We start from the raw sequence: 57,010 nt of genomic DNA on the forward strand, positions 1-57,010 counted from the left end.
CGCATCGCGCCCGAAATCATAGCGACTTTTCTGCGCGTGGACGATCAGGGGCGGCTCTTCACATTGGCCGCGCCGCGCTTGCCCGCTGCGGCAATCCGCGCGATAGACGGCGAGCCGATCGGCCCCTGCGCCGGCTCGTGCGGCACCGCCGCCTGGCGAGGCACGCCGGTCGTGGTGACGGATATCGCCAGCGATCCGTTGTGGACCGGTTATCGTCATCTGGTGCAGCCGCTAGGACTCGCGGCGTGCTGGTCGTATCCGGTCAAGGGCGCCGACGGTTCGGTGCTCGGCACATTCGCGTTCTACTACCGCGACAATCACGGCCCGGTGGCATTCCATCAGAGCCTCGTGGACATGGGGCTGAGTCTTTGCGCACTTCTGCTCGAGCGCGAAAAAGCACGCATGCGCATCCATCAGCTGGCGTTTCACGACACGCTGACCGGCTTGCCGAATCGCAATATGTTCGAGGCTCAGGCAAAACAACTCGTCAACGATGCACGCCGCGCCGGGAGCGATCTGGCCTTGTTGTTCATCGACCTCGACCGGTTCAAACGGGTGAATGACACCCGCGGCCATGCAACGGGTGACCAGGTGCTCTGCGAGACCGGCCGCCGCTTCAAAGCCGTGCTGCGGGACGGCGATCTGCTTGGTCGTCTCGCTGGCGATGAATTCGTCGCGGTACTGCCGCATTGTGGCGCGCAACAGGCGACGAGCATCGTCAAGCGCCTGCTCGCCGCGGCTGCGCCGCCGATTATCGTCGCCGGCGCGTCGATCCATACGAGCGCCACCATCGGTATCGCGATGTATCCCGCAGACGGCCGGGACGTGCTGACGCTGCTGCGTCAGGCAGACATCGCGATGTACCAGGCCAAGGCGCAAGGCCGCGGCGGCTTCAGTTTTTTCCGCGAAGAGATGAGCCGCAACATTCAGGAGCAGGCCATGCTGGAGGCGGACCTGCGCATTGCGCTGAAGCACGATCTGCTCGACCTGTGGTATCAGCCGCAATTCGATGCCGCGAACGGACACACGCTCAGCGGCGTAGAGGCGCTGCTGCGCTGGAATCACGCGACACTGGGCACTGTGCCGCCGGTGCGCTTCGTCGTGCTGGCGGAGGAGTGCGGATTGATCGGCGAGCTGGGCAAATGGGTGATGGAGCGGGCGTGCCGCCAACTGGCTGCCTGGCGTGCACAAGGCGTGAGTATCCCGCGTGTGTCGATCAATCTGTCAGCCAGCGACTTCCGCGATTGCACGCTCGCCGACCGCGTTGCACAGACCTTGCTCGCGCACGGATTGCAGCCGCGCGATCTGACGCTCGAGATGACCGAAAGCGTGATGCTGAGCGACGAGCCCGGTGTGTTGTTGATGATCGACGAGCTTCACCGGCTGGGCGTGCAACTGTCACTGGATGATTTCGGCACCGGTTATTCGAGCCTCGGCTATCTTCACCGCTTGCCGCTCGATGAACTGAAACTCGACAGAAGCTTCGTGCGCGATCTCGATCACAGCGACTCGGCGCGAGCGTTGACATCGACTGTATTGCGCATCGGCGAGAGCCTGAATATCAAGGTCGTCGCCGAAGGTGTGGAGACCGAAACGCAGCGGCAGTTCCTGATCGACCACGGGTGTCCGGTGCTGCAAGGCTATCTGCTGGGACGGCCGATGGCACCGCCTCTGCTCGAAGAGTGGTTGCGCGGCACGCATGCGAGAGTGCCTGTTTGACGGCGGTGCGGGACGAAAACGTCTTCCACTTTTTGTGCTGGGTTCTCTCGCAGAGCGCCAAAGCGTGCATCTGTTCACCATATTGGCGCCGGCGTGCACACGCCGAGGGAGATATTGTTCGGAATCGCACCGCATTCCTTATTAGAAAGACGATCTTCTTCGTTTTCATCGGCAATGGCTGAATTCGACTATTCCATTACGTGCGTCAACTACAGATGACATCTCACGCTGTTCAAGGAGTTTGATTCTTTACTTTTCGATTTTTGTGGACTTTAATAAAGACGCTTTACTTCCGCCATCGATTAGACGAACAATATTTTATGAGGACTTCATGAAATCAAAGATCGCCGCATTAGCGATGATGTCCGCCTCGTTGGGCATGATCTCTTCGTATTCGTACGCGCAAGTTGCGGGCACGCAGCCTCTCGGTGTCAGCGTCACGGAGTCGACGGATCTTATCCTTGGGTGGAGCGTCAAGAAGTCGGTGCTCAACAAGGCGGTGTACAACGAGAATGGCGAAAAAGTCGGCGTTATCCACGACATTATCGTCGCACCCGACCGCTCCGTTTCGTTTGCTATCGTCGCGGCGAATCAGTTCCTCGGCGTATCGCATCATGACGTCGCCATTCCGGTCGAACAGCTGGACTATACGGATGGCAAGCTAGTGCTGGCCGGCGCCACGAAGGCGGCGATCAAGGCGCTGCCCGTGTTCCAATACACGAAGGTGAAGGCGACGCCGACACCGCGTTCGGAGTTTCCGCATCATTAGGCTTTAGGTGGATGAGTGCCGGGTTGTTTGAAGAAGCATGATCCCGGAGATGATTGTGCCGCCGCGCCAAGTGTGGAGTTACGTGCGGCGGTGCAACTCGCGATTGTTTCTGCATAACGGCCTCGATGCAGGCCATCTCTCGCTCCATCATGCCGTGTGCGGGGTATGTACGCGTCCATACCAATTCACCGCACCACCCGTACCATCCGCAGTCACATCCCTTGACGCCGTCGAGGCCACGCGAGCATCTCGCGGACCAGCCAGGAGAGTGGGCGCTCCTCAGATAGACACTGTGTAGTCAGACAAGGCCTTCAGAGATTGACGCTGTTCCCTTTCCCATCGGTGATCTGAAGCGAGACGCGAACCTCTGGATACTGCGTTGCAAACCACGGCAGCGCGGGGCCCCCAAACGCCGTGCGAACTCGTCGTCTATCGGGGTACTTTCTCCGGCTTCGTGTTCGGCCGCCAGATTCATCCTCACGCCTTTGAAAGTACGGGCGTCGACAAATCCGGTCTTGACGGTTTTGGTTTCAGGGTCGCAGTAAGACACAAAATACTCGGTCATCGGTAGCCTCTTCATGCCCCCCGCGCTGCAATGTCCATTTTCTGGCTCGAACGGCTGCGCATCCGCTAGTGGCGTCGAAAGGCTGGCGAGAGGTCGTTGGTCGTCATTGCGTTGCCGGGCGCAATGCGCTGATTCGTTGTGATTCGACCCCCGACTTAAGGTTGTCTTAAGGAAGCGGCTCACATAGTTTGGCAACTTGCAGATCGCCCTGCCACGCGGGACGACAGCCTTACCAACCACTTCCTCGCATTGACAGACGACCCAGGCGCTTCCGGTTGCCCGTCTTGCGCTGCCATTACATCCATGAACATTCAGCGAATTCTGGAACAGGCCGGCTTGCGGCCCACGTTCCCACGTGTGCTGGTGCTGGAGTTCTTTCAGCAGCATGCCCACGAACACTTCAGCGCGGAGCAGCTTTACAAGCGGTTGAACGAGGACATGCGCAATTTGAGTCTGGGCACCCTGTACCGGGCGCTCGGTTTGCTGGTCGACGCGAAATTGCTGTCAAGCGTTGCATTCGGCGACGGCCGTCTGGTTTACGAACGGAACGACGGCAAGCAGCACGATCACCTGGTGTGTACGGCCTGCGGCTGCATTCACGAGTTTTTCGATGCCGAGATCGAGGCACGGCAGAAGGCGGTGGCGGACAACTTCGAGTTCGACGTGTCGGAACGGCAACTGGTGGTGTTCGGTCTTTGTGCCGAATGCAGAAAGAGCGAGGTGCGCGTGAAGACGGTGGTCAGGAGATAGCATGCAGCGCCATGCGGCGCTCGACACCAGGGCCAAATGGTTGACAGGAAGCGGGTAACCCGTTGAAGTGCGGTTTCGACTCGACGACTGCGGAGCAAGCCGATGACGCTTCTGAACGCCATACCGATCTTGCGCATGTTCTCCATCGAGAGGACATACGCGTTCTATCTGACCTACCTTGGCTTCGAACTCGACTGGGAGCATCGGTTTGCCGACGATTTGCCGCTGTATGCGCAGATCAGGCGTGACTCTGTCATCGTGCATCTGAGCGAGCATCACGGCGACAGTACGCCGGGATCAGCCATATTCCTGCCGGTCGATGACATCGAGTCGTTGCATCGGGAACTGCAAGGCAAGCAGTATTCGTATGCAAGGCCTGGGATCGAGGAAGTCGGTTGGGGACGGCAGATACAAGTCACCGACCCGTCTGGTAACCGGCTGCGCTTTTGTCAGTTTTCGTAGATCTGGACCGGACGTGTCGATCTCAGGCCACTGAGATGCGCAGGCCGGCTCATTGCTCACTCACCTGCGTCGTTATCGGCACGCCGCTGCCAAGCGCCTGAAATAGCGCCGCCGAATCGGCGAATTGATCGGCCTGCGCCCGCGTCCGGTCGATCGCAGTCTGCAAGGCCTGGCGTTGCGCGTCGAGCAACGCCGTCTGGCTAATGCCCCCCGCTGCATATTGCCGGCTCGCAATCGAGACGCTCGCCTGTGCGTGTTGCCAGGCGTCGTCGCGGGCCTGCAATTCGTGCGCGTCGTCGCGCAGTGCTGTCAACGAATCGGCGACCTGTTGCAGCGCTTGCAAGACAGTTTGCTGATAGCCGGCCAGGGCGGCCTCGTAGGCGGCCTGTGCTGCGCGCTTCTTCGCATGCAATTCGCCGCCACGGAAAAGAGGCTGCGTCAGATTGAGCCCGATGTTCCAGATGTTCAAACCATTGATGACGTCGCCGATGTTCGTGCGCTGCGAGCCGAATCCCGCCGACAACGAAAACTGCGGATAAAGGTTGGCCGTCGCGACGCCGACATTCGCACTGGCCTGATGCAACAACGCTTCGGACGCGCGAATGTCGGGCCGCTCGCGTGCGAGTGTCGAAGGCAGCGTGACGGGCAGGTCGTTGGGCAGATGAAGCGCATCGAGCGTGATGTCGCTGAAATCCGTTTTCGACGGTGTGGCGCCCAGCAGAATCGCGAGTTGATGATCGGTTTGCGCAAGCTGCGTGGTGAGCGGCGGCAACGATGCGCGCGTTTGCGCGAGCAGGGTGCGCTGGCTGTGCACGTCGAGTTGGGCCACGCCGCCGGCGGCAAAGCGTGCCTCGATGATCGTCAGTTGCCGGGCCTGCGCGTGTTCGAGATCTTGTGTCAATTCGATCTGCTGCTGCAACGACGCGCGCCGGATCGCCGCCGACACGACATTGCCCGCAATGGATAGCCGCGCCGCGTCGAGTTCGAACGACTCGTAATCGACTTGGGCGAGGCTCGCTTCGAGCGCCCGACGATTGGCGCCGAACACATCGAACACATACGACACACTCACCGAAGCGTTGAACAGCGAGAACGGCCCGGGACTATTCACATTGGGCACGCCGAACGCGGCAGGGTCGACCTTCTGGCGCGATGCGGAAATTGTCGCGTCTACGCTGGGAAATTGGGTCGAACCCGCCTGCGCGTTGTAGTTTTCGCGGGCTTCGATCAGCTTTGCACGAGCCTGCGCCAGCGTCGGGCTTTGGCGCAACGCCTCGTCAGCCAGACGGTCCAGCGCATCCGAATGAAACTGCCGCCACCACATCGGCATCGCACTGTCGCTGATGCGCAAGGTCTGCGTAAATGCGGCCGTGCTGTCGGCCGATGCGGCGCGTTGCGGCAGGCCATCGCGCGTATAGGCTTGCGTGTCGGGCGCGGGCGGGCTCTGAAAGTCCGGGCCGACTGCGCAGCCGCATAGCGTGAGCGCGCCCATCATAACGAGTGATTTCATCGCCTTGTCCTTCTAATCGAGCGTGCGCCGGTAGAAGCGCAGCGCAATCGCCATGACGATTGCCGTAAAGAGCACCATCGGCCACACCGACGGCCATAGGTCCGCCCAGCCATTGCCTTTGAGCAGAATGCCGCGGATCAGGCGGTTGAAGTAGGTCAGCGGCAGCAGATTGCCGATGAACTGCGCCCAGCGCGGCATGCCCGCAAACGGGAACATGAACCCCGACAACAGGATGTTCGGCAGGAAATAGAAGAAAGTCAGTTGCATCGCCTGCAACTGGTTCTGTGCGAGCGAGGACAGCGTGATGCCGACGGTGAGGTTGGCCGCGATGAAGAGCAACGCGGCAAGATAGATCGCCACCGGGCTGCCGACGAACGGCACGTTGAAGACGAAGCGCGTCGCAGCAAGAATGATCGACGCTTGAATCAGCCCGATTGCAATGTAAGGCACGATCTTGCCGGTCATCACTTCGATCGGAAGGACTGGTGTCGCGAGCAGGTTTTCCATCGTGCCGCGTTCGCGTTCGCGTGTGATCGCGAGGCCCGTCATCATGACGAGCGTCATCGTCAGGATCACGCCCATCAAGCCGGGGACCACGTTGTACTGCGTAATGCCTTCGGGGTTGTACAGGTTATGAACCTGCACGCCGAATGCGCCCGGCCCGCCGTTCAGATGCGCGAGCGGACCGGTGATGTCCTTGTCGGCGACGGGTTGGATCAGACCCGGCAGCGCGGCGACGGCGGTGCTGGTCGCGGTCGGATCGGTTGCGTCGGCTTCGATCAGCAACGACGGATGCTCGCCGCGCAGCAATTTCGTGGAGAAATCGACCGGGACGTTGAGAACGAATTGCACGCGGCCTTGCGCGAGCGCGCGCCGCCCGGCTTCTTCATCCGGCAGGGTTTCGATCACGTTGAAATACGCCGAGTTGGTCATTGCAGCAACGAAGCTGCGGGAGAACTCGCTTTGATCGTGAATAACGACGGCGGTGGGTAGATGCCGTGGATTCGTATTGATGGCGAAGCCGAATAGCGAGAGCTGAATGATCGGCAAACCGATGATCATCGCGAACGTGATCCGATCGCGCCGAAGTTGCAAAAACTCTTTGAGCACGATGCTCCACCAGCGGCTCAACGAAAACACGGTTCGTCTGCTCATGATGGCGCTCCGAAATTGTCTTTCGCGTGACTCATCAGGTAGATGAAGACGTCTTCGAGTCCCGTGCCGATCGGCTCGATACGCAGTGTGGTGCCCGCGGTCGCTTGCCTGACCGCCTGTTCGAGTGCGGCATGGTCGCTGCCGCTGACATGCAGCGCGGAGCCGAAGACAACGGTCTGGTCGACGCCGGGCGTCGTGCGAAGCTGTTCGGACAGAGCGCTCAGGTGTTCACCGTGGATGCACCACGTCGATAGATGCTGTGACTCGATGACTTCGTTCGATGTGCCTTGCGCGAGCAACTTGCCGTAGGCGATGTACGCAAGCTTGTGACAGCGTTCGGCTTCATCCATGTAGTGCGTGCTGACCAGCACCGAAATGCCGCGCGCGGCCAGCCGGTGCAGTTCTTCCCAGAAATCGCGCCGCGCGGTGGGATCGACGCCGGCGGTCGGTTCGTCGAGCAATAGCAGCTTCGGTTCGTGCAGCATGCACGCGGCGAGCGCGAGCCGCTGCTTCCATCCGCCGGACAATGAACCTGTCAATTGATTGGCACGGCTTTGCAGTCCGAGCGATTCGAGCGAGCGGTCGACCGCCTGACGGCGGTTCTTCATCTGATAGACCCGTGCGACGAAGTCGAGATTTTCGCGGATGGTCAGATCTTCCCAATACGAAAAGCGCTGCGTCATGTACCCGACGTTACGCTTGATGGCTTGGCTCTCGCGCAGGATGTCGTAACCGAGGCAGGTGCCGGTGCCGGAATCCGGCGTCAGCAGTCCGCACATCAATCGGATCGACGTGGTTTTGCCGCTGCCGTTGGGGCCGAGAAAGCCGAAGATTTCGCCTCGTGCGACCTGCAACGACACGTCGTTGACGACGTGCTTGTCGCCGAAACGTTTGTTCAGATGCTGAACGTCGATGACGTGCTCGGGGGTCTCGCCGTTCATTGCAGCACCACCGTCACCGGCTGGCCCGGATGCAGCCTGTTCGCGTCCGCGACGGACGGATGCGCTTCGACCATGAACACGAGCTTCTCGCGGGTTTCGTTGCTGTAGATGACGGGCGGCGTGTATTCCGCCTCGTTCGAGATGTAGGTGATTTTCGCGGACACGTCGGCTGCGCAACCGTCGCAATGGATCGCCACGTTGCGGCCGTTCGCCAGTCGACCGACAAGGCTCTCCGGCACGAAGAAGCGCACCTTGATGTTTTGCGGCGGCAGCATCTGCACGACGGGACTTCCCGCCGGCACCCATTCTCCCGTTCGATAAATCGTGTCGTAAATCAGCCCCTCCGCAGGAGCGCTGACTCGCTTCTGGTCCAGCTTCCATTGCGCCTGCGCGACGACTGCTTCGGCGGCTGCCACCTGCGCCTGGAGCGCCGCGATCTGTTGCGAACGCCCGGGCAGGCGCGCCACTTCGACCTGATTCGTCAGCTCGCGCACCTGTGCGGCTGTGGCGTCGGCGGCGGCTTGCGAATCGTCGAGCTGCGCTTTGGCAATGCCGCCTGCCGCGAACTGCGCCTTGTCGCGCGTGAGTTGCAAGGATGCCTTGCGCGCATTGGCGACTGCCTGGGCAAGCTGCGCGCGATTGACGTTGACCTCCGGCACGCGTTTGCCAGTCTCGATGTCCGCCAGTTGCGCGCGCGTCGCCGTGAGTTGCTGTTCGGCCTGTCGAAGCGCGGCGGTTTCGTCGACCGCTTCGAGAGTGAACAGCTGCGTATCCGCTTTCACATATTGCCCGCGTGCCGCTGATAATTGCGTCAGTCTTCCTGCCTGCGACGAGCCGAGATAGACGAATTCGCCCTCGACATAGCCCTGGTATGCGCTGTTGTCGGAATGGGAGCAGGCTGTGAGCGTGACGCCCAGGAGCATGGCGAACATCGTCACGAAGCGCCCGGGAACCGGCAGCACAAGGTTCGTTAGCGAGGTAAGCATGGGTTCATCCGCAAAAACGCGCCTGGTCGGACACGCGTATTCAGTAAGTAATCCATATCATTGATAGCGCGATACGGCGTTCGTCTGGCTGACTCGTGGCTACCCAAAGCGGCGGCGCGGTGCGCGCTGTTCGCTGCCGAAGCAGGCCCGCATGCGGGTCAAACCCGACGCAAGGCCGCTTCCGATGAAGTAGAATCGATGATATGTGAATTTGAATTTGAATTCAAACTATTTCCCGAATCACCGATTCTTCATGCCCACATCCTCGACAAAAACCGGCTCGACGCGCAAACAGCGGGCTACGCGTCCTGACGGCGCGGCCACGCGCCAACATCTGCTCGACACAGCCGGACAGGTATTTGCCGCGCGCGGCTTCGCGGATGCCACGAGCAAGGAGATCTGCGAACGCGCAGGTACGCCGATGGCATCGGTGCATTACCACTTCGGCAGCCGCGAGGCGCTTTACGAGGCGGCGCTGGTGGAAGCGCACCGGCAGGTTGTCGGGCTCGACGAGTTGAAGGCGCTAACCGAGGGCGTTAGCGATCCGAAGGACAAGCTTCGCGCGGTTATCTCGCACTTCGTCGGCCTGTCGGTCAACGCGGCGGCGCCGTGGGGATTCATGCTGATGCTGCGCGAGGTGCTCTCGCCGTCGCCGGCGATTCCTGCGCTCATCGAGAAAGCGGTGCGGCCCAAGGCTGCGCTTTTGCTGGGACTCATCGGCGAGGTGCTTCAATTGAACCCCAAAGAGCCTGCCGTGCAACGGGCGTTGATGTTCACGGTGCTGCCGTGCATCGCGATGATGATTGCGCCGAAGCAGATGCAGACGGCCTTGCTGCCCGCAGTCGCCAAAGACAAGAAAGCGCTTGTCGATGACTTTGTGCGCTTCGTGCTGGCCGGGCTGGATGCGATTGCGCTCGCGCATCGCGCAGGCAAGTAGCTCGTCAATTGGGCGACACGAGCTCTATCCTCAACGACCCCCGCTCGGGCGATTGATCGGTACGGCGCCGTTACTCGAAGAGATCAGCTTGCACATACTGCGCGCTGGAATGTTTCAGCGTGGGCTCAGGCTTCGACTCGATCCTGAAGAAAGCCGGGTCGACGCCTGCATTTTTTGCCGCCCGGAGCCAGTCCGGCATGTCGCCGAGTCCGTTCCAGTCGTTGCCCTTGGCGTCACGGTAGATCGGCGGATTGTCGAGATCGTGCTGGATGGATTCGGCGAGCGCCTCGAACGTGATGCCGAACTCGCTCATGCGGCGGCGAATCCAGATAATGAGACGTTCGCGCGCCTCACCGTCGGCGATTCTTCCTGTCATCGTTGTGCTTGCTGTGTCGGATAAGAAAAAGCCCGCGCGGAGGCGGGCTGAATCCATATCAGAGGAGACATGGAGGAGACGGGCTTAGTATAAACCCGATAACTCAATCGTGTCTGCTGACGCGGGCAATCCGTTGTGTGCTCGCCACTGAGGCCACCGCCAGTGATCTTCGTCGAAAGACGCTTCGATGCGACCGGATCATGATCGGCCTCACACCGCTTTTTTCGCATCCCGGCAATACACAGCACGCGCGCGACGGTCTTCGTCACCATGCCGCAAGCGAAGACTGCACACCGCGGCGACAATCAGCGCAACCGCCAGAACGATGAGACCGTTGGTCGCGCTGCCCGTCGACTGTTCGATCAGGCCCATGACCGTCGGCCCGACGAATCCCCCTAGCAGACCACACGAATTGACCAGCGCGAGACCGCCGGCCAAGGCGGCGCCGCTGAGCCGCGAGGACGGGAACGTGAAAATGATCGACTGCACCACGAAGAACATGAACGCGGCGAGGCACATTCCAAGCAGGCCGATCGCCGGCCGCGAGTGCGCGGCGATCAACAGCCCGAGCGCCATCACAACCAGCCCGCCGACCAGCAAGAGCCGGCTGCGTGCCGACGTGCTGGCGAAGCGCGGCAGCGCCGCCGCGCCGATGGCGGCGGCGATCCACGGTGTCGCCGACAACGTCCCCACCACCAGCGGCGAGAAATGTCCCGACGCGCCGATCACGCCCGGCAGAAAGAAGATGGTCGTGTAGATGGTGAGTTGGTGGCAGAAGTACACGAGGATGGCGAGCCAGACTTGCGGATCGCCCAGTGCATGGCGCAGGGAATGGCTGGCACGTCCGTCTCCTGCCTGCGCATCGCGTTCGGCGGCGAGGCGCGCCTCGATTTCCGCGGCTTGCGCCGGCGACAGCCACGATGCTTGCAGTGGCTTGTCGGGCAGCATCTTCCAGACCACGACCGCGAGCAGCACCGCCGGCAACCCTTCGATCACGAAAAGCCACTGCCAGCCGCGCAAACCGAGCATGCCGTCGAGTTCAAGAAGCGCACCGCCGAGCGGCCCGCCGACAATGTTCGCGACGCATACGCCGATCAGGAAATAGCCTGTTGCAAGCGCCCGTTCTTCGCGGGTGAACCAATACGTCAGGTAGAGCATGACACCGGGGAAGAGCCCTGCTTCAGCGGCGCCCAGCAACAGCCGCATCACGTAGAACGACGTCTCGCCGCGCACGAAGGCCATGCCGATCGATAACACCCCCCACGTCACCATGATGCGCGTGATCCATAGCCGCGCGCCCACCTTGTTCATCACCAGGTTGCTCGGTATTTCCAGCAATGCGTAGGTGAGAAAGAACAGTCCCGCGCCGAGTCCATAAGCGGCCGCGGACAGCCCGAGGTCGATGCTCATGGTGTGTCGGGCCAACGCGATATTCGTTCGATCGAGAAAGCTGATGACGTAGACAACGACGAGTAACGGCATCAGCTTGCGGATCAGGAGCCGTGTAAGTGCGGATTGCGCAAGCTGACCGGCTTGCGGCTTCGTTGATCGATGCGTTGACATGTGAATCCCCAGATCTGGGTAGGTGGAACGTCGGAGATCCCGGTGCCCGGTTCGGCGCAGCAACTGCGCCCCGGCAACGGACAGCGACCCGCTTCGCGCGTGTATGCGTGGAGACGAAGGGCGTGGCACGCGCGGCCAGATGCCCTTCGACTGCCCCTGCCATCTCCTTCCGATTCCGTGCCGGAAGGCTTGCGTGGGCAGTGATTAGAAACGCACGTTGTCCTTGCCCTTGAGACCTAGCATCGCGCGCGCTTCGGCCGGCGTGGCGATGTCGAGAGACAGTCCTTCGATCACTTTTCTGATCTGCCGAACCTGCGCGGCGCTCGATTCCGCGAGTTTGCCTGGTCCAATCCAGAGCGAATCCTCGAGGCCGACACGGACGTTCGAGCCCTGCGTCAGCCCCATGGTTGCGAGCGGAATCTGGTTGCGCCCGGCTCCGAGGATCGACCAGACATAGTCGTTGCCGAACAGACGGTCGGCGGTGCGCCGCATGTGCATCAGGTCCTCCGGATGAGCACCGATGCCGCCGAGCAAGCCGAACACGCTTTGAATGAAGAACGGCGGCTTGGCGAGATTGCGCTCGACGAAGTGGGCGAGGTTGTACAGATGCGAGATGTCGTAGCACTCGAACTCGAAGCGTGTTCCATTGGCGCCGCATGACGTCAGGATGTACTCGATGTCCGCGAACGTATTCTTGAAGACGAGGTCGCGGCTCGCTTCGAGATGCTGCCGTTCCCAGTCGTGCTTCAGTTCCTTGAAGCGTTCGAGCATAGGATACAGGCCGAAATTCATCGAGCCCATGTTGAGCGAGGCGATCTCGGGCTGGAAGTGATGCGCGGGGCGCAGGCGCTCCGCCACCGTCATATGCGGGCTGCCGCCGCTGGTGAGGTTGATGACGGAGTCGGTCTGCGCCTTGATCTGCGGCAGGAATTCGGAAAACACCGCCGGGTCCTGCGTGGGCCGTCCATCGGCGGGATCACGGCCATGCAGATGGAGGATTGCCGCGCCTTCTGCTGCTGCCGCCAGCGCGGCGTCGGCTATCTGCTGCGGTGTGACCGGGAGGTAGGGCGACATCGACGGTGTATGGATCGCGCCCGTCGGCGCGCAGGTAATGATGACTTTACGGGTTGAGGCCATGAGAATCGGAGTCCACGCTGAGGAAGAAAAGAGCGAAGCGTCAGAGCACTTCGACGTTGCCGCACACGGAGATCGCCTGGCCGGAAATGCCACTGCCGCCCGGCGCGCACAGGAATAGCGCGGTCGCCGCGATTTCCTCCTGAGTGGTCATGCGGCGCAGCGAGATCTTTTCGAGGTACTTCGCTTCCATCTCCGCATAGCTCAGACTGAGTTGCTGCGCCCGCGCGGCAATCACCCCTTCCATGCGGGGGCCGCGCACGATGCCGGGCTGAATGGCGTTCACGCGAATGCCGGCGGGCCCGAGTTCGATCGCGAGGCTTTTGGTCATGCCGATCACGGCCCACTTCGTCGCGGAATAGGGCGCGCGATACGCATAGCCCAATCGCCCGGCTACTGACGACATGGCGATGATCGAGCCACCGTGAGGCGATTCGCGCAGCAGCGGTACTGCACGTCGCGCGAAATAGAACTGCGCGTTCAGGTTGATCGCGACCGTCTGTTCCCATTGCGCGGCGTCGATTTCATCGATGCCGCCGGTCGGTCCGGCGATGCCTGCATTGTTGATCAGCACGTCGAGACCGCCGAGCCGGGACTGGACGTCCTCGAACACACGCGCAACCGCGCTTTCATCGGCGACATCGGCGAGCGTGGCCGAGATGCTTTCGTTGTTCCTGTCGGCGCGCATCGCTTCGAGCACGCGTTCGCTCGCGTCGCAGACGTGCACTTTTGCGCCCACCTCGGTGAAGGCCCGCGCGATCGTGAGGCCGATCCCACCACCGCCGCCCGTGACCAGTACGCGCAAACCCGGCGGCGGTTGCAGCATTTTCACAATACTCATGTCTTCTCGCTCCGTTGACAGACTGACGTGCTGACGCGTGTCAGCACTCAGGAATGGATAGAAATAGTTGTACTAATCGAATCAATTGCGCATGAGTCCCTCTGGATTCATGCGTGTTGGTTAACGGTTCGCCTGCTTCCCGCCGACGTCTTCGCGCATCTGCAAGCGATCGATCAGACTCTGCGACGCGTCGCCGATATCGCGCGCAATGCCCGCCCGAGCGGCTTCGCCATCGCGGCGGCAAAGCGCGTCGACGATCTGCCGATGCGCTTCCATCGAGCGCCGCATGTGCGGGATGTCCGGCGCGACGACGTTGAGGAACGGTCCAATGCGAATCCACAAGCTCTGGATGGTGGCGAGCGTGATTTCGCTCGCGCCGTGCCGGTAGATTCCGCTGTGGAAGGCAAAGTTGCTGCGCAGATAGTCCGCGACTTCGCCGGCTTCCGCGTGCCCGTTCATGACCTCGTAAATATCCTGAACGGCCTTGAGATGAGCGTCGGACATACGGGTGGCGGCGCGCTGCGCCACGCAGCCCTCCAGCGCGATGCGCACGTCGCGCAACTCCTCGACGAGTTCGAGGGTGATCGGCGGAACCATGAGCGCCCGGCCCGGCCCGTCGACGAGCGCGCCTTCCGTCTGGAGCCGGGTGAGCGCGGCGCGCACCGGCATCGTGGAGGACCCCACGGCTTCGGCGACGGAACGCAGACTCAACGGCAATCCCGGCGCGAACCGGCCGCTCATGATCGCCTCGCGCAGTTGCTGATAGACCTTGCCTGCCATCGTTTCGTGCGCGACCACTTCGAGCGGGAGCACGGATGGGGATGTGGGACGGGTTGCCAAGCTCGACTCCGTTGATTGCATTGCTGTGATGTGTGATCACAGTGAGACAAATTCTATCCGCTGGTCGCGGGGAAGGGGCCTGGGGGAAACGTTAGGTGCGTGAGTTTTGGTTCAGGTGGGTGTCTATCGCGTCATCGTCGGCTCCGATTCTGAACCGACCGGAACCTCTCGCCATTCGTATGCTTTTTATCAGCCTTCATTTTCCTTGCGGCACGCAAGATGCTCACTGATGGGAAAACGGCAAGTGCCGTGAAACCGGGAGACAGCCATGGATACCTTGAAAGTTGCTTGCGCCGCGCTGGTGCTTTGCATGAGCGGCGCAGCCTACGCGCAACAAGCCGGGAAAGCGCCGGCAAACAGCGGCGCGCAAACGAAGGAAACCCAGCCTGGGCAGGCGGGACAGGCGATCGATGCACCGGCCGCGCAAGGCGCCCCCACCAACCCGCCCGGAACGCTGATGGATAAGCGTGCGAATGCGCTGTCGCCGAATAGTGCGTCGTCGCCAGGGCGAACGGGGACGGTGAAACAGTAGCGCCAGGCAACACGGCCTTTGCGCACCGCGACGCACGGTGGCGCAAAGGCCCGCACCAGCATCGCATCCCAGCATCGGCGTGACGATCAAAGCTCCCGCCGATCGCACTGTCGTCCAGGCATTGGCGGCGAATGGCATGGAGAGCATCACGTCTTGTGATCAGGGCCTCTGCCGCACATGCCTGACGAGAGTTCTTTCCGGTGAACCCGACCATCTGAATTCCTACCTTCCCGCCAAACAGCAGGAAGCGAACGCTCAATTTCTAGCGTGATCAACCCATAACGCATAACTTGCCTGACTTTCCGCACACGTCATAAATGACGGGCTCACTATGGACCCGCTGTCCGCTACGGCAGCTAATCCTATGGAGCCAAAAAATGAAAAGTGTTCTTGATCGCACGACACAACGGCATAACCGACCGGTGTTGCCGGCCTTCGTCACTTCGCGCGTCGAGCGGTATTACCGCGAGCGGGTGCAGGAAACCTGGGGCGGCGGACATATCATGCGCGGCCGTATCGCCGGGCCCGACGCATTGCATCTGTCGAGCAACGACTATCTCGCGATTGCCCGGCATCCGGACATCATCGACAGCATGGCCGCTACGCTGCGTGAGAACGGCAACGGCCTGCTGATGTCGGGTATTTTCCTGCACGGCGATTGCCCGCAGCTTCGATTCGAAAGCCGGCTCGCAACGTTCATGCGCGCGGAGGCGGGCGTGTTGTGTCAATCGGGCTATGCGGCCAATACCGGGCTGCTTCAGTCGATCGCGTCGGCGCAAACGCCGGTCTACATCGACATGATGGCGCACATGTCATTGTGGGAAGGCATTCGCAGCGCGGGTGCGGTGCCGGTCGCGTTCCGGCATAACGACGTTGCGCATCTGGAGCAGCAGATCGGGCGTTATGGACAGGGCGTCGTGCTGGTCGACTCGGTGTACAGCACGACCGGCGGCGTCTGCCGGCTCGTCGAGATCGCGGACGTCTGCGAGCGGTACGCGTGTGTGTTCGTCGTCGACGAATCGCATTCGCTCGGCACGCACGGCCCGCGCGGCGCGGGACTCGTGGCCGAACTCGGGCTGGAGTCTCGGGTGGTGTTTCGCACCGCGAGTCTGGCGAAGGCGTTCGCGGGCAGAGCCGGCTTCATCACCTGTCCGGTCGATTTCCAGGAGTACTTCAAGTTCGAATCGAATCCCGCCATCTTCAGTTCCACGCTGTTGCCGCATGAAATCAGCGGGCTCGACGCGACGTTGTCGGTGATCGAAGCCGCGGACCGGCGGCGCGCACGCCTCGCTGCGAGCGCCGCATGGCTGAGGCAGCGTTTGACCGAACTCGGCTACAACCTGAACGGCAGCCAAAGTCAGATCATCGCCCTCGAAGCGGGCACGGAACAGCGCACGATCGTGTTGCGCGACGCGTTGGAGTCGCGTGGTATTTTCGGCTCGGTGTTCTGTGCGCCTGCGACGGCGCGCAATCGCGCGCTGATCCGCCTGTCGATTCACGCGGGGCTGAGCGATATGCAGGTCGAGAAGATCGCGAGTGTGTGCCGCGACATCCGCAGCGAGGTCGAACTCGACAAGTGGGCGTCCTCGCGGCGCCTTGGGGATGAGCTGTCGTCGCGTCGGCGCAAGCGCGAGACCATGGACGAAAACACCGCTGTGACAGCCTGATAGGCGCGCGGCATGGAGCCCGGTTTGCCGGGCTCCATGTCTTTTACTTTTCGCGGTCGAGCCGGTCGAGGTAATGGTCGTAGCTGAGCACCTGGCTCAGGTCCAGCCCCGGCGGGTTAGGAATGACCGAGTACACGTAATTCTGCCGGCCGCTGAGCTGCGTCGCCGGGTGCATGTAGCGTGCCCATGCCGTGCAATCCGTGGGGTAATGTCCCTCGGTTTGCCAGAAGTAAGGCAGGCTGCGCCGACTGTCGAGTTCCTTGAGAAACTCCGCAGGCGCGTCCTGTTCGACGGCAATTTCACGCAGGCCCCGCAGCGTCTCGTCCGTATGGACGATCAGCAGATACGACTTGCCCGCGCTGTCGAGCATCAGCAGCCCGCCCGGGCAGTACGAGAGATAGTGTTCGACGACGCCGAGCGCGTTGGAGATCTCGGCCACTCGCGCGGCCAGCGCTTCGTCCCGCAGGAACGCATATTCCGACACGGCCAGCGTATCGAGGATCGACTGGCACACGTCGTCGAAATAGGCGTTCTGCAGGTCGCGCACCGCGCGATTGAGCGCCGGCACCGCCGCCGCATCCTGCTTGCTGATGAAGCGGTGAATGATGCCTTCGTTGAAGCTCTGCACTGCGATGTGTTCGTCGGCTTTGCCGGTCAGCATGATCTTGCGCACGGCGGGATCGGTCATGCGGCGGCAAAACTCCAGACCGTTCATGCCGGGCATGTCGTAGTCGACGACCACGACCGACGTCGCCAGAAATCGCTGCGCGTTGTGCACCTGCTTGCGGACCGTATTGACACTCAGCGCGATCACCTGGTGAGCGACGTCTTCGTCGGTGCGGTCACGAAACGGCGCGAAAATCGGTTCGTCCGACGGCCCCGGGCGCGGGCGGCTGTTCACGAAATCGAGCGCTTCCCCGGGAGAGCTGAAGAGACGGAAAGCCAGTTGCGGGTCGAGCTGAAGGCACAGATTCGACAGGAAGGTCGGGCTGTCGTCGACGAACGTGACGGTCGTCGGAAAATAGAATGGTTTGATCGTGTGCATCGTTATGGCCGGGGAAAGGTCAAGGCGAATTCGGTAAACATCCCTTCGACAGACTTGCAGTCAATGGCGCCGCCCACCCCGCGCATCACGTCGCGGCAGAAAGCGAGACCGATGCCGGTACCGATCGAGGCGTCGTCGATCCCTGCCGACGATGTATAGAAGCGGGTAAAGATGTGCGGCAGCACATCGGGTGCGATGCCGGCGCCGGTGTCACGGAACAGCAACTGGTTGTTCCGCGGCCCGGACACGAGCCGGATCGAGATCAGTGCACTGTCCACACTGGCCATGCCGCGCAATGCGTTTTTCAGCAGATTGAACAGCACGTGGACCATCAGCATGTCCGAGCCGTGGAACGTGAAGTCCGTGGCAAGGTCGGTGAGCACGCGGTCCCGTTCGCCTTCCCGAAACGGATAGCGCTCCAGCGCGCTTCTGACCGACTGCGCGATCGAGCAACCGGTTGCGCCATGCGCGTAGCCGCCCGTGAAGCGCGCGTTCGCGAGCAGCATGTCGATGATCGCATTCGAATGGATGGCCTCCTGCTCGATGCGCGAGAGCACGCCGTCCATCGACTGAAGATGCACGAGGCGGATTTTCGGAACCGGCAGTTCGCTCCGTTGCGCGATCGAATAGGTCTCGAGCAGCGACGGAAGATAACGGCCAAGCCCCGACGCGCCAGCGCGAATCGCGAGCAGCGGCGTGCGCAGCTCGTGGGCGATGCTGCTCGCGGTGGCGAGCATCGCGCGCTCCTGTTCGATCCTGATCCGGTCCATGTCGTAGTTCGCCACCACGCCGATCGCGACCGCGAACGAGAAAATCGCCAGATGCGCGGGGTAGGTCGTATGAAGGACGACGGGGTCAGTCGTCAGCCAGTAGGCGAGATACGCGACCCCGATGCCGACCACGAAATTGAGCAGCAGCATCAACCAGTCCAGCAGCAGCACCATGACAAATGCGGCAATCAACGCGCTTTCTATCCATACATTGGAGCCGTTGTTTTTCAACAGCATGAACGTAAAGAAGAACGGCAGCGAATAGAAGATCGTCGCGTACCAATAGTACGGCAAGAATTTCTTGACCGGCGCCGGCCAGCGCTCCGAAAACAGTATGGGAATGAACAGCGCCGAGCCCACGAGCCGCAGCGGCAGGTTTTCGTAGGGCTGCGGAAAGAGCGTATGCCAGACGTAGAAATAGAGCGGGAAGCCGATGATCGCAATCAGCGCAAAGGGTCGCATCCTGCGGCGCATGTATTGCAGATTGCGCGCGGCAGGGATGAATGCCTGAGTCAGAAACGGGCGCACTGCCGCCAGCTTGCGCATGCCCCAAGGCGATATTCCGGTAGTACTCATCTGTGTGGAGCCAGGAATCTATCAGCAATTTCCAGAGCGGCTCTTCTCCCAACGATCGCTCCCCGTTCACATGCGCCGGCTGAAACAACCGGACATGTATTTATACTGCGCAAATCAGGCATTACGCCACGGCTATGACTGTCGTGTGAATGTGGATTCTGAACGACGCCGCCACCAATGTCACGGCAAATGAGTGAATTCAGAATTTGACGACGATGAGTCATGCATGCGCGAAGCGCTGTAAAGGATGGTAAAAAAATCCGCCGATTATGCAAATTGGATTAAATGGCGCATCTGATCACGCCGCAAGCTCCTCATGACGGATATTTGCCAGCTACTCAATACCCTGCAATCACCAATTCTAAATGAGCGACTCACATCCGACGTATTGGAGTAAATTCAGCTGTGCCTGGTGCCGGCAAAGTACCACGAGGGTGTCGACTTCGCATTGAGTGAAGTTCAGGCCATGAACGGCTTCGCAGGCTGCGTCGAGCGCAGCGCGCGGTGATTTTTCTGGCCGTGGTTTTGCGCAAATTCATGCAATCATGTCAAACAGATACGACCAGAATCGCCGGTCGTCAGGCGGCGCGTTTTTCGATACCACTGGACAGCAAGGCGACGATGAAGACTACCTGTGCTCTTCTGATTGCGGCTGTGACGTTTTGCGTGAGCGCCAGCCGGGCAGTGGCCCAGGAGCTTACGCTGTACGCCGGCCCGTTGACCGGCGAACACGATCACACGTATGCGTGGGCGATCGACTACACGGAGGGGTTCGGCCGTTACTTCGCCGGCAGCATCACCTGGCTCAACGAAGGACACGTTCCCGGTCATCACCGCGACGGCCCCGTTGCCCAGGTATGGGGCAGACTTCCGCTGATGGAGCGGCGCATCGTCCTGGCGCTGGGCGTCGGTCCGTATCGTTACTTCGATACCGAGGCCGCCGAGCAGGGCGCGGGCTATTCGAATACGCACGGCTGGGGCGTCGTCTACAGCGCGCGCGCCACCTGGTATTCGTCGCACCGCTGGACAGCGAATCTGCAACTCAATCATGTACAGGTGACCCACGGCTCGTCGACCACCGCGATTATGCTCGGCGTCGGTTATCAACTCGACTCACCCGACACCCCGGGCCCACGCGACTTCGCGCTGCCGCGTTCGCACAAAGTCACGAACAACGAAATCACGTTGATGGCCGGCGCGACGATTCTGAACAGCCTCGATTCGCAGACCGCAGCGGCGCAGGCGATCGAATACCGGCGCGGCCTGACGAACTACCTCGACGCGACGCTTGGCTATCTGCACGAAGGCAGCGGGCTGTCCGCGCGACGCGATGGCGCGACGGCCCAACTCTGGCTCACGCGCGCGTTTCTCAACGACCATTTTTCGCTCGGCATCGGCGTGGGTGCTTACGCAGCAATTCACCACGGCGATTCGAACGGCAACAGAGACACGGGCGATGGGATCCTGTCGGGACTCGTGTCGATGTCGGCTTCGTATCGCATCGCGCGGCACTGGTCGGCACGCGTCACCTGGAATCGCGTGATGACGCGCTACAGCCGCGATACGGACGTGATTCTGGCCGGCGTCGGCTACCGGTTCTAGTGGTGAAATGGCGAGCAATGACGATGACGAAAAGCTTCGCTTCAACTTGCCAATGGCGCATCGCCATATATTACAAATAGCTTATTCAGGCGCATATTGCATCCGCACAAATTCGATAAAAAATGGAGCGGAAATTCGTCAAAAAAACTCTGCAATCCGCGTTCAATCGTTGAGCGCGCAACGGCATTTCAGCAGGCCATCTGCTGAATGCAGTGCAATTCATGCATTAAACAATCCGAATGGCCTATCGCGTTTAATTAGCAGAAGCTATTCAGCATAAAAGCGCACTTTATTGGTATAAATACCGATGCTGTAGTCAGACTACATTCTTACATTACCTCACACGGAGCATCGCTAACAGCCAATCCGGCTGGCCCGATTCTTCTGCTGGCAGGTACACGTCCTCGCAGCCACCCTGCGTTGCCGGCGCTCGCGTCCGCATTGAACCCATTCGACGCGCTCTACTTTCGCATCGCCCCATCCAAGCTGGATCTCGGAGAGACAGACATGCAAAAAAGACTATGGCCGGTCGTCGCGTTAGCGGCGACCGTGTGCGTCGCTGCGCGCGCCGGCGTGCCCGATTTTCCACTCGATTTCAGCCCCACCTCGGCGGTTCTGAACGCGTTCGAATCGGCGGTTGCGCATCGCCGCGCCGATTCCCTCGTCGGCAAAATGACGCTCGACGAAAAGCTGCAGTTTATTCACTCGCAGTACGCCATGTCCGCTGTGCCGGGAGGCGGCGCGGGCTACATTCAGGGCGTGCCGCGCCTCGGCATTCCTGATCTGAACATGGTCGACTCCGCCACGGGCTCCGGCAGCACGACGCAGGCCAGCACCACCTTTCCCGCGACGATCGCGCTCGCGGCAAGCTGGGATCGCCGTCTGTCTTCCGAGTTCGGCAAACAGATCGCGATCGAACTGCGCGCGCAAGGCTTCGGCATGGGGCTCGGCGGCGGCACCAACCTCGCGCGCGAACCGCGCGGCGGCCGGCTGTTCGAATATCTCGGCGAAGACCCGGTGCTCGCCGGCGAGATGCTCGCCGAACGCACTGACGGCACGCAAAGCCAGAAGGTCATCGCGACGATCAAGCACTACGCGGGCAACGAGCAGGAGCACGGCCGCGGCGGCGGCAATAGTCAGATCGACGAGCGCACGCTGCGCGAACTCTATCTGTTGCCGTTCGAAATCGCCGCGAGGCGCGCCCAGCCGGGCAGCGTGATGTGCAGCTACAACCGTCTGAACGGCGACTATGCGTGCGAGAACTCGCATCTGCTCAACGACGTGCTCAAGAACGACTGGCACTTCGAAGGCCAGGTGCAGTCGGACTGGGGCGCGGCGCACAGCACGGCGAATGCGATCAACGCGGGCCTCGACGAGGAAGAGGACGTCGGCTCGACCGTCTACCTGACGCCGACGGCGGTGAAGCAGGCGATCGCGAACGGCTCGGTGTCGACCGCGCGTCTCGATGACATGGTGAAGCGCAAGCTGTACGTGATGATTCGCACCGGCGTGATGGACGATCCGGCGAAGAGCCACTCTATCGACTTCGCTCGCGCAAACGTTTTCGTCCAGGCGGCCGCCGAACAGTCGATGGTGCTGCTGAAGAACGACAACAACCAGTTGCCGCTCTCCGCTGGCTCGCTCAGCCGCATTGCGGTGATCGGCGGTCATGCCGACGCAGCGGTGCTGACCGGTGGCGGCTCGGGCAACACGCGCGATCCGGTCACGGGCTCGTTCGCCGGTTGCGGCGGCCTGACGTTCGGCACGTCGAGCGGGTGTAGCTGGTGGACCAATCCGTGGCTCAAGCTGGATACACCGATCGTCGCAGCGATCCGCTCGCTTGCGCCGACGGCGCAAGTGAGCTTCGCCGGCAACAGCGATCAGCAGACGCCGTTCCGCACCTACACGCAACAGGAGATCGATCAGGCGGCGGCGCTTGCGAGCCGCTCGGATGTGGCGATCGTGGTCGTCGCGCAGCCGGCGGGTGAAGACTTCGGCGATCTGCAAAGCCTGAGCCTCGCGAATCCGTCGAACCAGGATGCGCTCGTCGATGCGGTTGCGCGCGCCAATCCCCGCACGATCGTCGTGGTGGAAAGCGGCAACCCGGTGCTGATGCCGTGGAAGGATCGCGTGGCCGCGATCGTCGAAGCCTGGTTTCCGGGCGAAGGCGGCGGCAAGGCGATCGCGAACGTGCTGTTCGGCAAGGTCAATCCTTCGGGCAAGCTGCCGGTCACGTTCCCGCTGCGCGATCAGGACACGCCGACGTGGGGGCAAAACGGCGCGTTCGAGACGGACCCGGTCTACTCGGAACAGCTGAACATGGGCTACCGTTGGTATGACGCGAAGAACATCGCGCCGATGTTCGAGTTCGGGTACGGGCTGTCGTACACGCATTTCGCCTACTCGGGATTGTCCGTTGCGCATCGGCCCGACGGCGCGCTCGACGTGTCGTTCACCGTGCGTAACGATGGCCGCGTGGCGGGCGCCGAAGTGCCGCAGGTGTATCTCGGCGTGCCGTACAGCGGCGAGCCCCCACGGCGTCTCGTCGGCTGGGAGAAGATCGGCATGAACCCGGGTGAAACGCGCCGTGTGCGCATCACGGTCACGCCGCGCATGCAGAGCGTGTGGGACACCTCGCGCAATGGCTGGCGGTATGTGCCGGGCGGCACGGTGTATGTGGGCGCTTCGTCGCGTGATATCCGCTTGCAGGGCAGCTAGGCGTTGTAGTGACGTCGCGTGCCCGGGTGTGGAATGGTTCGCACCCGGGTGCGTGCCTGTCGAATGTCAGTGATATTCTTGCTCCTCACTGCTTTGCCCCACGCGGGCACGGTGCAAAGATCAGGACGCGGAACCAGGATTGAATGTCATGACCGACAAGCAGGACACAGCACCAGACAGCACGGCGGCACGCGTCGCCTTGTGGCGTGCGCTGCACGTCGAGGCCGATGCGTCGCCGCACGTGCTCGAAGACAGAATCGGCCTCCAGTTGCTGGCCCCGAACGAGGACTGGCGCAAGCGCGGCGACATGGACCCGCAGTTCACGCGAGCCTTCCGCGCCTCGATCGTGGCGCGTGCGCGCTTTATCGAGGACCTCGTCGTCGAGCAGGCCGCGCTCGGGCTCACTCAGTATGTGATACTCGGCGCCGGCCTCGACAGCTTCGCGCAACGCAGGCCGGAAATCGCGTCGGGCCTTCGGGTGTTCGAGGTCGATCAACGCGGTCCGCAGGCATGGAAGCGTCAGCGTTTGATCGAACTGGGTTTCGGCGTGCCGGACTGGCTGCGTTTCGTGCCGGTCGATTTCGAAGCGGGCGAAGCCTGGCGCGAGCGGCTCGTGACGGCCGGCTTCGATGAAAGCAAGCCGGCCATCGTGGTCTCCACGGGCGTCAGTATGTATCTCAGCAAAGAGGCGAACGCGGCCGCGCTGCGCGAGGTCGCAGCGCTCGCGCCGGGATCGACGTTCGCGATGACGTTCCTGTTGCCGCTGGAGATGGCGGACCCCGAGGTACGTCCCGGGCTCGAGATGGCGGAGAAGGGCGCGCGCGCAAGCGGCACGCCGTTCGTGAGCTTCTTCACGCCGGAGCAGATGCTGACGCTGGCCCACGAAACAGGCTTTGGAGAAGCGCGGCACGTGTCGGCGGCCAATCTCACCCGGCGCTACTTCGCGCATAGAACAGACGGTCTGCGCCCGCCGAACAACGCGGAGGAACTGCTGGTGGCGAAAACCTTGCCGGCCGTCCGCTGAAGCGGGGTCAATCCGCTGCGCCGCGTCGGCGGCGCCGGCCTGGCGCTCATTTCCGCCGAACGTTGTTCTTCATCAGAAAGAAGGTGAGCGCGGCAATCACCATCGCCAGTGCAACACCAAAAGCGGCGATGTCGCGCGTACCGTCCCAGGCGACGGCCTCGCGCAGAAACAGCACGGCGAGCACCGCAATGACGACGCTGACCAGATTCCCTTTCAGGTCTTCGAGATTGGTGACTTCCAGCCACTTCGGCAACGGCAGCTTGTCGTCGATGAATAGCGAATAGAGCCCGATGCTGATGATGTAGACCGCGATCGCGATCAGAAACACATCGACTGCCTCGACTATCCCCACCGCGAAAATCTTGACCGACTTGGCCGTCAGCGAGCCGACCCGCAGCGCGGTGACGCCGCTCCAGAACAGGACCATCGTCTCATACAGGAGTAACGCCACGGAACCCAGAAACGTCCCGATGACGGGAACGATCATGATGTAGCGGCTCGAAGCCAGGACACGTCGCAGCATCGAAGGAACCTCTCTTGGATAAGCGTGATGGAACAGGTTGAGGGCAGGTCATTCTGCTTCCGAGCGCCACGTCGATGAGTTCGGCCTCCTTGAGCGGTATTGGATCCTTCGAAATGCAAAACGTTTTCCAGGGCTGCTTGCGGTGCGGTTCGTTCGACTCCCAGCTCCGAATTTATAAGGGAAGCGGCTGCGAATCAAGCCGATGACCCGATCGCGGGCATCCTCGCGGAAGGCGGCACAGCCGGTGCGCGCCAGGCTGAACCGGTTTCGACGCCCGCGTACCCCGGCCTCGTGCGGCGGTTCCCATCAACAGGACGATGAAAGCCGCCATGGTCCGTGAGTTCGGCAAGCCCTTCGTGAACGGACGACGGGCGGTGTCGGACCGGACCGCGGCGGCCTCCGGCCTTCGCTGCTCGGGGCAACTGTCGGCGCGATTCCCTTTCGTCAATGCGTCGAACGGTGGCAGCCATGCCGGATACGTTAAAATTCCCGGCGTTTGGAATGCCGGGCGAAAGCGATGGCAATTGAAAGTGACAAATCGGCCATGACAAAAATATCCATCGTTGTTCCGTGTTTCAACCAGGAAGAATTCATCGGGGAGACCCTGGAGTCGGTGTTGCGCCAGTCGTACAGCGACTGGGAATGCATCATCGTGAATGACGGATCCACTGACGGGTCCGAGGGCATCATTCAACAGTACGCAAGTAGGGACCGCCGGTTCCTGCCGTTTACAAGGGCGAACGCCGGGGTCGCCGCCGCGCGCAACTTCGGCTTCTCGCAGGCAACGGGAGCGCTCTTCGTCCCCCTTGACGGCGACGACAAGATACACCCCGATTTTCTGAAGCTGTCCGCCGAATGCTTTGCCGCGCATCCCGATACCGATCTTGTCCACTGCAAGACGAAGCGCATCGGGGAGTCGAACAAGATCTGGCGCTTGCCCGAGTACAGCTATGAGAAGCTGCTTTGGCAGAACATGATCGTCAACACGACCATGTACCGGCGTGAAGGGTTTTTCCGTATCGGCGGGTATTCGTCGGAAATGATCCACGGTTTCGAGGACTGGGAATTCTACGTGCGGCTTCTGAGTCCGCAATCGAAGGTGCGATTCGTCGATGCGCCGCTTTACCTGTATCGCGTGAAGAAGAATTCGCGGTCAACCGAGCTGGTGACGTTGGGCAAGGTCGAGGAATCGCAGCGCCTCATATTTACGCGCAATCGCGCGAAGTACGAGCAGTTTCTCGACAACCCGATCAGTGTTGTCGGCCAACGCATGAAGGAGTTCGCTCCGTTCTATTCGTCGCGCTATAAGCGGCAGCTGCGCTACGTGCATGCGGCCTATGCAGGTGTGATCGTGGCGCTGCTGGTGGCAGGTGCATTTCTGCTTGGCTATCACTGACGCACGGTTCCTCACGCTGAAAATCCGGCCGCTCCGACGCAGGCGTCACCCACGCCCGGCAGCCTGCGCGATCAGCACCATCCCCGCGCCGACAACGACGGTGCCGATAGCTTGCGCGACGCGTTTGCCACCCGGAAGCAGACGTTCGCCGGTAATCGCGGTTGTCACGACAGCCATCGCGCGCAGGTCCATCACGCCGGCCACGAGCAGGATCGCGGTCAAGCCGGCGCAACAGCAACCGCAGTGAAGACCGAGGCGCAGTCCGTGCCGCCAGGCAGTGCGGGCATCGGCAGGCAACTTGCGGCAACGCCCAGGCGCGTTTCGGCAGCATTCGAGCTGACGCGCCTTCCACTCGGTGAACTGCAGCGCGCCCGCGATCAGCACCACCATGCCGATCGCGCCCGGAACGGCACGCGCCAGCGCCGGCACCCGCATTGCGAGCGCCGCCGACGCGGCGCCGAGCGCAAAGACGACGAAGCCGAGCGCCGTCCACACGACGAAGTACCCGACGGCGACCAGCACAGTCAGCCATCCGGCGCGCGCTTGCCTTGCCCCGCCGACCGCCTCGCGGTAACGCCACAACATGGGCACGAGCGACGGCAGCATCATTGCCACCATCATCACGATCCACATGCCGATGAACGATGCCGCGACCTCGGCCCACGTCTGTCCGCACATGCGCGTCCAGAGCGTCGACATCGTCCAGCCGCCGGGCATCGGCGTGCCGCCCATCGCCGCCATCGACGCGCTGCCGATGATCGTCGCCGCCACGCTCGCCGCGAAGCACAGCGCGCAGGCGCCAACGAACACCGCGTGGGAAACGCCGCGCCGCGCGAACGCCGGGTGCGGCGCTGCGCGAACGGCACTCGCGAGTTTGCTCATCGCCGGTTGTACTCGTCGTGGCGGCGCCACCAGATGCCTGACTCGTTGCGTCCTTTGGGCGCGCGGTCCAGCCACTGATACATGCCCCACAGCCCGTCCACGCCTCGCGCATAGGTGGAATAGGTGTGATAGACCACGCCGTCCTCGATCACGAACGCGCTCATGCCTGGCCGGTCGCGCGAGTAGGTGGCCGGATCGGTGCCGGACATCGCCGCGAATTCGACGACGGGCTGCGGCACCGGCGTCGCGTCCATGGCGTGGCCGCCGCGCTCGAAGTTGTAGTCGATGTCGCCCGTGCGCTGCTGCTCCTCCGTGAAGGACACGTTGAAGTCGAAGTTGAAGTCGCCGCCCGACGAGGACGCCCACGGAAAGGTCCACCCCATCCGCTGCTTGTACGCCTGCAGTTTCGCGAGCGGGGCGCGCGACACTGCCATCAGCATCACGTCGTGATTCGCCAGATGGACCGCGAAACCGTCGAAGCCATCCGCGAGCGCCGAGCACGACGGGCATCCCGCCGTATAGTCAGGCCCGAACATGAAGTGATAGATGAGCAGTTGCGAGCGTCCTCTGAAGAGCTCGGCGAGCGACGCACTGCCTTCATCGGTTTCGAAGCGGTAGGTTTTGTCGACGCGAACCCACGGCAATGCCTGACGCTGCCGCGCCAGCTCGTCGCTGCGCCGGGTGAATTCCTTTTCCGCCGCGAGCAGCTCGCGCCGCGCAGCCAGCCATTGCTCGCGTGTTCCGGTCAGATGTTGTGTCGTCATCATGCTTGCCTCCGAAGGTCGTCCCGCGCCGCCCGGCCGGTTGCCGGTACGGCGTCGTGTACGGGTTGTTGGTCGTGCTAGATTAGTACCGGGCCTCGACCAGGGGGGAGTGACAAGTGTGGCGGGATTTGGGTGACCCGATGGACTCGCCGATCACGGCGGCCGCGCGTGCGCTCGCAGCGGGTGATCCGCTCGGCGCGCTCGACCGCGTCGCGCTGCGCGACGACGCGCCGGCGCTCGCGCTTCGCGGCATCGCGATGGCGCAGCTCGGCGATTTCGTTCGAGCGAAGGCGCTCGTGCGCAGCGCGGCGCGCGCCTTCGGTCCCGGCGACGCGGTGGCCCGCGCGAGATGTGTCGTCGCCGAGGCCGAGATCGCGCTCGCCTCGCGCGATCTGGCTTGGCCCACGAAGACACTCGATGCCGCGAGAGCGACGCTCGACGCGCACGGCGACCGCATGAACGCCGCGCATGCGCGCTATCTTGAAGTCCGGCGCCTGCTTTTGTTCGGGCGCCTCGAAGCGGCCGAACAGGCGCTCGACGGATTCACCCCCACGTTGTTGCCGCCCGCCTTGAGAGCCGCTCACGAACTGGTCGTCGCGGGTGTCGCGCTGCGTCGCTTGCGCACCAGGACCGCGCGCAGCGCGCTCGCGAGAGCCGGGCGCGCCGCGCGCGATGCGGGCATCCCGGCGCTGACGGCGGAGGTCGAAAGCGCGTCGCTCGTGCTGAGCACGCCGGCCGCACGTCTGCTTGTGCGTGGCGGCGAGCGCCTCCTGCTGCTCGACGAAGTCGAGGCGTTGCTGGCGTCGAAGGCGCTTGTCGTGGATGCGTGCCGTCACGTCGTGCGCGACGCGGGCACGGTGGTTTCGCTTGCGAGCCGTCCGGTGCTGTTCGCGCTCGCTCGCGCGCTGGGAGAAGCGTGGCCCGACGACGTGCCGAGGGACGTGCTCGTCGCGCGTGCGTTCCGGGCCAAGCGCGCCGACGAGTCGCATCGCGCGCGGCTGCGAGTCGAAATCGGGCGGCTTCGCGCGGCGCTCGGCACGCTGGCCGGCGTGAGCGCGACGAAGCGCGGCTTCGCACTGACGCCGCGCCGCGCCGGCGAGGTCGCCGTGCTGGCGCGGCCCGTCGAAGGCGAGCATGCGCAGGTGCTCGCGTTTCTCGCCGACGGCGAGTCGTGGTCGAGTTCCTCGCTCGCGTTGGTGCTCGGCGCGAGCCAGCGCACCGTGCAACGGGCACTTGATTCGCTGGCGGCCGCAGGCAAGGTGCAATCGTTCGGGCGCGGCCGGGCGCGCCGCTGGATAAGCCCGCCCATGCCGGGATTCGCGACGGCTTTGTTACTCCCCCCTCCACTACTCAATGATTAGGATGGCGACATGAATCGCTCAGCGGCCAGAATCATTCATGAATATGGACCCTTTCCGGGTGTCGATAAAGTACATGGGGTGACGTATGACGGCCAGCAGGTATGGATTGGCGTCGGCGACAGCCTGAAAGCGTTCGATCCGGCCAGTGGCAAGCCGTTGCGCTCCATCGACGTCGCCGCCGATGCGGGCACGGCCTTCGACGGCACGCACCTGTTTCAGATCGCCGGCGGCCACATCCGCAAGATCGATCCGCAGACAGGTCAAGTGCTCGCGACGATCCCGGCGCCGGGCGGGGGTGGCGACTCGGGGCTCACCTGGGCGGAACGGACGCTGTGGGTGGGTCAATATCCGGAGCGGAAGATTTATCAGGTCGATCCCGAAACCGGCGCGGTGCTGCGCACGATCGAATCCAACCGCTTCGTCACCGGCGTCACGTGGGTCGACGGCGAGCTGTGGCATGGCACCTGGGAAGACGACGCCAGCGAGTTGAGGCGCATCGATCCTCGCACGGGACAGGTGCTGGAAAGCGTCGAGATGCCGGCCGGCATGAGCGTGTCGGGCCTCGAGTCCGATGGCGCGGATCGCTTCTTCTGCGGAGGCGGTGCCAGCGGGAAGGTGAGAGCCGTCCAACGGCCGGGGCGCGGTGACGAGGACGGCAGCGGGACCGAGGTGCCGGCCGATTCGACGAGCGAATGACGTGAAATAAAGACGGCCCGTTCGAGCAGGCTCGACGGGCCGCTGGATGGAGTCGGGTGGCACGCGTGCCGCGCTTTTATCGCGGCACGCTATCGATCGTCACCGCTTACTGCGAGCCCGCCCAGGTCTGACCGGACGGCGACGAATCCCCGATGCCCGGGAAATCGACGTACGCGCTGCTGCAATCCACCGCCTTCGCCGTGCTCAGCGATTGCGAGGCGGCACCGGTCAGCACGACCCGGTTTGCGTTCGACGGGAAGATCGGCAGGTTGACGTTGTTCAGCGTCAGGTTCGCATCCGACGCGGTGACCGCCACGTTGCTCGGCGAATCGGCCAGCACGTTGGTGAGCGTCATGCCGAGCGGGAGCGCCGCATGCGCGATGCCGCCCGTGTTCGCCTGGAAGCCCTCGAAGATCGCCGACGTCGTGCCGATGATATGCACATTCGACAGCGTAATGTCGTGGAAGTCCGGATAAAGCGGCGAGGTGGGATTCGGCAGCGCCTTGGTGCTGTAGTACGGCGTGAACAGCAGCGCCTGCCCGCTGTCGCGGATGCAGATGTCGTTGTAGTTGATGTTCGTCACGATGCCGCCGCGCGCCCAGTCGGACTTGATGCGCAGCGCCTGTTCCGAGCCGTCGAACGAATTGTCGTAGACCTGGATGTTCGTGACGCCGGCATTGGTTTCGCTGCCGACCGAGACGCCGTGGCCCGCATAAATATGGTTGTGAGCAATCACGAAACCGTATTTGCGGTCAGTCGCGACGTCGCGATTGCCGTCGATGCCGAACAGGCCCGAGCCGGCCGGGCTCGGATTGGCGGAGCCCTTGATGGCGATGTCGTCGTCGCCGGTGCTGATGTAGTTATACGCGAAGACGGTATTCTTCAGGTAGCCGTCGAACGAGATCTTGCCGGCCGTCGAGGTCTTCGTGCTACCGATTGTCAGCGCCTGAACAGCGGCCTTGGACGCCGAACCCGGATCGAAGGCATCGGTGTTCTTGGCCGTGTCGATCGTGGGCACCATGCCCAGATAGTTCGGATTGCCGTTGCCCGCCGGGTTGGCGGACGCGGACAGCGACGGCGTCTGCACCTTGACGTTCCAGACCGTGAGTCCATCGACACCGCTCGGCACGACGTGGAAGTTGGCGCTGTTGTTCATCGTGATGCCGAACAGCGTCAGGTTCTTCGCGTAGTTGAAGACCATCATGCGGAAGTTCGACTGCGAGCCGACGCCGGTCGTGCCGTTCTCGATCATGTTGCCGAGCCAGGCGAGATCCCACCATGTCATATGACGCGACGAGGCCGACGTGTTGACGAAGTTGCCGCCGTTGTCGCAAGGCGTGCCGGTCGTAGCTTGCAAGCCTTGCGCATAAGCCGTGTAGGTGTTCGTGCAGCTCAGGTCGACGCGCATCAGCGGATAGAGGCTATTCGAGCTGACGATTTCCGACGCCGCCCGGCTGTCGATGCTGCCGCCGCCGACCACTGCCGAATTGACGAGGTAGCTGCCGCCGATCAGCGGCAGGCAGTTGCCGGAACTCCCTGCCTTGGTCGAACTGACAGCGGTGTTGGCGCAATAGGGCCCTGCCGGGTTGGGCGCATAGGCCATGACGTCGCGCGTCGCGTAGACCGTGACGCCGGTGTCGATCCACAGTGTGACGCCGGACGGCAGCGTGAGCGGCCCGGTGATGAACGAGTTGCCTGCGCCGGTGCTCGACACGACCAGACGCACGGCGAACTGCGACGCGCGGTATTGCGGCGCAGCCAATTGCTGGGCCGACGCGCCGGCAATGTTGATGTTCGGCTTCGCCGCAGCCTTCTGCGCCGCCGCCGCGGCGGCGTCCGCTGCCGAGATGGCTGCGCCGACCTGGGCGTCCACCGCGGCGCCGCACGCGTCGAGCGCCGCCTGAATGCGCGCCTGGTCCGGATTCAGAATGGCCGACGTCGTGCCGTTATCGGCCTCGGGTCCGAGTGCGCCGCTCGGCTGACGCACCAGCGAGTTGCTTGCTTCGAGCGTGCTGCAGACCTGGGCATCGGTGGGCAGTTGCGGCGCCGGAGGCAGCGCGGCGTCGCTCGTCGCCACGCCGACCTTGAACGGAGCGGGATGCGCAGCCGACGAGGTGGCGTTGTTGTCGCTGTTCGAAGCGGAGGGCGAGTTGTCACCACTACCGCAGGCAGTCAGTGACACCGCAAGGGTGATGACAAGGCAGGGTATAACGCCAAATCTATAAAGCATGGACCATCCTTATTTTAAAGAAATACTAACTATCTGGACGCTTGGTCGATTCAGTCCCGGGGGGCAGTGTTTTGTTTTTCTGTTTGATCAGTCCGGCATATGAGGCTGTCGCGAAGGCGGGCAGCGACTTGGGCGTACGGGTCGTTCTGGCTGCTGTGGTGCCGGTTGGACCGGATGGGCTTTCTAATGCGTTCGTGTCAGACCTCGCGCGTCGAGCGTCGCGTGAGATCTATCGGTTGATCAGCTTGGGCTTCGCCGTGACGCAACGATGGGCGAGTCGGCGCAATGGTCGCGTTGTGGGAAACGCGTCCAACTTGATGCGAGCGGGTGTGGATGAATGCGGAGACTGGTCGTGCGCGCACGCGCCATTTAGCGGAAGGCTGCCCATGCTTGTCTCCATGTTTAGTTATACGATGACGTATAAATTCTATTGGAGAGACGCCTTTCCGTACACGCGGTATTTACCCGGAGAGCGGAAATTCGAATTGTTATAGAACTGTAAAGTTACGGAAAATGGCATAAATTGGGATGGATGTGGGAGTGAGACGATTTCTCTTCTTTTTCTCAAAGAGATTTTTGTTATAGGATGACGTATAAGTGAGTTTCTATTTAAGATAGGTTAGAGACCTTCGACTCAGCGTCATTGGTTGGAAGCGGAGCAGTACGAGTCAGTCAGTCGACAACACAGTTCACCGTTGGTGTCGCATCCGTTGATGCACTGTGCGGCCATGAAATAGGCAGTCAACCAGCATCCCTCAGACGGCTCGCATCGCGAGCAAACGCGATCGGCCATCATCGGCATCGGCGATGCATTGGCCGTCGTGGCGGCGTACATCACCTGCGGAGTACATCACCATTGATACGTCGCTCACGCGTGCGATCTGCGTGACTATGCGAACCGGCATTGCAAGCCAATCTTCACCCGCTGACGCGGTGTTGCAATAAAACAATCTGGTATCGTGAGGCCGGAGAAGCCGAAGAGTTGAGCGACGGCAACAAACTCGAATGTGGGATGTGGGCAAGGGGTTCGAGTGGCGCGTCATCCGGCTTGCTTTCAGCTCTGTTAGCAAGGCAAAGAGCCCGCGCGCCAGATGACAAATATCGCTCGGTTCAAGAGGATTGTCAGCTGGCCGGGGCGCTGCCACGCGAACGCGTGCGAGGACCGCATTCCGCTTGAGCAAGGTTGATGAGAGAAGGCTAACGATGCCCAAACACGACCCAGCGCTTCATCGTATTCAGAGAACCCCGATGACACGGGCCCGCCGGCGGTTTCTCATCATCTGGGCGATCGTGCTGGTGGCCGTGCTTGGCTGGGCGCTGGTGACGGCGCTCAGGCCCGCGCTTCAGCGCACGATCGTCATCACGACCGGTGCCGACAACGGCATCTATCGGGGCTTTGCGGAACGCTACGCGCCGATCCTGAAGCGTGCAGGTATCAAGCTCGAGATCCGCAGTTCTTCCGGCTCGGTTCAAAATTATCAGCGGCTGACGAATCCGGACAGCGAATACGAAGTGGGCTTCATCCAGTCGGGCACGATCAGCCCCAAGGAAACCGATAACCTTCAGACTATCGCCGCCGTCTCATACGAACCGATCTGGGTGTTCTATCGCGGCGACACCGTCATCAACCGGTTGGCCCCATTGCGCGGCAAGAAAATCGGCATAGGCGTTCCCGGTAGCGGCTTGTTCAACGTTTCGCTCGTGTTGCTCGGCTATAGCGGTGTCACCCGCGACAACAGCACGCTGCTGGAGCTGGATGCGCCCAACGCATATCAACGCCTCGAAAGTGGCGAGTTGGACGCCGCGTTTTTTATTGGCCGCCCCGACGCCGCGATACAAAAGAAGCTATTGAACAGCGATCTGAAGCTGATGAGTTTCGCGCAGGCCGAGGCCCTGGTGCAGAAATTCCCGTCGCTCTCGAAGATCATTTATCCGCGCGCCTCGACGAGTATCGTCAACGATCTGCCGCGGAACGATGTCACTTTGCTGGCTGCCACGGCGCTGCTCGTCTCCAGGGACACCTTGCACCCGGCGCTTGTTTATCTGCTGCTGGACGCGGCCAAAACGGTCCACGGCGGCGAAGATTACTTCACGCCGCTTGGCACGTTCCCCAATCTTCGCACCGAGGAATTCCCCATTTCGGACGAAAGCGCGCGCTACTTCAAATCCGGCCGGCCATTTCTGCAGCGCTACCTTCCGTTCTGGCTGGCGAGCCTCATCGAACGACGCTTTCTGATTCTGCTGCCCTTCATGGCGCTGTTGATCGGCTTGCTGCAGGCACTGCCGCGCATGGTGGAAGCGCGGATAAAGAAGCGGCTGGTGGTCTGGTATAGGGAAATCAAATCGCTGGAAGATGAAACCTGGAAAAACACGCAGCCGACTCGCGCCCAGATCGCGACATGGCGCGACGAAATCGAGAACATCGATGCGCATGCGAGCCAGATACGGATTCCACATCGTTATTTTCAGGACGTTTATGCGCTGAAGCAGGCGATCGGTGTGGTGCGGGACCGGATTGCTCAAGTGGCGGCGAAGGTAAAGGATTAGCGGAGTCGTTGGAAGAGCGTGATCGGGAAGTTGCATGGCGTTGCCGGGGCAGGGCGTCTGCCCGCCAATCGACACATCGATGCGCTATGGTGCGCGTATCGTGCGGCAGGTTTGGACACGCGCGATTTCTTGCCGCGCTACCCCAAATACATGCGAGCATTAGCGCGGATGCGATTTCAGCCATATCTGCTGTCGGCACCACGTGTAAGGTAACAGTACGGCAGCTTGGGCAACGGACAGGAAAAGACGGTTTGGCCGCCGCTTGCTTCGTTCATGCGGCAATACTCGACAGCGAGCAGTTCGCAGATCAATGGAGCATGGATAGATGAGCGACAGATTGCAGGCGTCCGTATGCGTTGTCGTACTGCTGTTGATTGTCGGCTGGGTGCTCTACATTGGGCGTACCGTTTTCGTTCCTATCGTGCTCGGCGTCATCGCGGTCTATGTGATCGTCGGTTTCACCCGATTGCTGGAGCGCATTCCTGTCGTTGGAGCGCGAATGCCGACGCAGTTGCGTTATGCGCTGTCCGTATTCGTGATCGCTGCCGGAATATTTCTCGCTGTCGACATGCTCGTCGCGAACTACGACGGCCTCATCGCGCTGGCGCCGCGCTATCAGGAATCCGTTCTCGCGCTGATCCAGAAAGTTGCCATTCTGCTGCATGTGGAGACCGAGCCCACCTGGGATTCGCTGCGGCGCGACATACTTGCCCAGTTCAACGTTCAGGCGCTCGTCGCAAGCATGCTGGCTTCGCTGTCGTCGATGATCGTCAATATCTTTGTCGTGGTTCTGTACGCCAGCTTTCTGCTCATCGAGCAGCGCACGTTCAGCGAAAAGCTGACGAACATGGCCGCGAATTCGAGCAACGCCGAGCGCATCAAAAACGTCGTCACCGACATCAACCGGCGCATCGGCGCTTATCTCGCGTTGAAGACGCTGCTAGGCGTGGTGCTCGGCGGCATAAGCTGGGGTGCGATGCGCAGTGTCGGCCTCGAATTCGCCGGACTGTGGGCGGTGCTGATTGCGCTGCTCAACTATGTGCCCTATATCGGTTCGGTGCTGAGCATCGTCTTTCCGACGCTCATGTCGGTGCTGCAGTTTGGAGAGGTCAACCAGGTGCTCATCGTGCTGGTGTCGCTGAGCGTGATTCAGTTCGTGATCGGCAACATTTTGGACCCGTATCTGATGGGCAACTCGCTGAACCTGAGTCCGTTCGCGATCCTCGCCAGCATGGCGGTGTGGTCGGCGATATGGGGTGTTTCCGGCGCATTCCTCGCCGTGCCGATTACCGTCATCGTGATCATTATTTTCTCGGAGTTCGAGATGACGAGGCCGGTCGCGATCCTGCTCTCGAAGAACGGCAGGCTGACTTATGGTGGAAGTTCGACGGCTGCCTGATGCGGAGGGGGAATCCGTTTCCGGTTTCGCCGGCCGGCAGGCGAACAATTGCCCGCTCCCACTATTACGATCACGGAAAGCGCAGCCGAAGCCCCATAGCGTCCTATAGCGGAACCGATTGGTCAATAGAGAAGTGTGCTCTGTTGAACAATAGCCACTCCCGTCCGATACTCGGAACATCGTCCCCACGCTCACAAAAATCATGGCAACGTGGACTATGGGAGCAGACCGGTTTGCCACCCTCCTTCCCCAGCTCGCGTGTGGGACCGCGCGACGCATCGGGGGTAGCCGCCGTGTTCCGGTGGATAGGGCGGTGCGAGGTGCAGCTGCACGGCACACCGGGCTGCAACGGACGCTCATCCGCGAAATCGTCATCTGGACCGAAGCGCCTTGCGGCGTGCAATGCCGGGGAATTCCACCGCCGTCGAAGCTTGCGGGAAAGACCCCCGAAAGGGCCGCCGAAGCACGCACGAGACTGAAGGAGCCCTGAAATGGCGCACGACGATCTGGTGGTACTCGTGGGCGTCGGGATTCTCGCTCTGGCTTGTCTGTTCGTATGCGGGTTGTCTGTGTACCGGAGCAGCGATACCTGGCGCAACCGCAAACGCCGATCCGACACGCACGTAAGCGGCGTTCAGACGAGCGGGTCGAACGGGGAATCGTTTTCGGACGAGGAGGCGCTGATGGGCACGCAACTGAGCCATTGCTGCAAAACCTCACTCTATCGGGCCGTGTTCGGCAGCGGCCACGATGAGCGGATCGTATTCCTGATCGCCGGCAACCGCGACGACGCCCGAAAGCGCGCGACCATCGCGCTGGCCGCGATTCATGGCGTCGCGACCCACGAGGTGTCGCTCTGCAAACTGGCCTCGTTTCGCGAGCTGATCGACATAGGCGTCAGCGAGGATGAAGATCTGCGCGTGTTCGAAATGGCCTGGAAGGGTGCGAATGTCAGTGCATGGGCCGAGCATCCACTGTTCCTGACCGACGACTCGTCCTTGCTGGGCAAGTGGGCGGAGCTATACGCGGACCTTGCGCGGGAACTGGCGACCAGCGCGATCGACCGGGCGCGAGGTTGACGAGCGCGTATGAAAACCGGACATGGCGGCCACGTGCCCCTTCATCGCACGCGGCCGCCATCGTCAGTTCAATAGCCGAGTGCGCAACCGTCTTTACGATGATCCGACGCACCCAGTAACGTGCCATTTTCCCAATCGACCCAGATAGCCTGAGCGCCGCCGATCGGCGAATTCGGCCTCGCCAGCGTGAATCCGCGTCGCGTCAGTTCGGCGCGGACTTCGACAGGCATCGTTTCTTCAAACTCGACCGTATGGGTGCCGGGCCGTGGAAAAATGCGCGGCAATTGGATTGCGGACTGCATGTCCATGCCGTAGTGCAGCACTTTGGACAGAAAGTGCGCGTGGCCCATTGCCTGATAGTGGCCGCCCATGACGCCAAAGCTCATCTGCACGCGCCCGCCTTTAGTGACCATGCCGGGAATGATCGTATGCATCGGCCGTTTATGCGGCCCAATGGCATTGGGGTGGCCTTTTTCCAAAGAGAAGCTCTGGCCGCGATTGTGCATGAGCACGCCCGATTTCGGCGCCATCAGACCGCTGCCGAACGGGTGAAACAACGAGTTGATGAAGCTCGCGCAGTTGCGGTCGCGATCGACCACGGTGATATACACGGTGTCCTTATGTTCCGCGGTAGCGAACGCGGGCAGGTCGGTCAATGCGCCGTCGAGATCGATCTGGTCGCGTAGCCGGTCGGCGAGTTCGTCGGAAAGCAGCCAGTCGACATCGGGCTTTCCACCCTGAGGGTCGCCCAGAAAAGCGTCACGAACCGAATAGGCCAGCCTCGTTGCTTCGATTTCGCGATGGATGCGATCGACGTCGAGCGGGTCGCCTTTTGTATCGAACTTCTGCAGGATCTTGAGCAGCATGAGTGCGATGATCCCCTGGCCGCTGGGAGGGCACTCGACAATCTCGTAGCCCTGAAACGTCGAGCGGATCGGCGTCACATAATCGCCGTGGTAGTCCGCGAAATCGTCCAGCGTGTGAAGTCCGCCATGGCGTTGCAGATGGCCGACGATATCGGCTGCGATGTCGCCGCGATAGAACGCATCGCGGCCGCCCTCGGCGATCGCGCGCAGCGTGTTCGCCAGAAGCGGCTGGCGATGCGTGGTGCCGGGCAGCGGCGCGTTGCCGTCGACCAGCATCGCCGCGCGAGCGTTAGGGTCCCGGCGAAGCAGTTGCGCTTCATTGCTCCAGTCCAGCGCGGTGCGCGGTGCGACGGCGTAACCCTGGTCCGCGTAGCGGATGGCGGGCGCCAGTACTTCGCCGAGCGAACGGCGGCCATGGTCGCGATGCAGTGTCGTCCATGCGTGTACCGCGCCCGGCACCGTTACCGCGTGCGCCGAGTCTCGTTCGATTGCATTGACCCCGAGCTTCTGCAGCGTGTCGATCGACGCGGCCGCGGGCGCCCAGCCGGCGCCGTTATACGCGACGATGTCGTCCACGCCACCTTGGGAATACAGGGCAAAGCAGTCGCCACCGACACCGGTCGAGCCGGGCTCGACCACGCATTGGACCGCGCAAGCGGCGATCGCGGCGTCCATTGCATTGCCGCCGGCTTCGAGCGTGTTGATGGCGACCAGCGTCGCGAGCGGATGTGATGTCGCGGCCATGCCGTTGCGGGCGACAACCATTGAGCGGCCAGGGGCCTCGAAATTGCGCATGAAGAGTGTCTTGTCAGTGTGGGAAACGAGTCGACGCATCGCAGCCGTGCCCTCTGCGCCCGCTGCCGCGTTCGTGGATTGGACTTTCAGGCGTGACGCCGTCTGCCGGGCAGCGCATCGGCAAGACCGGCGGCACTTGTTCGACTCTCTTGACTGCTAGGTCGGCTGAAGACTTTCAGCAGTCTCCAGCGGCTTGAACATCCGGCGCAGAAAAGCCCTGGTACGCGGATGCTCCGGCGCGGTGAAGATCTGTTCCGGGGCGCCTTGCTCGATGAGTTCGCCTTGATCGAGCACGACCACACGGTTCGCCACTTCGCGCGCAAATTCCATCTCGTGCGTCACGACGATCATCGTCATGCCGTCGCTGGCCAGTTCCTTCATGACCTGCAGCACTTCGCCGACTGTCTCGGGGTCCAGCGCGCTGGTGGGCTCGTCGAAGAGCAGCACTTTGGGTTGCATCGCCAACGCGCGCGCGATGGCGACACGTTGCTGCTGCCCGCCGGACAATTGCGACGGATAGTGGCCGGCCCGATCCGCGAGACCGACACGCGACAGCAGCTTGCTTGCCTGGGCGATTGCCTCGGCGCGCGGTATCTTCAGCACATGAATGGGCGCCTCGATGATGTTTTCCAGCGCGGTCATGTGAGGAAACAGATTGAAGCGCTGGAACACCATGCCGATATCGCGGCGCTTGCGGGCAATCTCGCGCCCGGAGTCGGGCGCGAGACTGCCGTCCGGACGCTCGACATAGCCGAGCGTATGCCCGTTGACCCGCACGCGGCCGCTTTCGAACGTTTCGAGCAGATTGAGGCAGCGAATGAAAGTCGTCTTGCCGGACCCGGACGCGCCGATGAGTACGACCACCTCGCCCTTCGATACCTTCAACGAAATGCCGTTGAGGATCTTGTTGGCGCCAAAGGACTTATGAATCTCCGACGCTTCGATGATCGCTTCGTTCTGATTGGTCACGTCAGCGCCCCCGCAGCATTTTCATGGTTTGCAAACCGAACAGACGACCGCTGGTGCTCGTGTGCTGTTCGCTCCGGCCGAAGTGAGACTCGAGCCAGCGCTGGAAGAAACCCCACAGCGTCGTCAGCAACAGGAAATAGATCGCCAGCACGAGATACAACTCGAACACGCGGAAATTCACCGAGGTAATCATCTGCGTGCTCAGCATGAGTTCCTGTACGCCGATCACGCTGACGAGCGTGGTGTTCTTCAGCATCACGTTGAACTCGTTGCCCATCGGCGGAATGATGACGCGCAGCGCCTGCGGCAAGACAACGCGTCTCATGAGGAGTGGGGTCGTCATGCCGAGCGAACGCGAAGCCTCGTATTGCCCGCGATCCACGGCGCTCAGTCCGGCCCGGATGATTTCGGCCATATAGGCGGCCGAGTTCATGCCCAGCGCGAGTATCGCGGCCTGAATGTTCGCCGGCAGCGTCAACGGACCGACCACGATGTCATGAAAGCGGAAGATGTTGGCGGCCGCGAACGCCGTGTACAGGAAAACGATCTGTACGAGCAGGGGCGTGCCGCGAATCATCCAGATGTAGAAGCGCGCCACGCACTGCAACGGCACCTTCGACGACAGCCGCATCAGTGCGACGCATAGCCCAAGAACCACGCCCAGCAAGACTGCCAGCACGCTGATGGCGCAGGTCAGCCACAGTCCATGGAGATACGTCGAACTCGGTGTCAAAAGGAATTGACGAAAAATTTCCCAGCTGAAATTCATGGCGTCATTCCACGTTTAGAAACGGTCGTTTTCGAGCTTCCACTTTTTCAGCAACTGCGTGTAGCGATCGCTGTGCACCAGGTCGGCGACAGCCTGTTTGACGGCGCTGCTCAACGGTTCGTCTTTGCGCGCGCCGATGCCGGTCGGGATGCGGTTGAAAGAGGGGAGGGCTTCCTGGAACGTGTCGCCGGTGACGCTGCGAAAGTGCGCGGCGCTCTCGGCGGTCGTGCCATAGGCGTCGACCTGCTGCAGACGGAAGGCCTGGAAAGCGTCGGCGTCCTGACCGAATACGACGATGTTCATCGGCGCTTTGCCGGCCGCGGTAAGCGTCGCATTTTCCTTTTCGAGCAGGCTGCGAATGGTGGACCCATTGATCACCGCGACTTTCATGCCGGCGAGATCGGCGAGCGCCTTGATGTTCTTCGGATTGCCGTGCGGCACCAGAATCGACTGACTCGAATACATATAGTCGATGATGTCGATGACCTCGCGGCGCTCCGGTTTGTCGAAGAGCTGGCTGATGATCAGATCGCATTGATGCGCCTTGAGCGCCGGGATCATGCCGCTGAAGGGCACGATGCGCCAGTCGATCTTCAGGTTGAGCGACTTCGCGACATCTTGCGCGACATCGATGGAGAACCCTTGAGGACGTTGCTCCAGATCGAACGAAGCCAGCGGCGGCGCGTCCATGCTCGAACAGTAGGTGAGGGTGTGTTCCTGTAGAAGACCCAGCTGCCGGGTATCCGCTGCGGCGCTCGCGCCCGTATGCAGGGCAAGCACTAGTCCGGTGAAAAGGAATCCGAAGCGAAGGCGCTTGATGTGACGACCCGACATAGACGTGCTCCTATTTGTAATGACATGCAGCAACGACAGACGAAAGCCTGTGCTGAATATGAAATCGATGGGGAAAAGGGGCTCACGTGTGAGGCGGCGCAGGAGGCGAGCTCTCCATGAAGGCGATCAGGCGCGACACGGTGGATGACGCATGCTCATGCAGGACCTGTTCGGCCAATACGGGATCGCGCGCGCGTAGCGCGTCGAGAATTTCCTGATGTGCGTCGCGCGCGCGGCGTCGTTTGGAGGTGACCTGTTCCATCCACAGCCGCATCGGCCCCTCGATCAACGTGTAGAGCGATGCGATTTCGCGGATCAGACGCGGGCGGCCGCTGATGCCGCACACGTATTGATGAAACGCGCAATGGCGCTGGACCCACAGTTCGGTGTTGTCGACGCAGGCGTCCATGTCGTCAAGCATGCGCTCTAGCGTCGACAGATGCGCGTCGGTGCAGCGCGGAGCCGCGACGCGGATCGCTAGGCCCTCCAGCGCCGCGCGCATGTCGAAGATATCGCGAAGCTCGTCGACGTCGAGCCCTTTGACGATCGCCCCCCGGTTCGGACGCAGAATGACGAGGCCCTCGCTATGCAGGCGGCGCAATGCTTCGCGCACGGGCATGCGGCTCATCGACAATTCCGCGCCGATACTTTCCGCCACGATGCGCTGCCCCGTCGTGTAGCGGCCCTGGCAAATCGCGTCGAACAGGTAGCGATACGCTTCTTCTTCTGCGGTCACTGCGGGAGTCGACATGGGATTCGATGAGTTAGATCAGCGCCTGGTGTGCCTACCGTTGACGCAGTCTACATCGATTGGATTTCTGTATCCAATATTTCAAAATAAATACGTAAAGGGTAAACCGCCATGCGGTGAGCCGCATTCAGCCGTGTTCGGGAAACCACCAGGCGCCTTGTCGGCGACACCCCTGCGAGCGCGTGTGGGGTTGCGCAAGTGCGACGACCATGCCGTTCAAAGGCATGGCCGGGTGCTCATTCGGAAGAAGTTCTTTCGGGTACAGGGCGAGTTTTCGCCGCCAGCCCTGTCTATCGGAACCGCTCGGGACGGAACGGACGCACGTCGATGAACGGCGCCGCGCCCGTCATCATCTCCGCCAGCAAACGTCCGCTGACGGGGCCGAGCGTCAAGCCGTGATGATTGTGGCCGAACGCGAACCACAGGCCTCGATGTCGAGGCGCGCGCCCGATCACAGGCCGCATGTCGGGCGTGCAGGGCCGCAGCCCGAGCCACGGCGCGTCGTCCAGACGCTCGCCCAGGCCGAAGGCCGGTTTGGCGATGCGTTCGGCGCGCGCGAGTTGAATCCCGGTGGGCGCGGCTTCACGCCGCGCAATTTCGACGCCGGTGGTGAGCCGCAAGCCGCCGCGCATGGGCGCAATCACGTAGCCTTCTTCGGTGTCGACCACGGGCACGGACAGGATCGTCTGCGTGGGACGATAGTGCATGTGATAGCCACGTTTCGCGCGCAACGGAATGCGATAGCCGAGCGGCGCGAACACCGTGTCCGACCAGGGTCCGAGCGCGACCACTACTTCCTTCGCACTGATTTCTCCGCCATTGCTCTGAACGGTCCACGCGTCGCCGCGCGCGCGCAGCGTGGTGGCGTCGCCGTTCAGCAGCGTGCCGCCGGCCTGTTCGAATAGACGCGCATACCCTTTCGTCAGCGCGCCCGGATCGGAGATGCTCTTCGGATCCTGCCAATGCAACGCGCCGCAAAATCCTGCGCCAATGCCGGGCTCCTTGACGCGCAATGCAGCCGCATCGAGGGGTTGCACGCGCAGACCGTGGTCGCGCGCGGCGGCTTCGGCCACCTTCGTCTGATGGTCCAACTCGCTTTGCGTGCGAAATGCTTCGATCCAGCCGCCGTCGTGCGCGAGTCGTTCAAGACCCGCTCGCGCGATCAGCGCATCGTGTTCGGCGACGCTGTGCCGGATCAGCGGCAACATATCGCGCGCCGCCGTCGCCAACCGTGCGGGTGACGACTCCCACCAGAAACGGCCGAGCCATGCGGCGAATGCGGGAAGCGCGCGGTAGTCCCAGTAAAGGTCGGTCGATTGATTGCGCGCGTAGCGCAGCAATGTGCCCAGACGGCGGGGAAAGCCGTACGGCACGATCGACGAACTCTCGATCAGCCCCGCGTTGCCGAAACTGGTTTCCTCACCGGGCCCGCGCCGATCGATCAGCGCGACGCGGCGTCCGCGATCCTGCAGATGCAGGGCGGACGACACGCCGACGATGCCGGCACCCAATACGATTACATCGAAATCCATAGACTGGCTCTGTTCCCCGCGCCGGTTCGCGCGGGAGGAGCCCGCTGCTCGCGGGCCGGGAGGCGCTTATTTCACGCGTTACTTCGCAATGATGTCGCGCTTGAAATACTTGACCGACAGATTGCTCAGCGTGCCGTCTTTCTTCAGTGCGTCGAGCGCGGCGTTGACTTTGCTCTCCAGCGTCTTGTCGCCCTTGCGCAACCCGAAGCCGGTGCCTTCGCCGAGTGTCGCCGGGTCTTTCAGCGGCTCGCCGACGATCATATAGTCACGCCCGGCCGGCTTGTCGAGAAATCCATCCTGAGCCGTCTGTGCTTCCTGCACCGCGGCGTCGAGGCGACCCGCCGTGAGATCGCTATACACCTGATCCTGGTCCTGATACGAGACGATCGACACGCCCGCATTCGCCCAGTGCTGCTTCAGGAAGTCCTCCTGCGACGATCCTTGCAGAACGCCCACGCGTTTGCCCTGCAAGCTCTTCACGTTGGGCAGTAACGGCGAGCCGTGCTTGACCACCATCACGATGGGCACGATATAGATCGGCGGCGTGAAATCAATGCTTTGCTTGCGCTTCGCGGTGATGTTCATCGCTGAGTTGATGACGTCGAACTTGCGCGCCTGCAGCGCCGGAATCAGACCGTCGAACGAGTTCTCCACCCAGACGCACTTCACGCCCATCTTCGCGCAGACCGCATTGCCGACATCGACGTCGAAGCCCTGCAACTGGCCGGCCGGCGACTTGCTCTCGAACGGCGGGTACGCTGCCTCGATGCCGAAACGCAAAGTGCCGGCGGTTTCGGCATTGGCTGCGCCTGCCACGCTGACCAGGGCGGCAGCAAGGCAAACGGAAAGCGAGAGCTTGAGAATCATGATGGGTCCAGGCGTGGTTGAGATCGCTAGAAAGGGGCCAAATGAAACAGCATGAGCTTGCCGCGGAGCCATCGCATGGACGCGGCCTTGTCGCTGTTCTGGAACATGAGTCTATTCTGGACGGCGATAATTGCAAGGCATTTCAAAAAAAATAATCCAGACTGGACTTTAAATTTAGAATTGAGCCCATGCCGGACCGCTGGCACCGACCTGGAGAGCAGACACATGAACCACAGCGAAACGACAACCCCGCTCATCGTCCACGAGAAGGCGGTGCGCAACGCGCTGCCCGAGCTGGACGTGCGCCGCGCCTTGACGGAGATGTTTCGCGCACTGCATGGCGAGCAGGCAGTGCAGCCGCCGCAAAGCCTCACGCTGTTTCCCGCGAACGCGGGCGATTTCATCACGTACCTTGGCGCGATTGCAGACGCGAAGGTGTTCGGGGCGAAGATGTCGCCGTACATCGTCACGGGCGCGAAGCCGATCATCACCGCCTGGACCGCGCTGATGTCGATGGAAAGCGGCCAGCCGTTGATGTGGTGCGATGCGGGTCTGCTGACTGTCGAGCGTACGGCCGGCGCTACCGCGCTCGCCGTCGAACATCTCGCGGCGCCCGGCGCGCGCCGGCTCGCGATCGTCGGTGCCGGCGCCGTCGGTCTGGCGCATCTGCGCCACATTGCGCCGTTGCGTCCGTGGGATTCGATCCACGTTTTTTCGCCGAATCTGCACGGCAACGCGGCACAGCGTGCCGCCGTCACCGCGCTGGACCCGCGCATGAGTGTCTGCGCGACGCTCGAAGAGTGCGTCCGCGACGCGGACGTGGTGGCCTTGTGTACCTCGTCGGGCACGCCGGTGCTGGCCGAAGGCATGCTGACGAAGCCGGCGCTGATCACGTCGATCAGCACCAACGTGGCCCACGCGCATGAGATTCCGCCCGCGTGGTTGCCGCAGATGGACGTGTATTGCGACTACCGCCGCACCACGCCCGCGAGTGCCGGTGAAATGAAGCTGGCGGCCGAACTGCACGGATGGTCGCCGCAGAGCGTCGTGGGTGACCTGCCCGAGCTGGCGAGCGGCAAAGCGGATAAGCCGTCGTACCAGCGGCACGCATTCTTCCGTTCGATCGGACTCGGCCTGGAAGATGTGGCGATCGCGTATGAGCTGTTTCGATATCTGAGCGCGCGGCGCCCCATGGCAAAATAGTACGGACCAATAGGGGCGGCGGCATGTCGCGCAGCACCATGCCCGGCATGCCGCGCCCCAGGAACCTCCCCGACCTTCATGCGAAAGACAAAATCCACCCCGGCTCGCCGACAGTTGCTCGACCGCTATAGCCGCGTCGCCGACGGTATCGCGCTTCTGTTTTTTCCCTACGTCGAAATCGTCATTCACGACCTTCACAGCCAGACCATCGCGTACATCGCCAACAATCTGTCGAAGCGGGAGTTGGGCGACGACTCCGCGCTGGAAGAGATCGATCACGTCGCGCAGCCCGGCACGATCGGTCCGTACGAGAAGATCAATTGGGACGGCCGGCGCATGCGTTGCGTCAGCACGGTGCTGCTCGACGACGAGGGCGGCGCTTCAGGTGTGATGTGCGTGAACTACAACATCGCCGTGTTCGAAGAGGTGAAGCACGTGATCGACCTCGTGATTTCGGGCGTCGGTGTGGTGAAGCAACCGGAGGAACTGTTCAAGGACGACTGGCAGGAACGGATCAACACATTCCTCCATGGCTGGCTTCAGGAGCGCCAGTTGGCGCTCAATTCGCTGACGCGCGATCATCGGCGCGAACTCGTCGCCGCGCTGTGGGAGGAGGGCGCATTCAAGGGCAAGAGCGCGGCGAATTATGTCGCGAACGTCCTGGGGATGGGACGCGCGACCGTCTATCAGCACATCAGGGACTTGCGCGACGCGGCGCAGTAGTGTCAGCCGGTCCCATCGATGCCGGTTCACGGCTCGCGCGATGGGGCGGCGATTGGGCGCAGCGGCGCCGCGATCGGCAACGTGCCGCTGCACCCAATGCTTTTCACCAAGGGCTATGTCACGATCGCGGCGGCCATCATCTGGCCGCATCCCGCGATCCGGCCCACTACGATTGGTGATGAACCTCCTGCAACCCGAACACCGGCGTCGCGATACCCTCCATCCGAGCCTTCAGTTGCAGTGACAGGTACTGCGAGTAGTGACGCGACTGATGCAGATTGCCGCCGTGGAACCAGAGCGCCGCCTGCTGCGTCGGCTTCCACATGTTGCGTTGCTCGCCTTCCCATGGCCCCGGGTCTTTGGTCGTGTTCGAACCGAGTCCCCAGACCTTGCCCACCTTGTCGGCGACCTCGCGCGAGATCAGGTCGGCGGCCCAGCCGTTCATCGAGCCATATCCCGTTGCGTACACGACCACGTCCGCTTCGAGTTCGCTGCCGTCGCTCAGCAGCACCGAGTGCTCCTTCAACTCCACCACGTCGACGCCGCTTTTCAGTTTGATCTGGCCATTGGCCACCAGGTCCGACGCGCCGACGTCGATGTAGTATCCCGAGCCGCGCCGCAGGTACTTCATGAAGAGCCCGGAATCGTCATCGCCGAAATCGAGCATGAAGCCGCTCTTTTCCAGCCGGTCGTAGAACTCGGCGTCGCGTTCCCTGATCGCGTTGAATACCGGGATCTGGAATTCGTGAAGTATCGCGTACGGAATCGAGGCGAAGGTCAGATCCGCTTTCGGCGTCGTCATGCCGGCCGCCACTGCGCGCTCCGAATACAGATCGCCCAGCGCCAGTTCCATCAGCGAGTCCGACTTGACGATGTGAGTGGACGAACGCTGCACCATCGTCACGTCGACGCCCGCTTCCCACAGCGCGGCGCAAATGTCGTGCGCCGAATTGTTCGCGCCGATCACGACGACCTTTTTGCCGCGATACCCGTCCGGCCCAGGGTGTTTGGACGAATGATGCTGCTCGCCCTTGAACACGTCCATGCCCTTGAAGTTCGGCACGTTCGGCTTGCCCGACATCCCAGTGGCGAGCACGAGTTGCTTGGGCCGCAATGTGATGGCACGACCGTCACGTTCGACTTCGACGATCCATTCGCCTTTCGTTTCGTCATAACGGGCGGACTTGCAGGTGGTCGACCCCCAGTAGTTCAGCTCCATCACCTTCGTGTACATCTCGAGCCAGTCGCCGATCTTGTCTTTCGGCGTGAAGACCGGCCAGTTGTCGGGGAAGGGCAGATACGGCATATGGTCGTACCAGACCGGATCATGCAGACAAAGCGTTTTGTAGCGTTTGCGCCAGGCGTCGCCGGGTCTTTCGTTCTTATCGACGATGATGGTCGGCACGCCGAGCTGCCGCAGTCTCGCCCCCAGACCAATCCCGCCTTGCCCGCCGCCGACGATCAGGCAGTAAGGCTGCGACGAGTTGCCTAGCGCGTCGAGTTCGGCCTCGCGATTTTCTTTCCAACTGGTGCGCTCGGGACGCGCGCCATGCTCGGCGCCCATCGGCCGCTTCGGTCCTTTGGGTTCTTCGTGGCCTTTGAGCTCGGCCATTGTCGTGAGCAGGGTCCAGATCCGGCCGTCCTTCAGACGAATGAAGCCGCTGCCGCGCGCCACTTCGGTTTCGAACGTAATCCAGCCTTGGGTCACGCCGTTCGCATCGGTTTGCGGCTCGGGCTCGCCTTCGGCGAGCTTCAGCTTCGATGGCTTGATCGCGCCGAGTTGCGCATCCAGCATCGCGGCGATCTGCTCGCGGCCTTCCATGGTCTTGATGTTCCAGGTGAACGCGACCAGATCGCGCCAATAGCAATTGGGTTGGAACAGTTCGACGGCCGCTGCCGTATCGCCGCGTTTCAGCGCGGCTTCGAGTGATTCCAGAACACTGGAGATGGGCCGGTTGGCGTTGTTTTCAGACATGGTTGCTCCTCCATACAATACGGATATCTAACTTCGATGGACAGGCGGGTTCTGCGCCCGCTAAGGGAATCGATGCGGCGTTGCTAACACTTGTGCGGCGGCAGGATGCCGAGCTTGGCAATGCGCCGGTACAGCGTCGCGCGTGACATGCCCAGCGCTTGCGCGGCTTGCTCCGCGCGCCACTTCGCCTCGCCCATGGCCGCGACGATGCGGCTGCGTTCGAGCGCGTCGCTTTCGGACATGGCGGAAGGCGGCGCGGGCGTGGACTGTGATGCGGCGGCGCCGCGCGGCGGCGGTGCGGGTCGCTTCGGCATACGCGCGACGGGCGGCGGCCGCACGCGCGCATACAGTGTCGAACCGGTGTCGTTCAATCTGAGCGAGACGAGGCCGCGGCTCGCCTTGGCTTCGAACAGACGCTCCGCCGGGACATCGAAGAGCTCGGTGACGTGGCGCGGCAACCGCGTGAGGGCCGGCACGCATTCGCGCGCGCGCCGGTTCGCGGCGATCGCGTTGCCGCACGCGTCGATGGCGATCAGGATTTCCGGCTGGGCCTCCACGTAGTGGCGATTGCGGTGCGCGAGCAGCACCCAGCAGTCGGTCGCCGCGTTGAGGAAGTACGCGTCTTCGATCAACAGCGCGCTTTGCCGCACGATGTGATTGACGAGCCGCTGGCTCTCGCGCTCGTCGGGCGAGCGCACCGCCGACGCATCCAGCACGCCGAGCAGTTCGCCGTGCAAGCCGAAGATGGGCGATGCGCTGCAAGTCAGCGTGGTGAACGCCGCGCGAAAGTGATCCGTTCTGTGAACGGTGATCGGTTCCGCGTCGAGCAGCACGGAGGCGACACCGCATGTACCTTCTTCGCTCTCCGACCAGCACGAACCGAGATAGAGGCCCGCGCGCTTGAAGTCGTGGCGACGGTCGCGATCGACCCGGTAGTCGATGGTCACGCCTTGCGCGTCGGTGAGCATCACGCAGTAGTCGGCTTCGCGCACCATTTCATGCAGCCGCGACAGACACTGGCCCGAGGCGCGCAGGAAGGTTTCTTCGCGATGCTGCACGTCGCGCAATTCGGGAACCGTGAGAACGCGCGGACCGGCGGTTGCGCCGGGGTCGAGATGGTATTGCTCGAGCGAGCGCTGGTACGACGACGCGAGCCGTTTGCCGTCGACGCCTGGCCGCACCGTCCGCCCTTCGATGACGTTGCAGACGCGGTCGATATGCTGGGTCGACGGAACATACGGCATCACGAACCTCCGGGCGAATTCAGCGCGAGCAGGGTGCAGGAGGCATTGTGCGCCACTTGTGGCGCCGTATGTCTGCGCTGCCGAAACGTACAGGACGTTTTTTAGCACGCGTGCCGTGGGAGATCACACTGCAGTGCACCATGGCAGTGTGTGAGATTTTTTTCTCAACGATTCGCACAAGCCGCGCCCTTGAATCGGACAAGGCGCATCGCGCTAAAGCGTATCTGCTAGATCACCGGATGCGCGAATATCGCACTCGTGTTCACGATGCAGCGAATGAAATACTCGGCGGGGCGAGTGAGGATTGCGCCTTCGCGACGCATCAATTGCAGCCTGGCGTGATGCGACGTCTCGATGAAATCGAGCTTGCGGAACTGGCCGTTCGCATTGGCAAGTTCGAGCGTGTGCGACGCCCATGCCATGACCGTGTCGAGCGAAATGGCGAGGCTGTAGAGCAGCGATTGCGACGTGCAGCGCGTGATCCGGCGCGGCGGCGGCAAACCGTGCTGGTCGAACAGCGTGGCAATGAACTGCGGGTACGCGTTGCTCGTGTCGGAATGAATCCACTCCGCGTCGCGCAGATCTTCCAGTGAGGTGGCATTGGCCAGCTTGCCGCTCTTGCGCACGGCAAACGCCAATGGAACCGTCAAGACTTCGGTGCACTCGATCGACGCGTCCGACACGCCCTCGTAGGACGCGGCCAGCGCAAAGTCGAGCGAGCCCTGGCGCAGACCGTCCAGCAGCCGCGTGGCCGTCTGTTCGAGAAACTCCACGTTGACCTGCGGCATGTCCTGGCGAAACCGCGCATAGGCATCCGGCAAAAGCGTCAGCGCGGCGAGCGGCGAGACGCCCACCGTGACCTTGCCTTCCAGCGCGCCCCGTTCCGTCGCCATCTGCTGCTCGGCGCGCTCCAGTTCGCAGACGATCAGCCGTGCGCGCTGCAACAGCGACTCGCCGCTCGGCGTGAGCACGACGCCACTGACCGTGCGGCCGAGGAGGGTGATGCCGAGATCGGATTCCAGTTCACGAATGGCCTTGGTGACGGCCGGCTGACTGACGAACAGCGCGCGTGACGCGCCGATCACGCTGCCATGATCGGCGACCGCCACCAGCGCTCGAAGCTGATGGAGCTTGATGGCCATTATTACCTTAGGGTAAATACTATAACCAACGGTTATTGGTATAAAACTTTATCATGTTTTTCTCCGCCTACGACCTCGTAGACTCGCTTCCCAGAACGCGTTGAGCCTGATTGCGCGTGTGTTTGAAGGGTCTGTCCGAGGAGGCGGTGTTGTCCCAAACTGTAAATATCGATCCCGCGATTCGCGAGCAAGCGGCGCAATTCATCGAGTTGCGCCAGCGTATTCACGCCCATCCGGAACTGGGTTTCGAAGAACTCGAAACGAGCCGCCTCGTCGCGGAAAAACTGAACGCCTGGGGTTATGAAGTGACCGAGGGCGTGGGTGGCACAGGTGTGGTTGGCCGCCTGAAGCTCGGCGACGGCCCGTGTTCGATCGGCCTGCGCGCGGACATGGACGCGCTTCCGATCATCGAAGACACGGGGCTGCCGTACGCAAGCCAGGTGCACGGCAAGATGCATGCATGCGGGCATGACGGCCATACGGCGATCCTGCTGGCCGCGGCTCACTACTTCGCGCAGAGCCGCCGAATCAACGGCACGCTGAACCTGATTTTCCAACCGGCGGAAGAAGGTCTTGGCGGCGCGGCGCGGATGATGGAAGAAGGCCTGTTCGAGCGCTTCCCGTGCGACGCTGTCTACGCGTTGCACAATGCGCCGGGCCTGCCGGTCGGCCAGTTCATCGTGCAACCCGGCGCGATGATGGCGTCGGCCGATCTCGTGACGATCAAGCTAACCGGCGAGGGCATGCACGGTGCGATGCCGCATCTCGCGCGCGATCCTGTGGTCGCAGCCGCCAGCATCGTGATGGCGCTGCAAACCATCATGTCGCGCAACGTTCCACCAGCCGAGGCCGCCGTCGTGACGGTGGGCGCGATCCAGGCCGGCACGGCGCACAACGTCGTACCGTCGACGGCCACCATCCTGATGACGGTGCGCACGCTCAATACGAAGGTCCAGCAACTGATCGAAACCCGCTTGCGCGAGATCGTCGAAAGCCAGGCGCGCAGCTTCGGCGTCACGGCGCACATCGACTATCAGGCGGTGACACGCGTGCTGATGAACACGCCAAAAGAAACCGAACTGGCGCGTCAGGCAATCGCCGCGGTCGTCGGCGCCGACAACATTCTGCCCTTGCCGCCCGGAATGATGGGCGGTGAAGACTTCTCGTGGATGCTCGAAAAGGTCCCCGGCTGCTATGTCGCGCTCGGCAATGGGGCGCAAGGCCATGGCAGCTGCATGATCCACAACCCCGGCTACGACTTCAACGATCAGGCCTTGCCGATCGGCGTCAGCTACTGGGCCACCCTGGTCGAGCAGTACCTGAGCGTCTGAGAGCGTCTGAGATTCGCAATTGCACGCCGGGTGTCGCGCCCGGCTGGCTCGCACAATTCAAGTCCATATCGGGGATGCAGATGAACTATAAGAAGACTGTTTGCGCAGCGGGTATGGCGCTGCTTTCTCACGCGGCATTCGCGGACTCCTATCTGCTAAACGAGCTGTCCCAGTGGCCGCAGATCGAGAGTTCGCAGCGCAGCGGCATTTCGCTGTACGGTGCGGTCGACATGGGGTTCAACTATCAGAGCGTCAGCGGGACGTCGCGCTGGCAGACGCAGAGCGGGGGTGTCCATACTTCGCAGTTCGGGCTTTTCGGTCGTGAAGATCTCGGCGGTGGCCTGAAGGCGGAGTTCAACCTCGAAAGCGGCTTCATGGCCAACACCGGCACCTTCGGCACCAGCAACACCTTGTTCGATCGCGCCGCGTGGGTGGGGCTCAATTCGGCTAGCTGGGGCGTGGTGCGCTTCGGTCTTCAGCCCACTGCGAATCTGCCGCAGTTCATCGATCCGTTCGGCGAGGTGACCACCAACTCGGTGGTCACCTGGCTCGCGGGCGGCGCAGTGCAGACACCGAAGGGCGTCGGCTACAACGCGGACCTGGGTCCGGGATCGAGTCAGATTCTCGTGCGCGAAAGCAATTCGATGACCTGGACGACGCCGCGTGTCGCCGGCTTTGGCGCGACGTTCATGTATGCATTCAATGGTACGAACGGCGTTTCTCCGTATGCGTCGAACCAGGGTGTCGTCGCTTCGTGGACCAACGGCTCGCTGTATCTGGCAGGCGCGTATAACCGCGTCTGGAGTTCGCCGGTGGAGATCGAGGGCACGTCGCAGACCGTTCGCAACGATATCTACGGCGTCTCTGCGATCTACGACGTGGGCAGCTACGTGCTGTCGGCCGCGTTCGCCCAGGTTGCGCCGAATCTCGCGGCCAACGGCATCGCGCGTTCCTATCTGGTGGGCGCAACTTTGCCGTGGGGGCGCAATGCACTGCGCGCGTCGGTGGTCTATCGCGATACGTCCGGCGTTCGCGACGCCGCCGGCAATCCGGCCAAAGATTCCGCGCTCGGCATGATGTTCGGCTACGACTATTCGCTGTCGAAACGCACTTCGCTATATGCTCGCGCCGGCTTTATCCGCAACTACGGGATTTCCACAGTTATCCTGAACAGTAATCCTTTGCCGTTGCAAACGGGTACGGCCTCGCCCGAACTCGGGACCACGCCGCTGACCGCATCGGTCGGCATCTATCACCTGTTCTGAGGCTCGCAACACCCGGCTGACGATAACTCGCCGTCAGCCGGGTACCCGCGTTTCCTTGCACCTGAAGTGGCGATATGAAGACAACTTGCGCGACCGACGTACCTTTTAACGACGACCGGCAATCCGTTGCTGTTCCCGAAGCGACCATGCATCGGCGCGTCATCCTGGCGACGTCCCTTGGAAACGCGCTCGAGTTTTTCGACTTCACGGTCTACAGCTTTTTCGCAGCGCTGATCGGCAAGCTGTTTTTTCCAGTGGGCGGACTGCATGGGCCGCTATTGCTCTCGTTTGCGACCTTTGGCGCCGGTTTCGTCGTCCGGCCGATCGGCGGCATCGTGATCGGCGCTTATGCGGACCGCTGTGGCCGCAAGGCGGCGATGATGCTGACCATCCTGATGATGACGCTCGGCACGGCGATCATCGGGCTCGCGCCGACTTACGCGCAAATCGGTATCGCCGCGCCGTTGCTGATCGTCGCGGGCCGTTTGATTCAGGGCTTTTCGGCGGGCGGCGAGGTTGGCGCATCGACCACCTTTCTGATGGAATCGGCCGCGCCGGGTATGCGCGGCTATCTGGTCAGCTGGCAGCTGGCCAGTCAGGGTGCCTCGGCCTTGGCGGGCGCGCTATGCGGGGTGCTGTTGACCCGGTCGTTATCGCCCGCTGCACTCGAAAGCTGGGGTTGGCGCGTGCCGTTTTTGCTCGGCTTGTTGATCGGTCCCGTCGGCCTGTATATCCGCAACCATCTTCACGAGACTCTGCATGCCGCGCCTCGCGCGCCCGGCATTCCCACGGGCGACGTGAAATACGATGTGCGCCGTATCGTGCTTGGCACGTTGCTGATGATCGGTGGCACGTCTTCGATGTACGTGATGGTGTTTTATCTTCCGTCCTGGCTGATGAACGTCGCACATCTGTCGGGCGTTGCGGCGCTTCTGCCTAGCGGCGTCGCAGGTCTGATTCTAACGTTCGTGTCGCCGGTGGGTGGCAAGCTCACCGACCGGCTGAAGCGGCGCAAACCCATGCTATATGTGACCGGCGTAGCGGGCGTTCTGCTGCTTTACCCGGCCTTCGCGCTAATGCTTCGGATTCCGAGCCTTATCACGATTCTGTTGAGCGTAACCGTGATCGTCGGTCTTCGGGCAGTGTCGAATCCGACGGGCTTTCTTCTGCTGCTCGAGGGTTTTCCACGTGAAATCCGCGGACGTTCGCTGGGCATTGTCTACAGCGTCGGCGTGACGCTCTTCGGTGGCTTTGCTCCGTTCATCGTGACGTGGCTGCTCAATGTCACCCAAAGTCCGTATGCGCCGGTCTGGTACATGGCCGTATGCAGTCTGGTCAGTCTCGCCGCGCTGCCGATGTTCAATGAGGTCGTCACCGATTGATCGTCGTGCTGCGTACAGCAAAGCGGCTGGCTGCGGAATTAATGCAGTTCTGGAAGCACATTGTTTAAACCATCACAAGGCTATCTGATGAGCCTCGCTTCCTGATGAACGAAAGGTTCATCAGGAGCCAGACAAAGGAGAAAAATGCATGAAAGCGGTTCAGTTCATCAAACGGGTTGGCGGCGCGGTGATCGTACTGGCATGTCTCGACGCGCAGGCGCAACCTGCCTCGTCAGCGCAAGCGGCATCATATCCGGTGCAGGTCACCAAGGATGCCAAGGCCGCGAACAGGCAGCTTGCCCGAGACGTGCGCCGCGCACTCAAGGAGGCGAGGCATCGGGGACTGCGCTTTCGGAACATTACAGTACGTGCGAATGATGGCGTCGTGTCGTTGAGCGGCAGCGTGCCCGAGGCGAGCCAGGTCGATCTCGCGATCGACACGGCGAAGGGCGTGCCCGGTGTGCAGTCCGTCAATAGTCGGCTAGCGGTTCGCAATGAAATCATCGGACGCGGCAGTCAGTAGTCTTACGTAGACGTTGTCGATGCGGACACGCGCGGCTTACGCCTGAATACATCAGCGCGCTCGACTACCACGACGCCAGCCGATGCAATGCGTCTGGGCATGCGCTCCAATCGCGAATAGTCGGTTTCCGGCTGACGCCGCGAGCAACCTCGGCCTATTCATGAAAGACGGCAAGATCTCCGGGAATACGCTAACCGGCATGACACGAGTGCCGTTGATTCTCTTTGTGAATTGCAACACCTGCTGCGAAACAGATGTTGCAATGCATGGGTGGCTTTCCTTATGCCTGAATCTGGTTCTTATAGAATTTTATGTCTTTCATCATGACGCGCAGGTTCTGGTCCGGATTGGCGATCAGATCGATGTTCTCGAGTGGATTGCCGTCGACGAGCAATAGATCCGCGTACGCGGCTTCTTCGAGCAAACCCAGTTTACGCGGATAAGAATCGCGCTTGCCGGAGAGTCCAAGCAATTGGCCGTTCATGCCCGTCGCCATGCCTCGCGCCTGCGCGGCCGAATACCAGCGGGTGTACGCATGCACCAGACCATACGTGCCCCAGTGCGCAGCAGTTTCGATGGTGGCATGCAAATGCCTTTCAGTGAGCGCAAGCATGTCCAGGGGACTGAGTGGTGTGGAGACGCCTGCGCATCCCACGAGCCTTTATCTGGGATGCGCACTGGATGAACTGTTCGCGCACGCGCATCCGAGCCTCGTCTTCGGAAGCGGCGCTGCCGCCGTCTCGCCCTGCGGCGCTGATCTGCCGTCAAAAAGCCGGAAGTTCTGACGATCACCAACTTCGCAGGCGCGCCCGGCGGCGTGGCGTTTTGCGCGCTGCTGATGCTGGGCAGGACGAGACTCGGCAGCGAAGCCGCAAGGCCGGCAACGCACCCGCGCCACGACAGGTCGGCACTGATACGGCGGTTAGCGTACTGTTTCTGCGACTTATCATAAAAGCATGAATATGACGTACCGATTGTCTTGTCACTGTACTTTCTTGAAGGCATAGATCACGCCATAAGCGTAGATCGCCGCGTGCAAAAAAATGCCGCCGCCGAAGCCGACCGGCATCTAAGAAAAGTGAAGGCCCTTCAGGTTATTTTCTATGGAAAGCTCCGGCAAATTCCGGCTTCATTCGGTGCAAAACGAGTGCGGCGGTGAGCAACGCAGTACTAATAGAAATGGATGCTTGCCTGTTGCAAAAAAAACACCTGGCAAAATTTGCTTGCGACAGCCGGAAAAAAGGGGCTATTCTCATGGCACGTAACTGCGTCGACAGATCCGTGGGAATAAGACATAAATCAACAGTTTCGGAGAGCGAGATGGACCGGATGAGTGCTCAAGTTGATCCATTCATAGGTGTCGGCGGCACTTTCCATCGCAACTCCGAACGCAACAGGACATGAACCATTTCATGTGATCGATACGCTGGGTTGTCCGTCGTTCGAACAACCACAGGCCGTGCGGCATTGAGTCTGAAAT

General features: G+C 61.9%; 50 protein-coding genes (1 of these 50 running past the window's edge). 24 read left to right on the forward strand and 26 right to left on the reverse strand.

All coding sequences use genetic code 11. The features are described 5' to 3' along the window. From PQQ53_RS03450 to PQQ53_RS03465, 4 genes are all read left to right on the forward strand, one after another. Positions 1 to 1,719, forward strand: the 3' portion of a protein-coding gene (locus PQQ53_RS03450) for a sensor domain-containing protein (RefSeq protein WP_408323299.1). The gene continues 828 nt to the left of window position 1, outside the view; 1,719 of the gene's 2,547 nt are visible here — the last part of the coding sequence; its start codon lies beyond the left edge, outside the window; the stop codon is at positions 1,717 to 1,719. 331 nt (positions 1,720 to 2,050) lie between these two features. After that, positions 2,051 to 2,488: a PRC-barrel domain-containing protein gene (locus tag PQQ53_RS03455; RefSeq protein WP_408140988.1), complete on the forward strand. Its 438-nt coding sequence runs from the start codon at positions 2,051 to 2,053 to the stop codon at positions 2,486 to 2,488. An 868-nt stretch (positions 2,489 to 3,356) separates the two neighbouring features. Next, positions 3,357 to 3,803 (forward strand): Fur family transcriptional regulator, encoded by a 447-nt coding sequence (locus PQQ53_RS03460; RefSeq protein ID WP_408140991.1) that lies wholly within the window; start codon positions 3,357 to 3,359, stop codon positions 3,801 to 3,803. A gap of 102 nt (positions 3,804 to 3,905) precedes the next feature. Further along, positions 3,906 to 4,265 (forward strand): glyoxalase superfamily protein, encoded by a 360-nt coding sequence (locus PQQ53_RS03465; RefSeq protein ID WP_408140993.1) that lies wholly within the window; start codon positions 3,906 to 3,908, stop codon positions 4,263 to 4,265. A 49-nt stretch (positions 4,266 to 4,314) separates the two neighbouring features. On the opposite strand, the gene PQQ53_RS03470 is transcribed toward PQQ53_RS03465, so the two are convergent. From PQQ53_RS03470 to PQQ53_RS03485, 4 genes are read right to left on the reverse strand one after another with little or no spacing between them, the layout of a single operon-like run. Beyond that, on the reverse strand, positions 4,315 to 5,775 hold the full coding sequence (locus PQQ53_RS03470) for an efflux transporter outer membrane subunit (RefSeq protein ID WP_408323300.1): 1,461 nt from the start codon (positions 5,773 to 5,775) through the stop codon (positions 4,315 to 4,317). Between the two features lie 12 nt (positions 5,776 to 5,787). Continuing rightward, on the reverse strand, positions 5,788 to 6,930 hold the full coding sequence (locus tag PQQ53_RS03475; RefSeq protein ID WP_408152152.1) for an ABC transporter permease: 1,143 nt from the start codon (positions 6,928 to 6,930) through the stop codon (positions 5,788 to 5,790). Further along, positions 6,927 to 7,871, reverse strand: coding sequence for an ABC transporter ATP-binding protein (locus PQQ53_RS03480; RefSeq protein WP_408323301.1), 945 nt, complete (start codon positions 7,869 to 7,871; stop codon positions 6,927 to 6,929). The genes PQQ53_RS03475 and PQQ53_RS03480 overlap by 4 nt, the downstream gene beginning before the upstream one ends. Continuing rightward, positions 7,868 to 8,803, reverse strand: a complete 936-nt coding sequence (locus PQQ53_RS03485; RefSeq protein ID WP_408323360.1) for an HlyD family secretion protein — start codon at positions 8,801 to 8,803, stop codon at positions 7,868 to 7,870. Before PQQ53_RS03485 ends, PQQ53_RS03480 begins: the two co-directional genes overlap by 4 nt. A 307-nt stretch (positions 8,804 to 9,110) precedes the next feature. Here PQQ53_RS03485 and PQQ53_RS03490 point away from each other — a divergent pair, with 307 nt between their 5' ends. Next, entirely contained in the window at positions 9,111 to 9,794 is a 684-nt protein-coding gene (locus tag PQQ53_RS03490; RefSeq protein WP_408141001.1) for a TetR/AcrR family transcriptional regulator, read from the forward strand. Between the two features lie 70 nt (positions 9,795 to 9,864). On the opposite strand, the gene PQQ53_RS03495 is transcribed toward PQQ53_RS03490, so the two are convergent. The 5 genes from PQQ53_RS03495 to PQQ53_RS03515 form a co-directional block, all read right to left on the reverse strand. Then, positions 9,865 to 10,227 (reverse strand): hypothetical protein, encoded by a 363-nt coding sequence (locus tag PQQ53_RS03495; protein ID WP_408323302.1) that lies wholly within the window; start codon positions 10,225 to 10,227, stop codon positions 9,865 to 9,867. A 153-nt stretch (positions 10,228 to 10,380) separates the two neighbouring features. Beyond that, on the reverse strand, positions 10,381 to 11,733 hold the full coding sequence (locus tag PQQ53_RS03500; protein ID WP_408323303.1) for an MFS transporter: 1,353 nt from the start codon (positions 11,731 to 11,733) through the stop codon (positions 10,381 to 10,383). 204 nt (positions 11,734 to 11,937) lie between these two features. Then, positions 11,938 to 12,870, reverse strand: coding sequence for a 3,5-dioxohexanoate:acetyl-CoA acetone transferase (gene kce, locus PQQ53_RS03505; protein ID WP_408323304.1), 933 nt, complete (start codon positions 12,868 to 12,870; stop codon positions 11,938 to 11,940). 40 nt (positions 12,871 to 12,910) lie between these two features. After that, positions 12,911 to 13,708 carry an SDR family oxidoreductase gene (locus PQQ53_RS03510; RefSeq protein ID WP_408323305.1) on the reverse strand — a complete coding sequence of 266 codons (798 nt, stop codon included), beginning with the start codon at positions 13,706 to 13,708 and terminating at the stop codon, positions 12,911 to 12,913. A gap of 120 nt (positions 13,709 to 13,828) precedes the next feature. Beyond that, a complete protein-coding gene (locus PQQ53_RS03515; protein WP_408323361.1) occupies positions 13,829 to 14,488 on the reverse strand; it encodes a GntR family transcriptional regulator in 660 nt (219 codons plus the stop codon). Positions 14,489 to 14,816: 328 nt separating this feature from the next. On the opposite strand from PQQ53_RS03515, the gene PQQ53_RS03520 reads away from it, so the two are divergent. The 3 genes from PQQ53_RS03520 (at position 14,817) to cqsA (ending at position 16,747) form a co-directional block, all read left to right on the forward strand. Continuing rightward, positions 14,817 to 15,080 (forward strand): hypothetical protein, encoded by a 264-nt coding sequence (locus PQQ53_RS03520; RefSeq protein ID WP_408141011.1) that lies wholly within the window; start codon positions 14,817 to 14,819, stop codon positions 15,078 to 15,080. Positions 15,081 to 15,159: 79 nt separating this feature from the next. Then, positions 15,160 to 15,351 carry a 2Fe-2S iron-sulfur cluster-binding protein gene (locus PQQ53_RS03525; RefSeq protein ID WP_408323307.1) on the forward strand — a complete coding sequence of 64 codons (192 nt, stop codon included), beginning with the start codon at positions 15,160 to 15,162 and terminating at the stop codon, positions 15,349 to 15,351. Between the two features lie 106 nt (positions 15,352 to 15,457). Next, complete coding sequence (cqsA, locus tag PQQ53_RS03530) at positions 15,458 to 16,747, forward strand: alpha-hydroxyketone-type quorum-sensing autoinducer synthase (RefSeq protein WP_408323308.1); 1,290 nt, start codon at positions 15,458 to 15,460, stop codon at positions 16,745 to 16,747. A 43-nt stretch (positions 16,748 to 16,790) separates the two neighbouring features. On the opposite strand, the gene PQQ53_RS03535 is transcribed toward cqsA, so the two are convergent. Both PQQ53_RS03535 and PQQ53_RS03540 read right to left on the reverse strand, forming a co-directional pair. Beyond that, on the reverse strand, positions 16,791 to 17,792 hold the full coding sequence (locus PQQ53_RS03535) for a response regulator (protein WP_408141015.1): 1,002 nt from the start codon (positions 17,790 to 17,792) through the stop codon (positions 16,791 to 16,793). A gap of 2 nt (positions 17,793 to 17,794) precedes the next feature. Next, complete coding sequence (locus PQQ53_RS03540; RefSeq protein ID WP_408141017.1) at positions 17,795 to 19,138, reverse strand: sensor histidine kinase; 1,344 nt, start codon at positions 19,136 to 19,138, stop codon at positions 17,795 to 17,797. A gap of 621 nt (positions 19,139 to 19,759) precedes the next feature. On the opposite strand from PQQ53_RS03540, the gene PQQ53_RS03545 reads away from it, so the two are divergent. From PQQ53_RS03545 to PQQ53_RS03555, 3 genes are all read left to right on the forward strand, one after another. After that, on the forward strand, positions 19,760 to 20,740 hold the full coding sequence (locus PQQ53_RS03545; protein WP_408323309.1) for a hypothetical protein: 981 nt from the start codon (positions 19,760 to 19,762) through the stop codon (positions 20,738 to 20,740). 507 nt (positions 20,741 to 21,247) lie between these two features. Further along, complete coding sequence (locus PQQ53_RS03550) at positions 21,248 to 23,458, forward strand: beta-glucosidase (protein ID WP_408141020.1); 2,211 nt, start codon at positions 21,248 to 21,250, stop codon at positions 23,456 to 23,458. A 148-nt stretch (positions 23,459 to 23,606) separates the two neighbouring features. After that, positions 23,607 to 24,482, forward strand: a complete 876-nt coding sequence (locus PQQ53_RS03555; protein ID WP_408323310.1) for a class I SAM-dependent methyltransferase — start codon at positions 23,607 to 23,609, stop codon at positions 24,480 to 24,482. Between the two features lie 46 nt (positions 24,483 to 24,528). Here PQQ53_RS03555 and PQQ53_RS03560 read toward each other — a convergent pair whose 3' ends face one another. After that, complete coding sequence (locus PQQ53_RS03560) at positions 24,529 to 25,005, reverse strand: YqhA family protein (protein WP_408141023.1); 477 nt, start codon at positions 25,003 to 25,005, stop codon at positions 24,529 to 24,531. Positions 25,006 to 25,501: 496 nt separating this feature from the next. On the opposite strand from PQQ53_RS03560, the gene PQQ53_RS03565 reads away from it, so the two are divergent. After that, on the forward strand, positions 25,502 to 26,401 hold the full coding sequence (locus PQQ53_RS03565) for a glycosyltransferase family 2 protein (protein WP_408152161.1): 900 nt from the start codon (positions 25,502 to 25,504) through the stop codon (positions 26,399 to 26,401). Between the two features lie 45 nt (positions 26,402 to 26,446). Here PQQ53_RS03565 and PQQ53_RS03570 read toward each other — a convergent pair whose 3' ends face one another. Together PQQ53_RS03570 and PQQ53_RS03575 are read right to left on the reverse strand one after the other, a co-directional pair. After that, complete coding sequence (locus PQQ53_RS03570; protein WP_408323311.1) at positions 26,447 to 27,283, reverse strand: DUF2182 domain-containing protein; 837 nt, start codon at positions 27,281 to 27,283, stop codon at positions 26,447 to 26,449. Further along, positions 27,280 to 28,047, reverse strand: a complete 768-nt coding sequence (locus PQQ53_RS03575) for a DUF899 domain-containing protein (protein ID WP_408323362.1) — start codon at positions 28,045 to 28,047, stop codon at positions 27,280 to 27,282. The genes PQQ53_RS03570 and PQQ53_RS03575 overlap by 4 nt, the downstream gene beginning before the upstream one ends. Positions 28,048 to 28,187: 140 nt before the next feature. On the opposite strand from PQQ53_RS03575, the gene PQQ53_RS03580 reads away from it, so the two are divergent. Together PQQ53_RS03580 and PQQ53_RS03585 are read left to right on the forward strand one after the other, a co-directional pair. Beyond that, complete coding sequence (locus tag PQQ53_RS03580) at positions 28,188 to 29,408, forward strand: helix-turn-helix domain-containing protein (protein WP_408323312.1); 1,221 nt, start codon at positions 28,188 to 28,190, stop codon at positions 29,406 to 29,408. Between the two features lie 9 nt (positions 29,409 to 29,417). Next, a complete protein-coding gene (locus PQQ53_RS03585) occupies positions 29,418 to 30,104 on the forward strand; it encodes a Vgb family protein (protein ID WP_408323313.1) in 687 nt (228 codons plus the stop codon). 106 nt (positions 30,105 to 30,210) lie between these two features. Here PQQ53_RS03585 and PQQ53_RS03590 read toward each other — a convergent pair whose 3' ends face one another. Next, entirely contained in the window at positions 30,211 to 32,334 is a 2,124-nt protein-coding gene (locus PQQ53_RS03590) for a glycoside hydrolase family 28 protein (RefSeq protein WP_408141032.1), read from the reverse strand. A 1,248-nt stretch (positions 32,335 to 33,582) separates the two neighbouring features. Between PQQ53_RS03590 and PQQ53_RS03595 the strand changes: the two genes are divergently transcribed. The 3 genes from PQQ53_RS03595 to PQQ53_RS03605 all read left to right on the forward strand — a co-directional run bounded on the left by PQQ53_RS03595 (position 33,583) and on the right by PQQ53_RS03605 (position 37,359). After that, complete coding sequence (locus PQQ53_RS03595) at positions 33,583 to 34,881, forward strand: TAXI family TRAP transporter solute-binding subunit (RefSeq protein ID WP_408152343.1); 1,299 nt, start codon at positions 33,583 to 33,585, stop codon at positions 34,879 to 34,881. A 325-nt stretch (positions 34,882 to 35,206) separates the two neighbouring features. Beyond that, the gene (locus PQQ53_RS03600; RefSeq protein ID WP_408141036.1) at positions 35,207 to 36,280 is read left to right on the forward strand and encodes an AI-2E family transporter; all 1,074 of its coding nucleotides are present in this window, start codon (positions 35,207 to 35,209) and stop codon (positions 36,278 to 36,280) included. 491 nt (positions 36,281 to 36,771) lie between these two features. Continuing rightward, a complete protein-coding gene (locus PQQ53_RS03605) occupies positions 36,772 to 37,359 on the forward strand; it encodes a hypothetical protein (protein WP_408323314.1) in 588 nt (195 codons plus the stop codon). 68 nt (positions 37,360 to 37,427) lie between these two features. On the opposite strand, the gene ggt is transcribed toward PQQ53_RS03605, so the two are convergent. The 7 genes from ggt to PQQ53_RS03640 all read right to left on the reverse strand — a co-directional run bounded on the left by ggt (position 37,428) and on the right by PQQ53_RS03640 (position 44,742). After that, positions 37,428 to 39,020, reverse strand: coding sequence for a gamma-glutamyltransferase (ggt, locus tag PQQ53_RS03610; RefSeq protein ID WP_408323315.1), 1,593 nt, complete (start codon positions 39,018 to 39,020; stop codon positions 37,428 to 37,430). Positions 39,021 to 39,176: 156 nt separating this feature from the next. After that, positions 39,177 to 39,989, reverse strand: coding sequence for an amino acid ABC transporter ATP-binding protein (locus PQQ53_RS03615; protein ID WP_408141042.1), 813 nt, complete (start codon positions 39,987 to 39,989; stop codon positions 39,177 to 39,179). 1 nt (position 39,990) lies between these two features. Further along, positions 39,991 to 40,758: an amino acid ABC transporter permease gene (locus tag PQQ53_RS03620; RefSeq protein WP_408141044.1), complete on the reverse strand. Its 768-nt coding sequence runs from the start codon at positions 40,756 to 40,758 to the stop codon at positions 39,991 to 39,993. Between the two features lie 15 nt (positions 40,759 to 40,773). Then, positions 40,774 to 41,592, reverse strand: a complete 819-nt coding sequence (locus PQQ53_RS03625; RefSeq protein ID WP_408141046.1) for an ABC transporter substrate-binding protein — start codon at positions 41,590 to 41,592, stop codon at positions 40,774 to 40,776. 82 nt (positions 41,593 to 41,674) lie between these two features. Beyond that, positions 41,675 to 42,343, reverse strand: a complete 669-nt coding sequence (locus PQQ53_RS03630; protein ID WP_408141047.1) for a GntR family transcriptional regulator — start codon at positions 42,341 to 42,343, stop codon at positions 41,675 to 41,677. Positions 42,344 to 42,633: 290 nt separating this feature from the next. Beyond that, complete coding sequence (locus PQQ53_RS03635; RefSeq protein WP_408323316.1) at positions 42,634 to 43,875, reverse strand: NAD(P)/FAD-dependent oxidoreductase; 1,242 nt, start codon at positions 43,873 to 43,875, stop codon at positions 42,634 to 42,636. Between the two features lie 78 nt (positions 43,876 to 43,953). Further along, positions 43,954 to 44,742 carry an ABC transporter substrate-binding protein gene (locus tag PQQ53_RS03640; RefSeq protein ID WP_408141051.1) on the reverse strand — a complete coding sequence of 263 codons (789 nt, stop codon included), beginning with the start codon at positions 44,740 to 44,742 and terminating at the stop codon, positions 43,954 to 43,956. 225 nt (positions 44,743 to 44,967) lie between these two features. Between PQQ53_RS03640 and PQQ53_RS03645 the strand changes: the two genes are divergently transcribed. Next, a complete protein-coding gene (locus PQQ53_RS03645; protein ID WP_408323317.1) occupies positions 44,968 to 45,945 on the forward strand; it encodes an ornithine cyclodeaminase family protein in 978 nt (325 codons plus the stop codon). Positions 45,946 to 46,023: 78 nt separating this feature from the next. Continuing rightward, complete coding sequence (locus PQQ53_RS03650; RefSeq protein WP_408323318.1) at positions 46,024 to 46,668, forward strand: helix-turn-helix transcriptional regulator; 645 nt, start codon at positions 46,024 to 46,026, stop codon at positions 46,666 to 46,668. Between the two features lie 166 nt (positions 46,669 to 46,834). Here PQQ53_RS03650 and PQQ53_RS03655 read toward each other — a convergent pair whose 3' ends face one another. The 3 genes from PQQ53_RS03655 to PQQ53_RS03665 form a co-directional block, all read right to left on the reverse strand. Further along, positions 46,835 to 48,643: an NAD(P)/FAD-dependent oxidoreductase gene (locus tag PQQ53_RS03655; RefSeq protein ID WP_408152170.1), complete on the reverse strand. Its 1,809-nt coding sequence runs from the start codon at positions 48,641 to 48,643 to the stop codon at positions 46,835 to 46,837. Positions 48,644 to 48,726: 83 nt separating this feature from the next. Continuing rightward, positions 48,727 to 49,887: a GAF domain-containing protein gene (locus PQQ53_RS03660; protein WP_408323319.1), complete on the reverse strand. Its 1,161-nt coding sequence runs from the start codon at positions 49,885 to 49,887 to the stop codon at positions 48,727 to 48,729. Positions 49,888 to 50,114: 227 nt separating this feature from the next. Further along, positions 50,115 to 51,029, reverse strand: a complete 915-nt coding sequence (locus PQQ53_RS03665; RefSeq protein WP_408323320.1) for a LysR substrate-binding domain-containing protein — start codon at positions 51,027 to 51,029, stop codon at positions 50,115 to 50,117. A gap of 149 nt (positions 51,030 to 51,178) precedes the next feature. Between PQQ53_RS03665 and PQQ53_RS03670 the strand changes: the two genes are divergently transcribed. From PQQ53_RS03670 to PQQ53_RS03685, 4 genes are all read left to right on the forward strand, one after another. Then, on the forward strand, positions 51,179 to 52,360 hold the full coding sequence (locus tag PQQ53_RS03670) for a M20 aminoacylase family protein (protein ID WP_408323321.1): 1,182 nt from the start codon (positions 51,179 to 51,181) through the stop codon (positions 52,358 to 52,360). Between the two features lie 80 nt (positions 52,361 to 52,440). After that, on the forward strand, positions 52,441 to 53,625 hold the full coding sequence (locus PQQ53_RS03675) for a porin (RefSeq protein WP_408141062.1): 1,185 nt from the start codon (positions 52,441 to 52,443) through the stop codon (positions 53,623 to 53,625). Between the two features lie 146 nt (positions 53,626 to 53,771). Beyond that, positions 53,772 to 55,007 carry an MFS transporter gene (locus tag PQQ53_RS03680; protein ID WP_408323363.1) on the forward strand — a complete coding sequence of 412 codons (1,236 nt, stop codon included), beginning with the start codon at positions 53,772 to 53,774 and terminating at the stop codon, positions 55,005 to 55,007. A gap of 148 nt (positions 55,008 to 55,155) precedes the next feature. Then, on the forward strand, positions 55,156 to 55,530 hold the full coding sequence (locus tag PQQ53_RS03685) for a BON domain-containing protein (RefSeq protein WP_408141066.1): 375 nt from the start codon (positions 55,156 to 55,158) through the stop codon (positions 55,528 to 55,530). A 280-nt stretch (positions 55,531 to 55,810) separates the two neighbouring features. On the opposite strand, the gene PQQ53_RS03690 is transcribed toward PQQ53_RS03685, so the two are convergent. Further along, the gene (locus PQQ53_RS03690; RefSeq protein ID WP_408323322.1) at positions 55,811 to 56,119 is read right to left on the reverse strand and encodes a hypothetical protein; all 309 of its coding nucleotides are present in this window, start codon (positions 56,117 to 56,119) and stop codon (positions 55,811 to 55,813) included. A gap of 566 nt (positions 56,120 to 56,685) precedes the next feature. Here PQQ53_RS03690 and PQQ53_RS03695 point away from each other — a divergent pair. Then, positions 56,686 to 56,934, forward strand: coding sequence for a hypothetical protein (locus PQQ53_RS03695; RefSeq protein WP_408323323.1), 249 nt, complete (start codon positions 56,686 to 56,688; stop codon positions 56,932 to 56,934). The last annotated feature ends 76 nt before the right edge of the window (positions 56,935 to 57,010 follow it).

It is taken from the genome of Paraburkholderia strydomiana (assembly GCF_046030495.1).
Lineage (GTDB): Bacteria > Pseudomonadota > Gammaproteobacteria > Burkholderiales > Burkholderiaceae > Paraburkholderia > Paraburkholderia strydomiana_A.

What these genes read in the sequence shown, in the direction of transcription:
- PQQ53_RS03660 (WP_408323319.1), bottom strand. Translation starts at nt 49,887, where the DNA reads ATGCCGTATGTTCCGTCGACCCAGCATATCGACCGCGTCTGCAACGTC.
- PQQ53_RS03645 (WP_408323317.1), top strand. Translation starts at nt 44,968, where the DNA reads ATGAACCACAGCGAAACGACAACCCCGCTCATCGTCCACGAGAAGGCG.
- PQQ53_RS03475 (WP_408152152.1), bottom strand. Translation starts at nt 6,930, where the DNA reads ATGAGCAGACGAACCGTGTTTTCGTTGAGCCGCTGGTGGAGCATCGTG.
- PQQ53_RS03550 (WP_408141020.1), top strand. Translation starts at nt 21,248, where the DNA reads ATGCAAAAAAGACTATGGCCGGTCGTCGCGTTAGCGGCGACCGTGTGC.
- kce (WP_408323304.1), bottom strand. Translation starts at nt 12,870, where the DNA reads ATGGCCTCAACCCGTAAAGTCATCATTACCTGCGCGCCGACGGGCGCG.
- PQQ53_RS03495 (WP_408323302.1), bottom strand. Translation starts at nt 10,227, where the DNA reads ATGGATTCAGCCCGCCTCCGCGCGGGCTTTTTCTTATCCGACACAGCA.
- PQQ53_RS03685 (WP_408141066.1), top strand. Translation starts at nt 55,156, where the DNA reads ATGAAAGCGGTTCAGTTCATCAAACGGGTTGGCGGCGCGGTGATCGTA.
- PQQ53_RS03620 (WP_408141044.1), bottom strand. Translation starts at nt 40,758, where the DNA reads ATGAATTTCAGCTGGGAAATTTTTCGTCAATTCCTTTTGACACCGAGT.
- PQQ53_RS03585 (WP_408323313.1), top strand. Translation starts at nt 29,418, where the DNA reads ATGAATCGCTCAGCGGCCAGAATCATTCATGAATATGGACCCTTTCCG.
- PQQ53_RS03675 (WP_408141062.1), top strand. Translation starts at nt 52,441, where the DNA reads ATGAACTATAAGAAGACTGTTTGCGCAGCGGGTATGGCGCTGCTTTCT.
- PQQ53_RS03600 (WP_408141036.1), top strand. Translation starts at nt 35,207, where the DNA reads ATGAGCGACAGATTGCAGGCGTCCGTATGCGTTGTCGTACTGCTGTTG.
- PQQ53_RS03605 (WP_408323314.1), top strand. Translation starts at nt 36,772, where the DNA reads ATGGCGCACGACGATCTGGTGGTACTCGTGGGCGTCGGGATTCTCGCT.
- PQQ53_RS03635 (WP_408323316.1), bottom strand. Translation starts at nt 43,875, where the DNA reads ATGGATTTCGATGTAATCGTATTGGGTGCCGGCATCGTCGGCGTGTCG.
- PQQ53_RS03535 (WP_408141015.1), bottom strand. Translation starts at nt 17,792, where the DNA reads ATGCACACGATCAAACCATTCTATTTTCCGACGACCGTCACGTTCGTC.
- PQQ53_RS03590 (WP_408141032.1), bottom strand. Translation starts at nt 32,334, where the DNA reads ATGCTTTATAGATTTGGCGTTATACCCTGCCTTGTCATCACCCTTGCG.
- PQQ53_RS03560 (WP_408141023.1), bottom strand. Translation starts at nt 25,005, where the DNA reads ATGCTGCGACGTGTCCTGGCTTCGAGCCGCTACATCATGATCGTTCCC.
- PQQ53_RS03680 (WP_408323363.1), top strand. Translation starts at nt 53,772, where the DNA reads ATGCATCGGCGCGTCATCCTGGCGACGTCCCTTGGAAACGCGCTCGAG.
- PQQ53_RS03500 (WP_408323303.1), bottom strand. Translation starts at nt 11,733, where the DNA reads ATGTCAACGCATCGATCAACGAAGCCGCAAGCCGGTCAGCTTGCGCAA.
- PQQ53_RS03555 (WP_408323310.1), top strand. Translation starts at nt 23,607, where the DNA reads ATGACCGACAAGCAGGACACAGCACCAGACAGCACGGCGGCACGCGTC.
- PQQ53_RS03460 (WP_408140991.1), top strand. Translation starts at nt 3,357, where the DNA reads ATGAACATTCAGCGAATTCTGGAACAGGCCGGCTTGCGGCCCACGTTC.
- PQQ53_RS03455 (WP_408140988.1), top strand. Translation starts at nt 2,051, where the DNA reads ATGAAATCAAAGATCGCCGCATTAGCGATGATGTCCGCCTCGTTGGGC.
- PQQ53_RS03630 (WP_408141047.1), bottom strand. Translation starts at nt 42,343, where the DNA reads ATGTCGACTCCCGCAGTGACCGCAGAAGAAGAAGCGTATCGCTACCTG.
- PQQ53_RS03640 (WP_408141051.1), bottom strand. Translation starts at nt 44,742, where the DNA reads ATGATTCTCAAGCTCTCGCTTTCCGTTTGCCTTGCTGCCGCCCTGGTC.
- PQQ53_RS03540 (WP_408141017.1), bottom strand. Translation starts at nt 19,138, where the DNA reads ATGAGTACTACCGGAATATCGCCTTGGGGCATGCGCAAGCTGGCGGCA.
- PQQ53_RS03650 (WP_408323318.1), top strand. Translation starts at nt 46,024, where the DNA reads ATGCGAAAGACAAAATCCACCCCGGCTCGCCGACAGTTGCTCGACCGC.
- cqsA (WP_408323308.1), top strand. Translation starts at nt 15,458, where the DNA reads ATGAAAAGTGTTCTTGATCGCACGACACAACGGCATAACCGACCGGTG.
- PQQ53_RS03570 (WP_408323311.1), bottom strand. Translation starts at nt 27,283, where the DNA reads ATGAGCAAACTCGCGAGTGCCGTTCGCGCAGCGCCGCACCCGGCGTTC.
- ggt (WP_408323315.1), bottom strand. Translation starts at nt 39,020, where the DNA reads ATGCGCAATTTCGAGGCCCCTGGCCGCTCAATGGTTGTCGCCCGCAAC.
- PQQ53_RS03625 (WP_408141046.1), bottom strand. Translation starts at nt 41,592, where the DNA reads ATGTCGGGTCGTCACATCAAGCGCCTTCGCTTCGGATTCCTTTTCACC.
- PQQ53_RS03485 (WP_408323360.1), bottom strand. Translation starts at nt 8,803, where the DNA reads ATGTTCGCCATGCTCCTGGGCGTCACGCTCACAGCCTGCTCCCATTCC.
- PQQ53_RS03665 (WP_408323320.1), bottom strand. Translation starts at nt 51,029, where the DNA reads ATGGCCATCAAGCTCCATCAGCTTCGAGCGCTGGTGGCGGTCGCCGAT.
- PQQ53_RS03470 (WP_408323300.1), bottom strand. Translation starts at nt 5,775, where the DNA reads ATGAAATCACTCGTTATGATGGGCGCGCTCACGCTATGCGGCTGCGCA.
- PQQ53_RS03480 (WP_408323301.1), bottom strand. Translation starts at nt 7,871, where the DNA reads ATGAACGGCGAGACCCCCGAGCACGTCATCGACGTTCAGCATCTGAAC.
- PQQ53_RS03655 (WP_408152170.1), bottom strand. Translation starts at nt 48,643, where the DNA reads ATGTCTGAAAACAACGCCAACCGGCCCATCTCCAGTGTTCTGGAATCA.
- PQQ53_RS03515 (WP_408323361.1), bottom strand. Translation starts at nt 14,488, where the DNA reads ATGGCAGGCAAGGTCTATCAGCAACTGCGCGAGGCGATCATGAGCGGC.
- PQQ53_RS03580 (WP_408323312.1), top strand. Translation starts at nt 28,188, where the DNA reads ATGGACTCGCCGATCACGGCGGCCGCGCGTGCGCTCGCAGCGGGTGAT.
- PQQ53_RS03595 (WP_408152343.1), top strand. Translation starts at nt 33,583, where the DNA reads ATGACACGGGCCCGCCGGCGGTTTCTCATCATCTGGGCGATCGTGCTG.
- PQQ53_RS03510 (WP_408323305.1), bottom strand. Translation starts at nt 13,708, where the DNA reads ATGAGTATTGTGAAAATGCTGCAACCGCCGCCGGGTTTGCGCGTACTG.
- PQQ53_RS03490 (WP_408141001.1), top strand. Translation starts at nt 9,111, where the DNA reads ATGCCCACATCCTCGACAAAAACCGGCTCGACGCGCAAACAGCGGGCT.
- PQQ53_RS03465 (WP_408140993.1), top strand. Translation starts at nt 3,906, where the DNA reads ATGACGCTTCTGAACGCCATACCGATCTTGCGCATGTTCTCCATCGAG.
- PQQ53_RS03575 (WP_408323362.1), bottom strand. Translation starts at nt 28,047, where the DNA reads ATGACGACACAACATCTGACCGGAACACGCGAGCAATGGCTGGCTGCG.
- PQQ53_RS03520 (WP_408141011.1), top strand. Translation starts at nt 14,817, where the DNA reads ATGGATACCTTGAAAGTTGCTTGCGCCGCGCTGGTGCTTTGCATGAGC.
- PQQ53_RS03545 (WP_408323309.1), top strand. Translation starts at nt 19,760, where the DNA reads ATGAAGACTACCTGTGCTCTTCTGATTGCGGCTGTGACGTTTTGCGTG.